The organism is Bradyrhizobium tropiciagri (assembly GCF_018130545.1).
GTDB classification, from domain to species: Bacteria; Pseudomonadota; Alphaproteobacteria; order Rhizobiales; family Xanthobacteraceae; genus Bradyrhizobium; species Bradyrhizobium tropiciagri_A.
Genome location: NZ_JAFCKF010000004.1, coordinates 1 through 57671, shown reverse-complemented (window position 1 = coordinate 57671; position 57671 = coordinate 1). Strand labels below are relative to the sequence as shown.

The following is a 57671-nucleotide window of genomic DNA, read 5'->3' as shown; positions in this document are numbered from 1 at the left end:
CTCATCAGCCTCGTCGAGCACGACGACGCGCAAGCCCGAGATATCGAGGCGGCCGCGCCGCAAATGGTCGCAGAGCCGGCCGGGCGTCCCGACCACGATGTGGGCGCCCGCGGCAAGCTCGCGCTGCTCGCGGCGCGGGTCCATGCCGCCGACACAGGAGACGACGCGGCCATCAGCATGTTCATAGAGCCAGGCGAGCTCGCGTTGCACCTGCAAGGCGAGCTCGCGCGTCGGCGCAACGATCAACGCCAGCGGTGCCGCGGCCGGTTCGAACCGCTCGGCGTCGCCGAGCAGGTCCGTTGCCATGGCCAATCCGTAGGCAACGGTCTTGCCCGAGCCGGTCTGGGCTGAAACCAGCAGATCGCGGCCGACGGCGTCGTCCGCGACCACGGCGAGCTGGACGGCGGTGGGTTGATCGTAGTTGCGCTCAGCCAAAGCGCGGGCGAGCGGCGAACTTGTGGTCGGAAAGGGCACGAGATGGGAAACCTTGATTGGTCCGGGTGCAGAACGTCGAGCGGGACGACCTGAAGCTGCGTACCCGGCAGGCGGCACAGCCGCATGACGATTTGGGGTGCTTTACGCCAAGAACAACCAAATCACCATGCCTCCGGCGCAGAAAAGCGGCGAATCAGGCCGGCTGCCCGATCGGGGAGCCTGCGATCCGGTCCATCAGTCCGGACAACCGCGACGGCGGCGGGCTGGCTGCGGCAATCAGGCCACCCGCCCCGCGCAGCGCGCCCGGCACCAGCTCGCAGGCCAGCAGCCGATCGCGCTGATACGGACCTGGCATGCGGAGCGCACCGGTTTTCTCGGCCGAAAAGCCGAAGCGGCTGTAGTAGGCGGCGTCGCCGACCAGAATGACGGCGCGGTGGCCCAGCAGTTGCGCACGCGCCAGCGCCTGCCGCATCAGTGCGGCGCCGATGCCGAGACACCGGGCGTCCTCCGCGACCGCAAGCGGGCCGAGCAGCAGGCCGGCGTGACCGGTGGCGGTCACGACCGGCCACAGCCGCAATGAGCCGACCAGACGTCCGCCACGGCGCGCGACAAACGCGAGGCCGCGCGCAGGTTTGCGGCCCTCGCGCAGCCGCTCCGAGGTCTTGGCAAAACGGCCAGGACCGAATGCAGCGTCGAGCAGACTGTCTCGCGCTGCCACGTCCGAACGGCGTTCCTGACGGATCGCAACCGGCTTGTCGTTCGGAGAACAAGATGAGGACATCACGCCACCCTCGCCAGATAGATGAAGACCTCGTCGAGGTCCCGGCACTTGAAGCGCTCGGCCAGCTCCTGCGGACGCCCCATCGCGACGACGCGGCCGTGGCTCATGATCACGACGAAGTCGCAGAGCTGCTCGACCTCGGTCATGTTGTGCGAGGACAGCAGGATGGTGGCGCCGCGCCGCTTCTGATAAGCGCGCAGCCGGCCGCGCACCCATTCGGCACGGTCGGGATCGAGCGATGCGGTGGGCTCGTCGAGCAGCAGCACGTCAGGATCGTTGATCAGCGCCTTCACCACCGCGACGCGGGTCTTCTGGCCGGCCGACAGCCGCCCGGTGACCCGGTCGAGCACGTCGCCGAGCTCGAAATCCTCGATCAGCTCCTCGATCCGGGTCTTCAGATTGGCGACGCCGTAGAGCCGGCCGAACACGGTCAGGTTCTGCCGCACCGTGAGCCGGCCCGGCAGCGCGACATAGGGGCTCTCAAAATTCATCCGGCTGAGCACCTTGTGCCGCTCGGTCGCCATGTCGTGACCCAGCACCATGGCGCGGCCGAAGCTCGGCACCACCAGGCCCATGATCATCGCGATGGTGGTGGTCTTGCCGGCGCCGTTGCCGCCGAGCAGGCCGACGGTCCAGCCCTTCGGCACGATGAAGTTCACGTCGTCGACCGCCCAATGGCTGCGGTACTTCTTGCAGAGGTCCTCGACCGCGATGGCTGGCGTGTCATCGGGATTGGGTCGGCCCGATGAATTGGCCTGGGCGGGCGTGGCGCTTGGCGACGACACTGACGTCAGATGCCTGCGGGGCAGAAAGCGTTCGATGTGGTTCATGGATCTCTCCCCTTACTCGCCCATGGTGAGCAGACCGCCCTTGTGGCGGGCGCTCTGCAGCAGGGCGACGAATGTGCTGAAGCCGATTGCGAGATAGACGGCATTGAGCGCGAGGCATTCGAGCATCAAGTCGGCGCGGAAGGTGCCGTCGAGCAGCACGGCGCGCATGCCCTCGAATACATAGGTCGGCGTCAGCGACCAGGCGACCGGGTGCAGCCAGAGCGGCAGCGCCGCGACCGGATAGTAGACGCAGCACAGCGGCAGCAGCACGATCATGATCGAATAGGCGAGGCTCTCCGCGCCAAAGCCCTGGCGGATCACGAGACCGGCGACGACGAGGCCGATCGCCCAGCTGGTCAGCACGAGGTTGAGGAAGAACACGATCAGCCCCGGGCCCATCGCATAGACGTTGAAGCCGAACAGCAGCCACGTCAGCAGCAGCACCGGCAGCGTCCCGATCACCAGCCGGATCAGGCTCATCAGCATCAGCGAGGCCGCCAGTTCAAAAGGCTGCAACGGGCTCATCATCAGGTTCGCGAGGTTGCGCGACCAGATCTCCTCCAGGAAGGTGAAGGTGAAGCCGAGCTGGCCGCGAAACAGCACGTCCCAGAGCAGGACGGCGCCGAGCAGCAGGCCGGCAGTGGAGGCCATCGCCGACTTGCTGTCGTAAAGGTAGGTGTAGAGGAAACCCCACACCAGCATCTGCATCGCCGGCCAGTAGACGATCTCGAGCAGCCGGAGCCATGACGAACGCAGGATGTAGTAATAGCGCGCCGTCATGGCGGCGATGCGGTTCAGTGACGAGCCCATAGCACGCACTCCTCTTGCTAAGGCGTTTTCGAGCGAAGTGGACGCCCGGTTCGCGTGAAGAAAACGCGTGAAAACAAAGATCGAGAGCGCCGTTTCGATTCGATCGGAACGGCGCTCGCGTCAATCGAACTCGCGGCGGATCGGGCGGCGCTTGCCGACCTTGGGCGGAAACGCCAGCAGCGCGTGGGCCTGAACCCGGACCGGATGCTCGAGGCAGGCTTTGAGCAGATCCTCCAGATGCGCGACCGAGCTGTGCAATCGGCACAGCGGCGTATCCTGGCCAAGCACGACGCGCGCCTCGACCAGGTCGACACCACGCTGCACGATCTCGAACTGCGCCAGATGCAGGTCGCAGTCGAACATCCAGCGGTAGGTCGCGTCGAGAATGCTGCCGGCCGGGACCTTGCGGCCGTCGCGGTTGACGAAGGCGTCGTTGAGCCTGCCGTCGATGCTCGCGATCTGCGACCAGTTGATGTCGGACGGCGCGGGATTGGCCGGCTGGGTGATGTAGTCGCCCTGCACGTAGCGGATGAACGGCATCGCCTCGTTGAGCAGATTGGTGATCACGGCGATGCCGGACTGCCCGGCGGCCTGCGGCTCCATCGTGACCGGGTCGAGCACGTCGAGATGCACGGTGTCCTCGCAGACATGATACTGGCCATTGGGCATTTCGAGCGCGATCCGCGTCGCCTCCTCCGAGGAATATTCGTCGAGCACAGGCACGCCGAGCTGGCGCGACCATTCCTGGCGAGCGGCACGCGAGGAATATTCCGAATGCGTCACCGCCAGATTGAGCGAGGAACGGAACTCGTCGACATGCGGCATCAGCGCATCCAGGCTCGACGGATAGAGCGAGAGGATCTTCGGCCCGAGATAGCGCAGATGCTGGGCGACGCGCGACGGCGGGATCAGGTTCGAGATGAAGGCGGTCGGATAGTCACCGCCGATCGAATCGAACCACCACGGCACGGTGTAGACATGGGCGAGCAGGTCTTCGGCACGGTAGTTGCCGCCGCTCTGCATTGCGAACTGGCGGATGCCCTGGATGGTGTCGGTAATGACGGCGTCATAGTCGACGCGGATCAGCAGGGTCTGGCCGGACGAGCCGGACGAGCGGGTCGGAAACAGGTTTTCCGGCTTGTACTTCTTGTTGACGCACTGGTCCGGGAAGGCCGCGACCAGCTCGGGCTTGGTGATCACAGGGATCTTCTGGATGTCGTCATAGTCGCGCAGGTGCTCCGGCTTGAAGCCGGCGGCATCGTACTTGGCGCGGTAGACCGGGATGTCGCGATAGGCGAGCTCGACCAGCTCCTTGATGCGGGCGAACTGCCGCGCGCGGATTTCCGACACCGGCAGATAGGGATGCCGCATGCATTCGCCGAGATAGTTTTCGGTGGCCGCGACCAGCTCCGGCGCAGCGTCGTCGGACGGCTGGAAATCCGGACGGGTGTGCTCGGTCTCCCAGAACTGGCGCTGCGGCGCGGGCGCGGTGGGGACCAGGGACGCGGCGGCCTGATCGTGCTCCGGCACCAGAGCAAGGCCGTCATCGGAAGTGCTGATTGCAAGGGTGGACGTCATTTTCAGCTCCATGATTGACGGGAGGACCGCCCGTTCATGGCGCTATCAATGGCGTGCGGCGCGCGTGGCTGCCGTGACTCGCGTCACACGCGGTCGCAACCACATCGGGAGCAAACGTCGGGCGGGTTGGGCAAAGCCGTAACCCGCCGCAACTTTATGCGATGGAGCAATGGCGGGTTACGGCTTCGCTCAACCCGCCCTACCAGACCGATTGCTTGGGACAGCTACTTGCCCCACGTCGCTTTCCTGACCCGTCCCTTGCCGCCGCACTTCTTGCAGGGCTCGGGATAGATCTTGCGTCCCGGCTCGCCCGGTTGCTTCACCACTGGAAAGCCCGTCCCGTTACACGCCTCGCACTTCTCTTCATCGGAAATAAGGTGCTTCACCATCAAACGCCCCGGATTGGAAAATCCGGAAGCCCGCGCGCGCAGGCTCCCGCCACCCGTGGCTACGAACGGCGGCAGGTTGCGGTTTCGGCGCGCATGGCTGCCCTGCGTGGCAGCGCGCACGGGAACGGCAACGCGACGATCGCCGTTGTCGGACTCGTTTGACGCGGGCTCACTTCGCCTTCAGCGCCTTCTCGTGGCCCTCGAGCGCCGCCGCCATCAGCTTCGGCAATTGCGCGGCATAGACCTCGATGAAGGTCGCGTCGCCGCAGGCCTCTGGATCACGCGCCGCCTGCTCGGCGACACGCGCGGCCTTGGCCTCGCATTTGGCGAACATGTGCCAGAACCAATCCGGGCTCTTGCCGAGCGCCGGCTTGTTCTTCTTGATGACGGCGGCGCCGACCGCGCTCATCGCGCTGACGACGCCGGCGCCCAGCGTGCTGATGGCGTGCGCGTTAAGGATATCCTCGCGCCCCTGCGCGGTGGCATTGGTCGCGGTCGCTCGCGCGGTCGTTCGTGCCTTGGCCGGCATGCTCAAGCTCCTTGTCGATCCCTTTGGCGGACGAAGCATCGGCCGCGGAAGTTGAGGAAGGCTCAAGGGGCATGGTTGAAAACCGCTATGGATTTCATTCCGCTTTTAGGCGCATCCGAGCGATCGGATCCGGAGGGGTTTTTCGAGTTCCCTCCGGCGCGCAATGCGTCAACGACCGTTACCCTTTGGCGCCGTAACGGCGGATCAGCTGATCGGCGACATCGTCGAGATTATCGCCGACCACCTGCGGCTGCGGGCCGACACCGAGGACATCGTTGCCGGGTCGCTTGATCAACGCAGCCTCCCAGCCGGCGGCAACCGCGCCCAGCGTGTCCCAGGTGTGGCAGGCGATCAGGCAGAACTCCGAGGGTTTGGCGCCGAGCTCCTTTTCGACATAGCCATAGGCCTGCCGCGACGGCTTGTGGTGCTTGACGCCGTCGGCGGAGAAGCGCCGCTCGAACAGGTCGACGATGCCGCCATTGGTCAGCTGCCGGGTCTGCACTTCCAGCAGATTGTCGGTCAGCGTGAACAGGCGAAAGCCTGCCGCGCGCAGCTTGCGCAGCGCCGCCGGCACTTCCGCGTGTGGTGGCATGGTGGAGAATTTCTCGGTCAGCTCCTTCTTGTCGGACTCGTTGATCGCGATGCCGCGCGTGTCAGCCAACATCTTCATGACGGCGGCGCCGATATCGGTGAACGGCACGTAGCATCCGGCCACGGTGAGCGAAGCCGAGTACATGATGAAGTTCGCGAACCACAGCCGCATCGCGCTCTTGTCGTTGAAGATGCGTGCGAACACCGGCTCCATGGTCTCGAGGTCGAGCAGGGTTTCGTTGACGTCGAACACGATCAGAGGAAGCGCCATTTTCTTGGTCTCCGTTTGCTGGTTTGGTGATCTCAGCCCTTGTCTTTCATACGGCTGCGGTGCGCCGCCTGCTTGGCGCGGTTGCCGCAGATCGCCATGCTGCACCAGCGGCGCGCACGCGCTCGGGTGTGATCGGCAAACATCAAAGTGCAGGCCGGGCCCTCGCACGCCTTGATGTCGGAAAAGCTTTCCTCGCAGACGACCCTCGCCATCGCCTCGCCGATCGGCAGCAGCAATGTTTCAGCCGAATGCCAGCGCCGTGTCCGCTCAAGCGCGAAGCCGTCATGATCGTCGTGGCGATGCGGCACTATCTTGCTGAACGCCTGATCGCTTTCGAGCAGCCGGTTCAGCGACTCCAGTTCCCTGAGCGCCCGCGCGGTCAGCGGCCGGCCCATATGCTTGCGCACGAAACCGCGGAACCATTCACGCAGATCGCGGGCCTGACCGGCGACCTCATCGAGCTCGCGCTGCGCCGAGCGCGCTTTGATCTCGTCGAGCACGTCTGACGGCACCAGCTTCGCCTGCGTGAGCCAGCGCAACAGGCCGTCGCCGTCGGCGATCCAGTCCACCGGTGTGTCGACCGGGGTCGCGATCGAATTGATGAAATCGAGGCCCAGACTATCGGCGATGAACATCGCGGGCGGGTGGGATTGCACGGGTGAGGCCCTCTCCTGGCGGCGTGGTTCAAGCGCGTCGCAAATAACCTGATTAAATCCATTTGACAAGTTACGATCAATGAGCCATAAGCGACGTAACCTGTCAATTGCCATTTATCTGGTTACATCAAAACGGGAGCGGAACATGTCGAACAAGGATGTCAGCGTAGTGCTTGCCCATGGCGCGTGGGCCGACGGGTCGAGCTGGGCGCGGGTGATCACGGCGCTCGACGCCGAGGGCATCGCCGCTGTAGCAGCGCCGCTGCCGCTGACCTCGCTGGCGGACGATGTCGCCGCATTGAACCGCACGCTGGACCGCGTCGAGGGACCGGTCGTACTTGTCGGCCATGCCTATGCCGGCGCTGTGATCGCCGAAGTCCGCTCGCCACGCATCAGCGCGCTGGTCTATGTCGCGGCGCTGGCGCCCGACGAGGGCGAGACGGTCGCCGACGTCTTCTATCGCGAGCCGCCGCATCCGTTCGCACCGAAACTCGCGCCCGACGCCAACGGCCTGATCTGGCTGCCCGAGTCCGCCTTTGCATCGGCCTTCGCGCAAGGTGCGCGTGCCGAGGACCTCGCGGTGCTCGCCGCCGTGCAGCGGCCGATCTCGCCGGCCTGCATCACCGTGCCGGTGGGCCGCCCGCTCTGGAAGGACATCCCGAGCTGGTTCCTGGTCGCCGAGGAGGACCGGATGATCGCGCCCGAGACCCAGCGCAGCATGGCGGCGCGGATGAAGGCTGTCGTGCGTACACATACCGTCGATCACACGCCGATCGTCACGGCGCCGAAGTTCGTCACCGACATCATCCGGGAAGCCATCCAGAGCGTTACACAGCACTGACCTCTTCGACGATTTTGGACAGGAGAGCTGCCATGCAGGAGAAGCGTCTCTCGGCCGACCGGCTCGGCGCGTTTTCCGATGCGGTGATCGCGGTCATCATCACCGTGATGGTGCTGGAGTTGAAAGCGCCGGAGGGCTCGCGCTTCGCCGACTTGCTGCCGCTGTGGCCGACCGCGATCAGCTACGCGGCGAGCTACCTGTTCATCGCGGTGATCTGGGTCAATCATCACCATCTGCTGCATCTGGTGCGACAACCGACGCCGCGGTTGATCTGGCTGAACTTCGTCCATCTGTTCGCGGTCTCGCTGCTGCCGTTCGCGACGGCGTGGGTCGCGCGGTCGCACATGTCCGCGGCGCCGGTGGTGGTCTATGCGGTGATCTTCCTGCTGATCGACCTCGCCTATCTCGCCTTCGAGCGCGCGGTGCTGGCCCAGGCTGATCAAACCATCATCTCCGAACACGTGCGGAGGTGGGCGCAGCGCCGCACGCTGCTCGCCGTACTGGTGTTCGCGGCCGGCGCGGCGATCGCGCCCTTCGTGCCACTGCTTGGCTTCGCCACGGTGTGCTGCGCACTGCTGCTCTACCTCAGGCCCGAGGCGATCAGTGGGCTTTCGACGCAGATCAAATCCTGATCCCCAAAACCTCCCTCACATCACGACCACAAGGAGTGACAGATGTCCCAGGTCAAATACCGTACCGCCGATGTCGACGGCTTCAAGGTGTTCTATCGCGCGGCCGGTTCGCCTGGCGCGCCGAAGCTGCTGCTGCTGCACGGCTTCCCGAGCGCGGGCCACATGTTCCGGGATCTGATCCCGCAGCTTGCGGACAAATTCCACATCGTGGCGCCCGACCTGCCCGGCTTCGGCCAGTCGGACATGCCGGCGCGCGACACGTTCAGCTACACCTTCGACCGCATCGCCGGCGTGATCGACCGCTTCACCGAGGTGATCGGCTTCGATCGTTACGCGGTTTATGTGTTCGACTACGGCGCGCCGACCGGCTTCCGCCTCGCGCTCAAGCATCCGGAGCGGATCACCGCGATCATCTCGCAGAACGGCAACGCCTATGAGGAAGGCCTCAGCGACGGCTGGACCCCGATCAAGGCCTATTGGCAGGATCCGTCGCCGGCGAACCGCGACGCGCTGCGCGCCTTCCTGACGCCGGAGACCACGCGCTGGCAATACACCCATGGCACGTCGGATCCGCAAGCCGTGTCGCCGGACGGACAGAACCTCGACAACTACTACATGGCGCGGCCCGGCGCGCATGACGTCCAGCTCGATTTGTTCGGCGACTACAAGAGCAACGTCGCGCTCTATCCGGCCTTCCAGAGCTACTTCCGCACCCACCAGCCGCCGTTCCTCGCGGTGTGGGGCAAGAACGATCCGTTCTTCTTGCCGCCGGGTGCCGAGGCGTTCAAGCGCGACAATCCGAAGGCCGTCGTCAAGTTCTTCGACACCGGCCACTTCGCCCTGGAGACCCATGCCGCCGAAATCGCGCAGAGCATTCGCGAATTTCTGAGCCGCTGACGCTCGCCGCTACGCCGCTGTGACACGCCAGATCACGTTGCCGACATCGTCGGCGACCAGCAGCGAGCCGTCCGGGCCGAGTGCGACGCCGACCGGGCGGCCATACGACACCTTCTCGTCGGGTGCGAGGAAGCCGGACAGGATGTCGCGCGCCGGCCCAGAAGGACGGCCGTTCTCGAACGGCACGAAGACCACCTTGTAGCCCGACAGTGTCGAGCGATTCCACGAGCCGTGCTGGCCGATCACCATGCCGTCGGGGAAACCGGGCAGCGTGCCCTTGGGCATCCAGCACAGGCCGAGCGAAGCGGTGTGACCGCCGAGCGCGTAGTCCGGCTGGATCGCCTTGGCGACCACCGCCGGATCCTGCGGCACGCGATCGTCCACCGTCTGGCCCCAGTAGCAATAGGGCCAACCGTAGAAGCCGCCGTCGCGCACCGATGTCAGGTAGTCCGGCGGCGTCTCGTCGCCGATGCCGTCGCGCTCGTTGACGACGGTCCACAGCACATTGGTGGTCGGCTCCCACGCGATCCCGACTGGATTGCGCAGGCCGCCGGCGAAGATGCGGCTGGTGCCGGCCGCGAGATCGAGCTCATAGATCGCGGCGCGGCCTTGCTCGACCTCCATGCCGTTCTCGGCGATGTTGCTGAGCGAGCCCACGCCGGCATAAAGCTTCTTGCCGTCGGCACTCGGCAGCAGGCTGCGCGTCCAGTGCCCGTCGGGCTTGAAGGTGACGAGCTTGCGTCCCTCCGCGGTGATGCGATCGGCGCCCGCGGTGTAGGGAAACGCCACCACGCCGTCGGTGTTGCCAACATAGAAGGTGTCGCCGATCAGCGCCATGCCGAACGGTTGGCGCAATCCTTCCATGAAGGCGCCGCGGCTTTCGGCGACGCCGTCACCGTCGCGGTCGCGCAGCAGCGTGATGCGGTTGGCGCTGACGCCGAGGGCTGCGGCGCGGCGCATCGTCGCCTGCATCGCATAATGAAACACGCTGCGCGGGGTGCCGGCGATCTGCGTCGCCTCCGCGATCAGGACATCGCCGTTCGGCAGCACGTTGATCCAGCGCGGATGATCGAGCCCGGCCGCGAAGGCGTTAACCTTGAGTCCGGGCGCCGCGGTCGGAAGCTGGCCCTTGTCCCAGCCCCGCGCCGTCGGCATCTTCAGCGTCGGGATCGCGCCTTGCGACTTGGCCTCCGGAATCTGCGGCGCGCTGCCCCAGGCGGGCGCCGGCTGTGCGCCCTGCATCCGCCGCCACGCCACGGCGCCGGCCCCGATCGCCGCGACGACGCGGGCAAAAACTCCAGACGTGCTCATGTACTTCCCCTGTCACTCGCGCGGTTTGATTGCGCGTTCTCAACGTGCCTTGCCGGCTGCCGCGGCCCGCAGCAGCATTCGCATAATGCCGGCCCTGATGACAGTAGTTATACGATCTTCGCAACCGCACCCGAATCGTGGACACTGACTGCACGCTCCCTTGTCAGAGCGTTTTCCTCCCTGAGACCTTGCCCGCCCCGGTCGGCGGGCTTCCTTTTACGAAGTGCCCGGTTGTTTCCACGCACCCGCAGGCGCGGCTCGACCTTGGGCCGTTATAGCCAGGAAAGCATAGCGGACCTGCAAGGGGTGCATTCTACCGGGCAGAGCGACGGTGCCGGCCTGTCAGGGCGCAAGGCTCCTCACCAAATCCTGATCCCACCTCCGCGCAGATTCACCTTCATGCGTTGCATGGCAGATCAGGAACGCTGGTCCGCGGCACCCGTTGGTCGTGACACCAGCAAGGAGTGCATGGATGCAACGGAAGACCACGATACTGACCCTGGCCGCGGCGTCGCTGATCGCAACGACGGCAGGTGCGTTCGCGCAAGGCAACTATCCTTATGGGAGCCCCGGCCCACGGTACTACGGCGGCCCACGCTATGAGACCTATCAGCCGCAGGTGATGTACAATCAGGTTCAACCGGGCTGGTATGGCGCAATGAATGGCACCAACCATCCGACGCCGAGCTCCTCGCAGGGCGACGTCGGTCCCGAAGGGAACAACAACGGCACGCTGACCGGCGTCTACCGGCAGTGGTAGCCCACGCAAATGTGAAGGCCTGTCGCTCGGATTGAGCGGCGGGCCTTTTGCTGTTCGGCGGACCGCCGTGCGTGGAGCACTCTCCAGCAACATGGAGGGTGGTCACTTCACCATCGCGCCGTAGACGATGTCCTGCACGTTCTCGCGATAATATTTGCGCAGTTCGCCGGGCGCTGCGGTTCCCACCACCATGACGAGGCGCTCCTTCGGATCGCAGACAAACTGCGTGCCGTAGGCGCCGTTCCAGGTGAACTCGCCGGGATTGCCCGGCACCGACGACAGGCCCTCGCTGGTCCGCACCGCGACCGCGAGACCGAAGCCGAAACCGCCGCGATGCGGCTCGACCGCGGCGACGTTGTTCTTGATCTCGGGTCCGAGATGGTTCGACGTCATCAGACGCACGGTGCTCGGGCTGAGGATGCGCTTGCCGTCGAGCTCGCCGCCGTTGAGCAGCATCTGCCCGAAGCGCAGATAGTCGCCGACGGTGGCGAACGAGCAGGCGCCACCGCAATCGAATTTGGTCGGCGTATCGAGCAGCTTGATCGCTTGCGGCTTGCCGGTGAGCGGATCGTTGGCGAACGGCCGCGCCAGCCGCGCCCGCTGCGCGTCGGCGGGGTGGAACGTCGCATCCTTCATGCCGAGCGGCTTCCAGACATTGGCCGCGAGATAGTCGCCGAGCCGCTGGCCGGACACCTTCTCGACGACCGCGCCGAGCACGTCGATCGAGAAGCCGTATTCGAACTCGGTGCCGGGCTGATGCACCAGAGGCAGCTGGGTGATGCGATCGATGAAGGCCTGAGTGTCGCCCTCGACCGCCGGCGCGGTGCCGTCGGGATAGAGCCGCGCCAGCGCGCTCGAACTGTCGGGCCGGCCGCCATACATCAGGCCCGAGGTGTGGCGATAGAGATCGTGGATGAAGATCGGTCGGGCCTGCGGCTCCATCGTCAGCGAACCGTCGGCCAGCTGCACGCCGACCCTCATGTCGGCGAATGCCGGATAATAGTCGGCGACCCTCGCCTGCAGCGGCAGCCGGCCCTGCTCCATCAGGGCGAGGCCTGCGACCGCCGCCATCGGCTTGGTCATCGACGCCAGCGCGAACACCGCGTCGATCGGCATCGGCGTGCCCTTGGCCGGGTCGAGCTGGCCATAAGCCTTGTAGTGCACCAGCCTGCCGTCACGCGCGATCGCCACCACCGCGCCGGGCACGCGGGCAGGATTAGATCACGCCGACAAGGCCGACAAGGCGTGGCGGCGCGCGGCGGCGTCGCCGGGCTGCATGCCTCCGCGGGTAAGGAACGGCTCGACCTCGTGCTCGAAGGTCTTCAGCGCCGCACCGATCGCCTGGTGCATGTCGAGATATTTGTAGGAGCCGAGCCGGCCGCCGAAGATGACGTTCGGGTGTGCCGCTGTCATGGCATGATAGGAGGCGAGCATAGCGCGGTCGGCGGCGGTGTTGATCGGGTAATACGGCTCGTCGTTGCGGCCGGCGAAGCGGGAATATTCCCGATAGATCGTGGTCCGCGCCCCGTCATGCGCGCGCTCCGGGTGCAGATGCCTGAACTCGTGGATGCGGGTGAACGGCACCTCGGCGTCGGCATAGTTGATGACGGCGGCGCCCTGGAAATCGGCGACGTCGTGGAGCTCGCGCGCGAAGTCGACGGTGCGCCAGCCGAGATGGCCGCTTGCATAGCCGAAGAAGCGGTCGATCGGCCCGGTATAGATCACGAGCTGGCGCGGGTTGATGCGGTCGGCGACGTCGAAATAGTCGACGCCGAGCTCGACAGCGATCCTGGGATGCTCGAGCATCCGGCGGAAGATCGCGGTGTAGCCGTCGACCGGCATGCCCTCGTAGCGGTCAGCGAAGTAGCGGTCGTCGAAAGTGAAGCGGACCGGCAGGCGGCCGATGATGTCGGCTGACAGCTCGCGCGGATCGGTCTGCCACTGCTTCTGCGTATAGCCGCGGATCAGGAGATCGTAGAGCGTGCGACCGACCGAGGCGATCGCCTTGTCCTCGAGATTGCCGATCCCCGCCGCGCCATGCGCTGCCGCCTCCGCCGCGATCACGGCGCGCGCCTCGTCCGGGGTCATGATGCGCCCGAACGCGGCGCACACCGTCGCAAGGTTGATCGGCATCGAATAGACACGGCCGTTCGCCACCGTGAAGACGCGGTGACGATAGTCGGTGAAATAGGTGAAGCGCTGCAGATAGCGCCAGACCGTCTCGGAATTGGTGTGGAAGATATGGGTGCCGTAGCGGTGCACCTCGACGCCGCTGTCGGAATCGAGCTCCGAATAGGCGTTGCCGCCGATATGCGACCGGCGGTCGAGCACGCAGACGCTGCGGCCAAGCTTGTTCGCCACCTGCTCGGCGATCACGGCGCCGAAGAAGCCCGCGCCCACCACAACGACGTCGAAGCTCTCAAGCTGCATCTGGCCCCCGCCCCGCGCGGGCCCGGGCGATAGCCCGCCGCGACATCCCGACGGAGCTTCAACGGCGCTGTGGCTGACTTCCGGCGAAGAATTTGGTTAAGGCCGCGATAATTCCGTGCCCGGAACCGCCGACTCGGCCGTTCAACTGACAGCATGCGAAGCGACCGGATTTGTCCGCGCGCGCAGCAACAGCATTTTGCGCGGGGGCCTCATGTCCGTGATTTGCGTCCTGTATTCCAGCAACACCACCTATGATTCGCTGCGCGGCATCCTCGCGATGGCCGCCGCCGAGCTCGACCGGCTCGGGCACGAGGTCAAGATGCTCGATCTGCTGGCGCCGGATTTCTCGGCCCGGCTCAACGCCCTGCTGCCGCGGAAAGCCGAGACGATGGCGCTCGGCTTCTCCGGCATCGGGCTCGACATCCACACCAAGGACGGCAGGCTGTTCTGGGACGTCGCGCAGATCCCCGTCTTCACCTGGTTCTGCGACCACCCCTGCTATTTCGCCAAGCGCCACGGGCTCGAGAGCCGCTATGCCGCGCATGGCTACGTGTTTCCGGACCACGCCGCGTTCAACCGCGATCATCTGGGCGCCAATGGCAGCGTGTTCGCGACCCATATGGGCATCCCCGATCCCGGTTTCTTCGGCGGCCTGCCGCCCGAACAGCGCAACGGCCGGCTGATCTTCGCCAAGTCCGGCTGGAATCCGCTGGGCCTCGAGCGCGGCTGGCGCAAGACCATGCCGCCAAAGCTGTTCGCGCTGCTGTTCGACGCGATCGCCGAGGCGCAAGGCAAGACCTGCGGCGCGTTTCCCAAGATCATCGTCGACGTCGCCGAGCAGCATCTGGTCTACCTGAAGCCGGGCGGCGATCTGTTCAACGTGATCCTGACCCGGCTCGACAATTACACCAGGGGCGTGCGCACCCGCGAGGTCGGCGCGGTGCTCGCGGATTATCCGGTCGATTTCATCGGCGGCGGCTGGAGCGATCTCGACGTCAGCGGACGTCCGGCCCGCGTGCTCGGCGCGATGACCTTCGATGCGATGCGCGAGGGTCTCGGCAGCTATCTCGGCGCGGTCTCGCTCAATCCAAATATCGACGGGTCGGTGCATGACCGGGTGTTCTTCGCGCTCGGCGCCGGCACCGTGCCGGTGTTCGACGCCAACCGCTTCTCGGCCAAGGAGATGCCGCATCTCGCGCCCTACAGCTTCGGCCGGGAGACGACGAGCATCGCCGCCGCCGTCGAGGCCGTGCTGGTCGATCCGGTAAGCGCGCAGGCGGCGACCGCGACCACGATGCGCGAGCTCTATCCGCGCTTCTCGATGCAGCGCTCGATGCAGGACATCCACGAGATCACGATGTCGATCGCGGGGGCCGCCGGCGCCAATCTGCTGCCGGCCGAGCCGGTGCCGGCCGGCGTCTGGACGCCGAAGCAGGCGGCCTGACGCAACGCCATTTCCGTGGCCGCGTCGCGCCGGCTGCGATACCCTGTGCCGGTCACCTCGGATCGGGTCCAGCATGAACCGGCGCGCGTTTGTTTCGGGACTGGCCTTCACTGCCGTGCTCGCGGGCTTTGCCGCGCCGGTCGCGGCCGACGGCAAGCGGGTGGCGCTGGTGATCGGTAACGGCGCCTACAGAAGCGTGCCGGCACTGTCGAATCCGCCGACCGATGCCGGCGACATCGCCGCGGCGCTGAAGCGTCTCGGCTTCGCGGTGACCCTGATCACCAATGGCAGCTTCGACGAGATGCGGCGCGGCCTGATCGCGTTCGGGCACAATGCCGCCGGCGCCGACATGGCCGCGGTGTACTTCGCCGGCCATGGCATGGAGATCAACGGCGACAACTGGCTGATCCCGGTCGATGCCGAACTGAAGCGCGACACCGACGCCGCCAATGAAGCGATCAGCCTGCAGAGCGTGATGCTGCAGGTCTCGAGCACCGGAAGTCTCGGCCTCGTCATCCTCGATGCCTGCCGCAACAATCCATTCGCGGCGAAGATGAGCCGCTCGGTTGCGACGCGTGCAGCGACAACCAGCGGGCTCGGCCGCATCGAGCCGGTCGGCAACGTGCTGGTCGCCTATGCGGCGCGCGACGGCACCACCGCGCTCGACGGCGACGGCCGCAACAGTCCGTTCGCCGCGGCGTTGCTGCACAACATCGAGACGCCAGGCGTCGAGGTCACCTTCATGTTCCGCAACGTCCGCGACGACGTGATGGAGGCGACCCGCAACGAGCAGCAGCCGTTCGTCTACGGCTCACTGTCGCGCAAGGCGATCTATCTGGCGGGCGCGCCGCCGGCCGAGACGGCGAAACAGGCGAACGCAACGCCGGCCGCGGCGGCTCCGGCAGTGTCGACGGCGCCGGCAGCCTCAACCGGCGCCATCGATCCCGCGCTGGTCGGCACCTGGGAGATCATGGTGGCGAGCGGCCGCGGCCAGTCGCGCTGGATCTGGCAGATCCTGGCCGACGGCACCTACAAATTCCACGCCGAGCCGTTCCGCTCGGCACAAGCCCACGAAGGCACCGTGACCTTCGCCAACGGCCGCTGGACGCTGCACGCGCTGAAGGGACTGAGGAACTACAGCGACGCCGGATCCTACGAAGTCCACGACGCCACCGCCGTGATCACCGGCAAACTCGGCACCGGCTATTGGAAGCGCAGCGTGGAGTGAGGCGCCTGTCGCCATGCCGCGGCCGCAAGCGTCGCCCTCATAAATCCAGTTCACCGGTCGCCGGATAGATCACTGTCCCATCGCTCTGCACGACGGCGCCTTCGGTAAGGCGGGCGGGCTCCAGGCGCCCTTCCCCCATGATGTGGACGACGGTCTCTCCGGAGGCGATGAGATAATCGGCGACGATGCGGCGGTGGCAGCGCCACCACACCGCTTCCGAGCACATCATCGCGCAGCGTTGCCGGTGGCCTTCGTCGCGCAGATGCTGCAGGCTCGCGTGAAACTGCGGCGACAAGGCATAGTCTGCGTAGTTGTGAAAGCTCTCGTTGCTCCAGAACGCGTTGACGGAGGATGGCACGCTGCGCGCCTTGCCGCGGAGCCCGCCGAGATCAGCCAGATGCTCGTACGAGATATCAACAGCGGCCAACGGCGTGGGCAGCGTGTCCTTGTTGAACTGCGGATTGGTGCGCGACCGCGGCACCGTTCGGATGTCGACGACACGGTCGATGGCGGCCGCGGTGAGGACGGCGATGAAATCCTCAAGACTGCGGTTGGAATGGCCGATCGTGAAGAACGGAAGCGCCACGCCGCGCCTCCGTCACACGCGATGCAGCGCGCTGCCCTTATGGGCCGCGACGTGATCGGTCTTGTCGCTCTTGATCTCGTATTGCGGATCGGCCTCAGAGGCGCGATGCGTGTGCCCCTTGTAATCGAAATCGCTGGTGTGAACCGCGATGATGGTGCCTGAGACGTGCCCGGCCTCGGAATTCCATCCGACGTGATCCCCGACCTTGAATCTCCTGCTCATGTCGTACGCTCCAGCTTGATCGAGCACGCCAGCCGCCCGTGACGGGCCAGCATAGACAGTATGGGGTTCAACCGACCCAACATAACTGGCTTCCTGACAATCGGCGGATCCGATGCAGGTTCCTGCCTCTCGCGGCTGTCGCCGTGCGGCGGCCGTGACATGAATAACGCGCCATTCAAAATAAAATCTCGAACCCGCATATCATTGAACTCGCTACGATTTTCTCGCGTCGACAACAGGTCAGCGAAAGCCGGATAGGAAGGTTACTTCCGAAGCAGATTCAAATGTTTAGCCCGATCGGCGGACGGCTTCCGCGCGCCAGGGCCCACTTGAGTTCAAATCGCTGTCGACCCTTGCGGGCGTCAAGGCGAGAGCGCATCTCCTGGGTGACCAACGCAAAGTGTGCCTCAGATCAACCCATGATCAGTCCAGGACCGGCCCGCGAAGATTCAATCGAACCGGACGCGGCGCAAAGCGACAAATCAGCCAGCGAAATAAATCAATGAGCTTCCTTCCGGGCTGAAACACTCAGCAACCGCAGAACGATGCGTAAACAATGTCGGGACTTCGTTTGGTTAACCGCTCGAATGGGGCCTCCCTATGGTTGTGCGGCTGAGGAGCTGCATCTAGTTTCCGCATCGGCCGGATTTCTCATGTTAGCTGCCTAAGGACGATTTCTTTCGCGCAGCGCGGCTTTCACGCCCGCGCTGCCTATGCGGCTCCCTTTTGGAACCGCCAGACCAGGAGACGACTGCAATGTCTACCTCTGCATCCCCGAAACTCGCCGAATCGACCGCGCTCAATGAGGCCGTGAAGGCGCGGATGGCGCCGAAGCAGGCGGCGCAGGCAGCCCCCGTCGACATCACGGCCAATCCGGTGGCCAAGATCGTCTTTAACCCCGACACCGCGCCGGAAGAGCGCAGCCGCCAGATCGGAACGCTGCTCTCGCCCGACCTCGCCGAGGAGTGCAAGGCGTCGATCAAGCAGCTCGAGAGCTACAAGGAATATCTGGCGCAGCAGCGCACGCTGATGCAGCGCAAGCTGATCGAGCTGTCGTCGACGACGGTCTTCGCCAAGATGAAGCAGACCTTTGCCGACATGAACAAGGGCGTGCTCGATTTCCGCGAGATGATCCGGCCGCTGGTCGACAATCTCGATGCGCTCTACACGCTGCGCACCGCCGGCGACAATGTCGTGCTGGATACCTTCGCGGAGATCGAGGAGGATCGCAAGCGCGAGGCCGATTGGGACCGCCGGACTGCGCAGGTCGAGTCCGAAGCGCGGCAGATCAACTCCGACAAGGACATGCTCGATCGCGACATCGCCCAGCTGAAGACGCAGACCGGCCTGTTCGGCGGCATCAAGAAATCCGCGCAGGCCGAAATCGCCGCTAAGGAACTGCTGATCGCCAAGGGAATCGAGGCCCTGAAGACCTGCCGTGACAAGGCGCAGGCGATCATCACGGAGAAGGCCGAGCACGACGCCAAGCAGGGCAAGTTCAAGGCCGAGAAGGATCAGGTCCGCAAGATGCTCGACATCTCCGGCCCCGAGCACGTCAAGCGCGTCGAGGGCATCATCAAGGCGGCGCTCGATTACATCGACAAGTCGCAGGTCACGGTCTCGGAATTGCGCGACGAACTCGGCGGCATCGAGGGCCAGGCCGACAAGCTCGTCAAGATCAACTCGCAGATGATCACGGTGGTCGCGATTCTCGACAAAGGCATCGACCTCGCCTCCGCGGCAAACAAGGAGAAGGTGCAGGCGTTGTCGACCGCAAAGGAGGGCGAGGATACGCTCGCCCGGCTCGAGCGCGAGCGCAAGAAGAACGATTTCGAGCGCCACGTCACCGCGCTGCTGGACAGCGGCCGCGGCACCAAGAAGACCGTGGCCGATCTCGAAAAGGACGCGGTCGACGCCAACACCTTCCACGACGCGCTCGGCAAGCAGAACGTCAACCTGCGTGAGCTCTCCAGCGACGGCATCGCGAGCGTCGCAACCAGCCTGAACACCACCATCCAGGCGCTCAACAATTCGGCGCTCAATGAGGCCTCGGAGAGCGTGCGCGATTCGATGCGGGCGATGAATGCGGTGACCGACGACGTCGCCAACAAGGAGGTCATCCGCCAGGCGCTGCAGGTCGACGAGGCATCCAAGCGGATCATGGAGAAGGTCGAGTCGATGTCGAACATCGCCGAATCGCTGCAGGCCGCCAACAAGCTGCGGGAAGACGGGCTCTCCAACATCCAGAGCCGGCTCGGAGAGCTCAGCGACGTCACTGCGACCGTGCGGGCGCGGCTGCAGGAGAGCATCGGCATGGACGCCAGGGATGCCGCCGCGCCGGCCGCTTCCGCGGCACCGAAACCGGTCGACGACAAGGAGATCACGTTCGGGCAGATCTGAGGTCCGCTGCCGGACCGGCACTGCCGGTCCGGCCTCCTTCATGTGCAAGCCTGACCGATGGAAATCCCAATGGCCGACAACTTCCTGATCACCGGAAGCGAGAAGCTCGCCGAGCGCAAGAACTTCAAGCTGGTTGGCTGCGCGGAGAAGTTCGAGGAACTGTGCACCATCCTGACGCGGATGGAGGCCAACAGCGTGATCGTGTCCGGTCCGAGCGGCGTCGGCATCACCACGCTGGCGCTGGCGCTGCAGGCGCGCAAGGCCGACCCCGACGCGCCGTTCGACATCGTCAACAAGCGACTGTTCTGGCTCGACACCGACGGCCTGTTCGGCCTCGGCGACAACGACGCCATCGTCAAGCAGTTCAAGACCATCTTCGCGACGTTGAACCGCACTCCCGACAGCGTCCTGATCGTCGAGGATACGCTCGATCTGATCGATGCGCTGCGCAACAGCGGGCTGATGCACATCGTCAACGCGTTGACGGCGATGGTGAAGGCGAAGAAGACCCAGGTCTTCCTCGAGGTGCGCGAGGCGGACCTGACCCAGGTCCTCAAATGTCATTCCGACTTCCGCGATCACTTCACGCTGATGGATCTGACCGAGCCGGTCGGCGCTGAACTCGAGGAAATCGCGCTTCACGGCGCCAAGGACCTCGAGGAGAATTACGGGGTCCGGATCGATCCGGCGGCGGTCAGGGCCGCGATCGACATGTCGAGCAAGTACCGTTCGCTCGACACCGGCCTCACCGCTGCACAGCCCGCGCGCACCCGCACCCTGCTCGACCGCGGCATGGCGCGCTATCTGTTGCGAGCGCATTCGACGCCACCGCTGCTCGCGGAGCTGGAAGCCGAGCTCGCGCGTCTCGCGGCCGCCGGACCGGGCTCCGGAAATGACGAGAAGGCCGCCAGCGTGCGCGCCGCCATCGCCCGCCACAAGGCCGAGTTCGCCGAATACCAGGCCAGGATCAAGGGCTATTACGCGGCGCAACGCGAGGGCGAGAAGTCGATCGCGCACATGGAGGCCCAGCTGCGCACCCTCGAGGAGGAGGAGAAGAAGCGGCACCTCGACGAGCCCGCCGGCAAGGCCTCCGCCGGCGATGCCGATTTCGATCTGATCGCCAGGGCGTCCGGCTATGCAACGCCCGAAATTCTCCAGCTGCGCGGCGAGATCGCGCGGACCCAGGCAGCCGTCGACGAGAACCGGGTGAAATACAAGGCTGTCACCAAGGAGATCAACGATCGGCTGCTGTTCACCGCAGATATGGTGATCGACGAATTTTCGCTGATCTCGGGCATCGACGCCTCCAAGCTCAAGCAGAACGACGCCGTCAAGCTGCTTAATCTCCACGGCTCGCTGAAGCGGCGCGTGTTCGGCCAGGACGCGGTGCTCGATCATGTCGATCGTGCGGTCAAGGTCTGGCGGCGGGGACGGCGCACCGACAAGCCGCTACCGTTCCTGTTCTGCGGCGCCAGCGGCGTCGGCAAAACCGAAGTTGCCAAGGGGTTGGCGGAGGCGCTGTTCGATACCGACAAGGCGCTGAACCGCTACGACATGGGCGAGTTCATGGAGAAGAACGACGTCACCAAGCTGATCGGCGCGCCTCCGGGCTATGACGGTTTCGCTGCGGGCGGCGAGATGACCAACTCGGTGCGGGCCAATCCGTATCAGGTCATGCTGTGGGACGAGATCGAAAAGGCTCACCCCGACATCTTCAACATCTGCCTCAACATCCTCGACGACGGCCGCTGCCGCGACAATCTGGGCCGCAAGGTCGAGTTCGGCGACGTGGTGATGCCGATGACCACCAATATCGGCGCGGATCATGCGCTGCGGGTCGGCACCGGTCCCGGCGATCTGAGCCAGGAAGAGGCCTACGAACTCACCATCCGCGATCTGAAGAAGTCGTTCCGAACCGAATTCCTGAACCGCTTCGACGGCCGCGAGAACATCATCCTGTTCCACAAGCTCAACATGGAGACGATCGAGAAGATCGTGTTCCGCGAGATCTCGCGCATCAACGCCTTCTACAAGGCGCAATCGATCGAGGTACGCTTCCCCGAGGCCCAGTTGCGCGAGTTCTGCGACAAGACCTATTCGCCCGAGATCGGAGCGCGCGGCCTGCCCGGGCGCATCAAGCGCATCGAGGCCATGATCGTCGAGAGGACGATGGCGGATGCCGCCTTCGGCGGGACGCTCGACATCGGCTTCGATGCCGCGAGCCGCAACTTCACGTCGAACTGGATCGCCCATGACCGAAAAGCCGCCTAACGACGCTGATGCGTTGCTGCACGGCATCGACAAGACGCTGTCCGACTTCAAGACCAAGGCCTATGAGGCCAAGAAGTCCTATGACCAGTCCGATCTCGGGCGCGCGCACCGCGAATTGACCATGCTCGGCCGGTTCTGGTCGCAGTTCGTCCGCTCCTGCGGCTGGATCTACCTGCAGCTGATCGCGCCGGTGACCTGGCGGATCTACCGCTTCCTGCGCTGGGTGTTCGCCGGCTACCGCGCGCTGTGGGCGCGCTGCGTCTACGCCAAGGACGCCTATGGCGATCCGGAATTCAGCAAGGCGCGCGGCGGAATCATGATCCTGGCGACGATCGCCGTCTGCTACCTCATCTACGGCGCGGCAACGGTCGCCGTGACGCTGCCCTGGTACCTCGCCACGGTGCAGCACGACGAGCAGCTCTATCTTTCCAACTCGCAGAACCTCTCCAGTTCACAGACCGAAGGCCTGGAAGTCCACGAGGTCTATGGTTGCGAGACACTGCCCTGCACCGAGCAGAACACGGTGACCTTCCGGGTGCGCTCGACCTGGTTCAACGAGATCTGGAGCGTGCTCCATCATGGCTCGCTGTTCTATCCCGGCTACGTCGCCGCGGCGGTCAGCCCGGTCTTGAACCGCTGTGTCATCACCTCCTACGGAATCCGCAGGAAATTCCTGGTGCGAACCTGGGAGCTCTATCCCGACCTCGTGCAGGTCGAATGCATGCCGACCGACGCCGGTGTGGGCAAGGACGGCAAGGTGATCGACAACAAGGACTATCGATAGGTCCGGCGCAGACGCCGGATTCCGGACGCCAGTCACGCATCCGTCCCAGCCGTTGGCTCATTCGTGCCACCAGCCGATCAGAACTGCGATGAGAGGGATGGTGCCCAGGGGCGGCTCCACACTATGGATATAACACATTGATAAAACAAATGTATTGTTGAATCCAACAGAGGGACTACCAACGTCTCTACCAACAATTTTGCGAATGTTGGTAGTTGGGGACAATGAATGCCCGGCGGATGCCACCAACAGACAACAACGGCGCCATTCCCGACGCGCGTAGGTGCGCTCTGATTTGTTCGTCTGTTTACGCTTATTTTGAACGTTGAGCTGCTGAATTTTCGAGGCGATTTTCTCGAAGCTCGGCGACCGACGGCAGGACTGAGTTTCCGATGCCAATCAATGCGACGCGATATCATCACTGTACGCCACCATCCGCGCCACGTCAGGCCTGCGCCAGCAGTCACCTAATGACGAAAGACTACTCGGGCGACGCATCGAGCTGGGGAATGCGGTGCAGCAATGAACGCTCTTACGAAGCAACCTTACTCAACTAGCGAGCTGTACGCCGGACGAAAAGCCAACAATTATTCATACTGAATTTGTCGTATCCAAAAGTGCGAGAAGTGATCGCACCATCACCAAGCGCCGGCGGCCAATCGTTGTCGTGATAAGTTGGCCAGATCCTATCAACTCATAAAGCTTCGTACGTCCCAGGCCAGTTGCCAAGCAAGCTTCGTCGACGGTGCAGCTGAGCCGTTCACCAAACGGGACCACTTTCGCATCGCGACCATTTGTAGGCGACAATTCGCCTCTAGGCTGTCTTCGTCCACCATTTTCCAACTGGCCACCCGTCATGGTCTCTCCTTGTCGCCAATACAGTCGCTTGGTTACAGCATGCTGGAGACAGATCGAATGGTACAAAGCGCAACAACGAAAACACTTCAACAGCCTCGAAAAATCACGAAGATAAGCTGCAGCTATTTCAAGCCAGTCCTCCCATATCCACGTCAAGCTCTGGCAAGTTTGGACGCATATGGTGAAGCAGTACAATAAAGCGTGAGCGGTCAGAATGAGGTTGGATGCAGATCGACCCGTCGAACCGCTCATAACGGTCTGGTTGCAGGTTCGAGTCCTGCCGGGCCCACCAATGAGATCAAGGGCCTAGAGCGGATACCACTCGAGTCAAAAAGGCACCGCCACAGTTACCGCCACAGATACGTGCTGTGTCCGTTCCGCCATGTCCGGACGAGCCGACGAGCCTAGTTGGACGGTTCTTGCTTTTCGAGCTCGCGAGCTCTCACGACGTCGTGCAAGGCCATGATTGGGTACGGCCGCCCACCCACCCGGTTCGTCGGCCAGCCACCGCTGCACCCCGTACGCCTCGATATCCGCGAAGTCCTGCCCGTCCACACCCGGTGCGCCCTTGTTGGAGCGGCATTGAGCATAGGCATAGGCCAAGATGTCCTCGCGGCTGATCTTGTCGTACAGGGCATAGAAGCGATAGCCGGCTTCTGCCTTCGCTTTCGCGTGCAACGCCGTCTGCAGTTTCTGAACACTCTTCGGAGTTGATAGGTTGCCCAATCTCCAGGTCCCTCACTACGTGTTGCGTTCGTCTTGAACTGAGGTCCCTTCCCTCCACCGGCATTACCCGGCTTCACTGGTACTACGAACCTCTCCGCATCCCCACGGCGCCCGGCCTGTCCCTCGCGGGCGTCCGGTTGATCATCCCTGACCGCGTCGTGGGGTCTCCCGTGTTGCGTACGCTTTCCTTGTGGCCCGCGCATTGTCCTTTTCGAGGTTTGCTCGGCGTTCACTCGCGTTACGGCCTGCACACTCGCCCTGCCACCAATTCGTGGCACGCATTCCGAAGGCTTCAGCTATTTCGTCACCTCCATAGCTGCTCCGGCTGCTTCCGGCTGGAGCGGTCGCCGGGTGGGGCTTGCACCCACTGGAAAGCGCCGCCTTTGCACGGCGCACGCCATAAGCAGACTCTTGCGAGCTAAGGCTAAGGAGCAGGAACAATATTGAAGATCTTAATGCCGTCAGGACAGTTGGCCAACAACTGAGAGCCATCTTTGGACAGCAATAGTGTTTCTGCGTGAGGTCCTATTCGCCCAACTACGACTGAAGGCCCGGGCTGAAACGGATTCCAGAAGCGAGCATCGCCAAGCGCGTCGATGAAGGCCACGTAGTCGCCTTTGGTTGACCAGGTTAGCTTTGAGCTGCTGTTCAAGCCGCCGGGAAACGATCCCAGTGAATTGACGCGCTCGCCATTGGCGACTTTGTAAACTCGTAGCGGTTCATGCGGGAAAACCTGCCTTAACGTACCAGAGCCTTCCTGTGCAGTGCGGCCATCGTTGGATACCCACCATGATCCACCCGCGTGCGATGCCACAGCGAGTAACGAGCCATCCGGACTGAACGCAAGGGCGTCAAGAAGCAAAGCATTAAGCGGAGGCGGCTCTTCCTTGAACGTTACTATCGAGCGCGACAGCTTCCACGTGCCAACTTCGTAAAACTTAATCCGACCGTGGAAGCCGTGGGCGATGGCTAATGACTTGCCATCGGGACTGAAAGCCAGCGCTGATGGATTTAACTCGTCTTCCTTCGTGCCGGTCGTGTGAAGATCAAGCTCTGTCACCTGATGCCAATCATCCGTGGAGTAAATCATCACGCGACTATCGGTTAGTTGACGGATGAAGGCCGCAACAAGATCTTCGTCAGGCGATATAGCTATATCAACAGCTATGTTCTGATTCGACTGAGCGCCGGGATTGGGACCTGAGACGTTGCGCAGCACTTTTCCAGTGTCTGCATCAAGAACAGAAAATGCGACATCTTCGATTTTTTTCCATCCCGCCGAATCATTCGTCTCTGCTGCGGGGCTGCTGATTAGCAGATGATGTCCACCGAGAAACTTCAAGACATAAGCATCGAGACCAAAGCTGGTATATCGAGGAATCGGTTTCTCAACTTTGGTGTCGCCGGTCCACGTGTTGATTGCGAGTCCATTTCTAATATAGACCGCCAACCTTTCACCATCCGAGCTCAACGTAAATTTTGAGTTTCCCGACTGAGTATTGAAAGCTCCTCGCGGTCCGCTGATCTCGCTTGGTGCCATCAATGTTCGCTCTAGGCGAAGCTTCGGAAGCGATTTTTGTATGCTGGGGGGCGGCGCGTCTCTCTCTTGGCCGACGACGATGCCAGGCAGACACGTTGTAAGAAGCGCTGCGACGGCTGAAATCCGCAACAGTTGCTTTAAGCAGGCGCGCGTAAAGGAGCTTCCGGGCATCGGGAGCCTTGTGCAGGAGCAGACATCGGTAGCATAGCCTACACGAAATGCGTCAATCATAAGCCCGACCGAAATAGGCGACGTTCATTCACGACCGATGCATGTTCGCGGCATACCGTCGGCATATACGGGCTGCAACAACTCTGCTTCGAAATCCGCGACCATTCTCTGTTGGTTTTCAACCCAGGTGCATTCATACTTGACGTGCTGCATCATCGGATGCCGAGGATGCGCCATCGTTACCATCATGATGGGACCGCCGCTCTTGTGTCTGACGAGGCTGCCGGTTCTGTGCATGGCGCTTCCTAAGAGATGCATGTCGGTAGCGGCTACCTGAGGCGACCTAATCTGTCTGGCCTATGCCGGACGGACGCTTGAAAAAGACCACCAGCAAGCCAGTAATGGCCGGTCGCAGACCACCGGCAAAGATTGGAGCTTGCATAGCCCAGATAAATCAACCATCCGCGCCGAGGAATACTCAACTTTTAACGAAGCGGCACAAGTCCGCTTCGGGTCTTGGTTGTGTAAAAACACCTTCCCCGGGGAGGGCGGTGGGAAGCCAAGACGGTTTGGTCTCAGGCCGCGATCGCGGCCATCAGCGGCTTGGTCCCGACGATGTTCATGGCCCTTGTCAGGTTATAGGCAAGGACCGAGAGAGCCATCTCGGCGGCTACTTTTGGAAGTGTTTTGGTGAGGAAGTGTGTCGCTCCCATGCGGGCCTTCATGGTGCCGAACGGATGCTCGACCGTCTCGCGACGCACGCGCATGGCTTGTGCGTTTGCATCAAGGCGCTGCTGCACAGCTTCGAGCAGATGCTCATGCTGCCATCGTGGAACCCGTCGCTCCGGCCCTGTCGTGCATTGCGATTTGAGCGAACATTTTTGACAGGCTGTGGTCCAGTAGCGCCTTATCTGCTTGCCATCTTCCTCGTTCGTAAAGCGATACGGTAGTTGCTCCCCAGCCGGACAGCGATAGGCGTCCTCCTCCGGCAAATAGACAAAGTCCTGCTTGCCGAAGCGGCCATCTGACTTGGCACCCGACGTCTGCGGCTTGGGCAGAGTTACGGTGATGCCGGCCTCGTGGCACGCGAGGATCTCCAGGCTGCTGAAGTAGCCGCGATCGGCAACGGCCTCGAGCGTTTCGGTCTTTAGAACAGCCTTCGCCTGCTTGGCCACATTGGCCAGTTGAGCCCGATCCGAGCCGCTGTTCGTCACCTCATGCGTCACAATCAGGTGGTGCTCGGTATCTACGGCGACCTGCACATTGTAGCCAACGACGCCGGAACCGCGCCCGCTCGTCGCCATCGAACGGCTGTCGGGATCGGTCAGTGAGATTTGCTGGTCAGGCGAAGCAAGCATCTGCTTCTCGTAAGCGGCAAGCTTGCCCATTTCCTCCTTCAGCTTCGTCGGTTTCTCGGTAAGCCTCGTCGCCTTCGCGGCCAGTGCCTCCGTCGGCTCCTGCCGGTCGGCCGTGTCAAGTTGGCTCAGATAGCGCGAGACGCTCTCCTCCAGCTGGGCACGCCGCCGTTCCACCTTCGCCCGCGTGAAGTTCTTGTCGCGGTTGTTCACGGCCTTGAACTTGCTGCCATCGATGGCAACGCTCGCTGTCGCGAGGAGGCCCATCTCGCGGCAGAGTTCGACGAAGCGAGCACATACCCTGCGCAGCGCCAGGCCATTGTCTTTGCGGAAGTCCGCGATCGTCTTGTGATCGGGTGCGAGCCGACCCAGCAGCCACATGACCTCGACATTGCGTCCGGCCTCTCGTTCGAGCCGCCGGCTCGACTGAACCCGGTTCAGATAGCCGTAAATGTAAAGCTTGAGGAGAACCGAGGGGTGGTACGATGGCCGACCAGTCGCCGCTGGCTCCACCCCTTCAAATCTCATCTCAGCCAAATCGAGCGCATCGACAAATACGTCGATCACACGAACAGGGTTACTCTCGTGAATGAAATCATCGAGGCACTCGGGCAATAGCGTCCACTGCCCACGATCCGCCTGCTTAACGAAGCGCCTCATCAGCTTCCCCCGCAGAATCACGAGGGAATCATAGCAAAGCAGCGGCGTCTTCACACAGCCAGGGTCAAAGGCTGCCCCGGCAGCCAGCATGCCCTTGGTCGGGACACCTCTCGGAAGCGGACATCGCCGCGCTCTGGGCTGAGGTCAGCCAGGGGCCAATAGCAGCCTTATTGACGACGGCGGGTTCTTGTCGCGGTGTGAAATTGTATCCACGTACAATCTGGAGAAAGCGGTATTATGGCGCAAACGCCACAAGGGTCTAAAAAGGCCACAAGGGTCTAAAAAGAAAGGGTGCGATGGCTTAATCTGATTTCCTGTTGTCTTCGGGCGGCGTTCCTGAGCGCCGTCTATTTTCGAAGTTCAAATAGACGGCACCCAAGGCGACGACGACCGCCCCCATAAACCCGATACTTGCCAAATCAGCCCACATTTCATGGTCGGGCTGGCCCTGATGTGAGAATCCCAGCCACCAAAAAGCAATAGCCACGCAAGCTGCGGCGGCGACGATGCGGGGTGGCGTTATCATGACTTTGGGTCTTCCGGGGACTTTGACCTGGTCAGATACACTATTGGCATAGCGACCGTCAGAGCCAATGCAGGCACGCCAAGCATCAACACAGCGAAAATCGCAGGGTTGAGAGTGCCGAACAGCCACATGCCGACTATTACCGACTCAACCACGACGACGGCGATCAAGCGGCCCATAATTGACCTGTTCATTTTCTTTCCCTTAAGGGCGCCCTTCAGTTGGCGGTCTCTGCCTGCTCGACTTCCGCATAGCGTAGAAGACGCCAAGAAATCCTCCCACTGCACCTAACAGTGCATCAAGCGGATCGCCTCTTCCCAGCATGGCGCCGATCCCTCCGCCGAGTGCACCGCATAGGCCGCCGATCCAAGGCCTCATTTAGATTTCCTCTAGGACCACCTGTTCAAGCTCTAGCGCTGCAACGCACGCAAGAAAGAAGATCGCGGTGAACGATCCGCGCTTTAGCTTCATGGTGATCCCAGCTTCGGTCTCATCCTTGAGGCCGTGCTTCTTCAACCGCTTGACCAAGTCGGCATAGGTTACGTTGGCCTTCTTCATTTCCGCCTTGAGGAAGTCGCTGGCGCGTCGGCCCCATTCCTCTTCCGCCTTGGGTAGGACCATGGCATCTCCTATCGATTCCGTGAGCTAACAAATATGATAGACCGGTCTTGACTTCCGGTCAAACGGTTCATATTCGTTAGCTATCATATTCGATAGGATGCGGCGATGCGCGGCAGACCGACGAAAGACCCTCACACCCGACCGGCCATCAACACCCTTGAACGGCTTCATATGGAGCTAGGCGGCCAGATACTCGCGAACCGGCAACAGCATGACGCCTTGGCTGAGCAGATGCGGCACGTCGAGGCCGTCATCAAGATGGCTGGACCCCAGCTACAACCTGGGCCGGATCGCGGTGAAGCGGCGGAAGCCAAACCCGTGGTTCAAGCGCGGCACCCTCTACAGACGCGCGCTGGACGTGCTCAGACGGCCACGGAGCCGATGACCGCCACGGAGCTGGCGAAGGCGGTTCTAGCAGCCAATGGCGTGCAGGACGCGACTGGCGACGACGTACAGGGCATCGCGCTGGGGATACAGCACAGCCTCAAGAACCATGAGGGGAAAGGCGTGGAGCGGGTTGGCGAGGCCAACCCGGCGCGATGGCGTGTTGCCCTGTAACGTCAAGCTGTCGCTGCGGCGGCGATGTCGCGATAGGAGGGATGGCCGTACTTATGAAACTGTCGGCCAATGTCCTCCAGTTCCCTCACTTCAGATCTGGCTTTGGACTCGCCATTCACTCGTGCGAAGTAATCCGCCAAAACAGCGCGAGCTTTGACGCCCCAAAACAGACTTGAATAGGTCATGGCCATGAACCCGGCTCTATTGGCCTGAAGGAAAAGCTTGGTGGTATCCATATTTGATTCCACAAACTTGGCTTCTTCCGGCGGCAAACTCCGAGCATCGAAGCATTGTCGCGAGATTTGACACTTCAACAACCTCTGCGGATAACCGGCATGCAAAGCACAAAGATAGCCTAGTCGGTTGGCTGTTGGGGCAATGCAGCTTCCGAGTTTGAACGCTTTGCAAGCGAGGCTCCAGCGCGGAGAACAAATGATAGGACGAACAAGGCAATGATGAAATTGATCAGCGTCGTCAAAAACTCGCCATAAGCAAGAACGGCGCCCTGCTTCTTTGCATCAGCCAAGTTCGTTGCTGTTACGGATCGGCTCGGACCTACGAAGCTGTTGGAGAAATCCAAGCCCCCAATCAAGGCGCCGATCATCGGAAAAACGACGCCAGAGATCAACGTAGTCAATACGTGTTGGAACGCAAAGACAATGAAGAGGCCCACCGCTAATTCAAAGGCGCTAGAGTGAGCCAAAAATCCATTGCGGAAGAAAAACAAGATACTCAATTTACGCAGCATCTAGGGCTCCAAGCACGACACGCGAACACCGCCTCCGAAGTTGTCTAATAAGATTAAAACAACCGTGAAGGCACGTCCCCACTTCAATGGGGGTGGGTGCAAGATCGGAGCACACCTAACAGTTAATTAATTCGCTTTGGGTCAAACTGAGAAGAACTCAGCCCGAGCACATGTCGTCCGGGTTACCTCTGAAAGCGGACACCGCGCGACACAATCGGCATGTCTCAAACGGGCCATAAACGGAAGTCGATATCGCTAAGGTGCTGCCGCGCGCTTCCACGCCGTTCGCAGGGTCATGCCGTTCGGCGTTCGAGGATTGTCGAACTTGAGTTCGTCAGAAGTCAGCAGGGTAATCGTTCGCTTCTGATCGGGAATGACCGCAACGTTCGCATACGTGCTGGCAGCCAGGTTGACCACCATCACTTTTGTTTGCTCGTCGATCGCGTATGTGCCGTAATACGCGATGCTTGAGGCGACGATGCTTTGAGCTTCCTCAGGCGTGGCTTTAGCCCGGTCATTGGCCGCAATCTTCGGGATTTCCGCGCGGGATTGAAATAGCGAGAAGTGGCCGTCCTTCGAGAAGATGATCACGCCCTTTGGGGAAGGACCGAACGGCTCCCCTTTCTTTCCATCGTCCATCTCACTGGTGACGGACACGAGCTTCCACGCTCCTACTATCGCATCCTTGGTCGCCTTCTGTTGACCGAATGCGGCGCCTGAAAAGACCAAGCCGATAACGAGGGCGACAAAATACTTCTTCATCAAAATTCCTCCGTTATGAAAGTATCGAGTGTGTGCCGCTAGTGCTGGCAAAAGCAAGAAGGTCCGCTTGGGGTCAATCGCGTCGTTCTGACACCGCGACCGTCATTTCCGATTTTGCCCAACGAGCAGACATTGTCTGCGCCTATCGGCATGTCGCAAACGGGCCAGAAGCGGGCATCGCAGCCAAGAGAAGTCGGACCTTCGATGAATGATAAGGTTGTGTTGCTAGTGCACGTCACCGATCGGGCTCTCGGTACAGACGATCTTATTTCCGTCGGGATCATCGCGGATTGACGGCTCAACGCATTTCTTGGCTACCAGCTCAACACCATCATGGGCGACCTCGATGCTAATGGTCGTTTCGCCGGTTTTGCATGGGTTGAGGACTAGTAGCCCAATGCTGCTCCCATTGAGGAACACTTCCGCGTTATCGGCTATCTCACAATAGGTGCTCTTCTCGCTATTCCGGTCAAGATGCCCGACGACCTTGACATCGAAACCGGGCCGCCGCTCTGCACCCCAACCGTTCGGGGAATTGAATGAAGGAATCGAGCAAGTGAAGGGTTTCCGCTGCAGAACATCGCTGTCGAAGATGCCGTTTTCTCGGCCCAACGCTTCAGCAATTCCAGGTCCCGGTTCGAGCCCTTCAGTCAAGTATGGCCCCTTTTCGGGAAGGTTCATTATCGTGATCCGTCGGATCGAGAAATATCCGAGCGTCGGTGCGCACGTCACCTGCGCAAACATCCAAGGATAGTCAGCGCGAGCTGGGGCACAGGCGTCCGCAGCGAACGACAGTGCAACTACTGAACCGACAATCCACGAACGCACGAAAGCTCCTCAATGTCGTACGGTTGCATATGTTGAACATATCAACCACTCCAATTGCCAAACGCTCAATTTTTAAGGAAACAGCTTCAATTTCCGCTGTAAGCGCTGTCTTCAGGCCACGGCTTTGAGTTCGTGACGGCAATAGGCCCACGGAAGCAGCTGATCGATGTCGCTATTCGGATGACCATTGACGATCCTGGTGAGTGCGTCGGTCACGTAGCCCCAACAGATCACTTCCTATAACCTGCACTCGCTGGAGATGACGGGATGACGAAGCTTGGAGCAGACTTCGTCGAAATCGCCGTTGCTGCCGCATAGTCCGCACTGGCAGCGGGATCGTTCTTCTCTTTCTGGTAAAGTGCGCCACGTGCGCGATAAGCTTTATCGTTTTTAGGATCGAGCGCGATCCACCTCGTGAAATCAGCGATCGCATCATCGAGGTCGTCTTTTAGTGCATGCGCCTGGCCGCGAAGCCTGTAGCCGGCCGCGGTGTTAGGTTCAATCGCAATACTGGCGGTAAAGTCGGCGATCGCGGGGTCAAGACTACTATCTTGCATGTGCGCAATGCCCCGAGTGCGGTACGCATATGCCCGCTTCGGACTTAGTTCGACCGCCTTGCTCGCATCAGCAATTGCTCGCGCAGTGTCATTTTTGCTCAAGTACGAATATGCACGAAGCTCATAGGCGAGCGCACAGTACGGATTTATAGCGATCCAACGATCGAAGTCGGCAATGGCCTGGTCGTGGTATCCCATCCGCTGATAGGCGGTGGCCCGGACACGGTAACCTTCAAAGCCATCCTCCGGCTCAATCCGTATTGCCGTATCGAGGTCGGCCAACGCTTCGCTCTGGTGCCCCAGCGCGGCATGGATCTCCTGCCGGACGATATAGGCAACTGGAAATTTTGGATCAAGCGCGATTGCCTTGTCCTCGTCCGCCAACGCACCACGATGATCTCCGATCCTTTCACGCGCAAGACCACGATTGGAATATGCTCGTACGTTCAGGGAATCGATTTCGATCGCTTTTGTGCTATCGGCGATCGCCCGGTCGTAGTTGCCCTTCTGAAAATAAGCTGCGCCGCGTCTCATGTAGGCATTTGCGAAGCCCGGATCGATTTTGATGGCTTCGTTCTCGTCAATGATTGACGCGTCGAAATCACCGTTGCGCCAGTGGGCGGCTCCACGACTGTAATAGATGGTCGCGCGCGCTCTCTGATCCGGCCTGCCACTATCGAGCAGTCGGGTGCAGTCGGAAATGACGGCGACTTCCGGCGTGTCGGCTGCTGCATTGCAGGAACTGAGATTCTGGCTGCTCTGAGCAAGCGCTGCAGGCGGGACTGGTGCAAGCGCGACGGCCAAGATCAGAAATCTTACGTGCATTTCCAAGACACGCTAAACGAGAGGTGAACTGATACAAGCAATCTAACGGTGATGCGCGGAACCCCGCAAGGTACTTTCGCAGGCGTGTCGGCTTTGAGCCGACAGTCAGACGTCGCGCGGAGCGCTGCAGACGGTCCGGATTGCCTCGGAGAGCACGTCGGCAACGAAGTCTGTGGGGATGTTTGGGGACACGATTTGAACCTGCGGCAAGTTCGCGAAGCCTGCGGAACGAAAAGCTAGTCGGCGACGGGGGCGCCGCGCGCCTGGGGTATGGCGCGCTCGGAGGGCGTTCGCATTTGGCGTGATTTCAACGGGTTACGGTCGAGGACAACGAGTTTTGGTGCATTTCGCGGGCAAAAGTGCGTTTGGTTGCTGTTAGAGGCCGAGCGCCCGTCGATCGGCCAGTCCTCCGAGATTTTTACGTCCCTTCGCTTCGTGGCGCGCAAGGTCCGATTGTCGTTGATCCTTACGCATAGCCGGGAGATGATGGGAACCCGGAGGACGGATGTCAGGCAAGGCGTTCAAGATCGACAACGATTCCAAGGGTTTCAGGCGCAGCCGCGCTGAGAAGCCCGCGGCGAAGCCGCGCCTAAAGGAATTGGATGGGGACGAGCAGGCCGAATTCAAGCTGATCGATCCGAACTCGCTGCTGAACCCCAGTTATGGCTATTTCCAGGGTAAGTCGCCGTGGCTGATCAGTAACGATGACGCGTTGGCGGGCGTGAAACGGCTGCCCGACGATTTCGTCGACTGCACGGTGACGAGCCCACCCTACTACTGGCAACGCGATTACGGCGTCGACGGCCAGACCGGCCAGGAAGACACCCTTGAGGAATACGTCGCCGCGATCGCCGCGGTCTTCCGTGAAATCAGGCGCGTGCTGAAGCCTTCGGGCACGGCTTTCCTGGTGCTGGGGGACACTTATTATTCCGGTAAGGGCCAGCCGAAGGGCGGCGATCCAAAGCAGCTTTGGCGGGGCGTGGCGCGCCAAAAGTACCGCGCGGTCGACAAGCCCGGCTTCGGCTTGCCGAAAAAGTCGATGTTGGGCGTGCCGTGGCGAGTGGCGCTAGCGCTGCAGGCCGACGGCTGGATCATACGCTCGGCCGTGGTCTGGAAAAAGCCGAAGCCCATGGCCGAACCCAGCGTGCGGGATCGCCCGTGGACGACGACCGAGACGGTTTTCATCCTCTCCAAGACCGGAAAGTATCATTTCAACCGGAAGGGTCTCGGCGGACAGGAAGACGTCTGGGAGATCCCAGCGGCGACTTCGGGCCGCCGTTACAGGCACGCAGCCCCTTATCCGGAAGCGTTGGTCGAGCGTTGCCTTGCGGCCGGCTGTCCGCGAGGTGGTGTCGTACTAGATCCTTATGCCGGCTCGGGAACGACGCTTGTGGCCGCGGCCAAGCGCAAGCTGCCGTCGATCGGCTTCGAGCTCAATCCGCGATATTGGACGCTCGCCAGACAGCGGCTCATCACCAAGCCGGTCGAACGCCGTCGGCGGTGACGCATGGATCTGGCCCGGCGGCTCAACGAGATCCACCAGCGAATCCTGGAAGGCAGCCGTACCGCATCGCGCGACTTGTACGTCGCGGCGCATGAGCCGCTCCGCGGCTTTCTGGCGGATCGGTTCCGGACATTGTCAGACGACGACCTTGAAGACCTCTCAGTGGACGCCATCACGATCTACCTCACCGCGCCGGAACGATGCGACGTCACCCAGAGCTCGCTGTGGAGCTACCTCTGCATGATCGTGCGCGCCGATGCGATCGATCTCGTAAAGAAGAGGGACAATCGGGAGCGGCTGCTGGAGAAAAAAGTCGAGACCGATGTCGAGTTTTGGGCCGCCCGCGCGAAGGATGTGTTCAGGGGAGAGGACACGGTCGATGCGCGTCACGTCATTAGGATGTACGGGAACAGGCTCGTGACGAGCGAGATTGAAGCCAAGGTTCTGGCCATGATCCTCAATGACGAAAGCGATACCTCCGCATATGCGGCGGCGCTTGGGATCGATCCCGCTGCGCCCGACGCGGAGAAGGCAGTCAAACGAGCCAAAGACCGGATGCTCGCTAGGATGAAGAGGCTTCGACATGACCTCTGACGACAAGATGAGCCTGATGCTCGCAAGGGCGGCGCAACGTGCCGCGCGCGGACCGGCGCCCCTGATCGCCCCGCTAGTCGAGGTCTGGCGGAAAGTGTTTGAGGGCGATCCCGCCAAGACGCTCGACGTCGCCGACCGGACTCTGTTCGAGATCGCGCTTTGCCGCCGGCCGCGTGCCGACCGGTGGAAGGAGGACGCGGCCGAGATCGCGAGCGAATTCGGGATCGAGCCGAAGCGTTTCGTGTCTTTTCTGCGGGCGGCGGAAGCCGCTGAAAAGCTGAACTCGGCCCATCCGGCCGATGATCTTCAGGACGGAAAGCTCCTCGCCGCCCGGGACCGCGACGAGGAAGACTAATGGCATCGCATCAGGCCGAACGTGCGGCGGCCACCTTTTGGCGCAAAGCCGGCGGCAGGGCGGCCTTCGGTCTGCCGGTCGACATGGCCGCCGCCGCCCCGGCTGCGCTACCTTTGTCGGTCGTCGGTATCCCCGACCTGGACAGCTCGGCGGTCGGCAGGATGTCGGCCCGAACGGGGAGTCCTTGGGCGGTCGGCAATCGGCGGCAGCTCCGCGGATGCCTGCTGGCGGACTTGGGCGTGGGTCTGGTGTTTGTCGACAGCAACGACCCCGAGGACGAGCAGCGGTTCACAGTGGCCCATGAGGTCGCCCATTTCATCCTGCACTATCTTGGGCCACGTGAACGGGCGCTGGCCACGCTCGGCCCCGGCATCGCGGCGGTGCTCGATCGCCTGCGGCCGCCGACGACCGGAGAGCGGCTTTCCGCCGCGCTGCGCGACGTTCCGGTCGAGCCCTTTCGTCATGCCATGGACCGCGGGCTTGGGGGACGGCACGCGGGCCTGATCGAACGGATCGAGGGGGAAGCCGACGATTTGGCGGTCGAACTGATTGCGCCATGGCGTGAACTAACGTCCGTCGCTAATATGGAACCGGGCATCATCCGCGTGAGATTCGGACTTCCTCAGCGTGTGGCCGCCCGGTTGGCGGCTTTGGCCGCATCTTCCGGGACTTCCAAGGGAGTCCTTGGAATTTTTGCTAAAAAATAATTGTCGAAGTCCGGATGTGCCGCCCGAACAATTGTGAGGGGCGGACGGAAGGCAGTCATGGCGGTAGCGGCAGACGGTATTGCGGGGGTTTTCGAGGGCGGTGGCGCGCCCCCGGGCGACGCGCCGTTCGTGGCCGACCAGGCGCCGGTCGCCGACGGCCTTCCCGACGGGGACGATGAGTTCGAGGTCGATTCCCTGGAAGCTGACTTCAAGGCGGCGCTCAACCTGAATTCCTGGACGTCCGGCCCGCGTATGGACGAGCTGACCTCGCGCCTGGAGCGCGAAGTCGAGACGGCGGCCTCCTTCGAGGACGACATGGCACCCCGGCTGTTGAAGGTCCTTGAGGAAAATTTGGCGACTGCGGCCGATGCGTCCCGGGAAAGCGGCGTTTATCCGCCGCTTTCCCCGGACGTCGTGTTGGGCGCGCTCCGCAGCGTAAACTTCAACGGCAACCTTGAAGCATGCGACGGCACCCGCGCTTCCGTCAACACGTTGCCGCTGAACGTGGTCCAGATCGGGGTCTGCCTGACCACCTATCAGGGCACCGGAGACGGCGGCTCCATCGGCCATCGCTTGTACCGGCACGACATCATCCGCAAGAACGGCAATGCCGAGGAGGACGTGCTGAAGTTCATTACCAGCCGCTCCAGCCGGAAGAAGCGCAACGCGCTTTCCGAAGAGTTCGGCGATGACGGGCAGCCGATGTCGATGAGCGACATGATGTGCCGCGCCCTGATGACCTATGCCGAGCGCGCCATGCTTGCGGACCGGTCGCAGCGGATCTGGCGCATGGGCCACGGTGGCCCGATGCCGCACGAGATGATCGTTGGCTCGGGCCGCAAGGAGCTCGCGTTCGCGAGCCTTGAGGTCTTGCGCCGGCTGCTGCTCGACCACCAGAAATTCATCTTCGTGCCCAGCGAGATCAGCGATCCGGCAGTCGTCACCATCGCGAACACGATGCGCCCGCTGCAGTACGCGGTGATCCGCAACACCAAGGACATCATCCAGGGATACATCGAAGGCACCAGCTACGAGCGCCCGCACTACAAGCGGATCGGCCTCTATGACGCCGTCAAGACCTTCCAGGAAGAGGCCGGCTCCAAGGTCGTGCTCTGCGTGTACCGGGCTTCGTCGCTCGCGCCGGGCCGAATCTTCTACGCCCACGAGGACCACGTCCACCAGGCCGCGCAGATCGTCATCGCCGACAGCACGCTGCAGGAGACGCGCGGTTTCCCGAACCTGATCGACATAGCGGACCGCACCTGCCGCGGCATGTTCGAGCCCGGCGGCCTGACGGCCCAGGTCCACGCGGCGCTGGCCCGCACCGGCTCGCCATTTCGCTTCCTCGGAGAACGGGAGACCCGCGCGTGAACACCACGACCAAACCCCAGGCGGCGATGAGCAATGCAGAGAAGGTCGCCCACGCGGCTGAAACCATCGAGCAGACCGGCATCGAGAACGGCGGCCCGTTCAGGGAGCCGGAGACCTATCGCGGTTCGTGCGCCAGGACCATGTTCGACCGGCCGGGCTCCGAGGACGGCACGGTGACGGTGCTGGTGCCGGAGCACAACACCGGCATCGTGACTCGCGAGGCCTATGTCAGGATTCCGAGCGTGCATGCCCGCACCGGCGTGGTTGAAGCGGAATACCTCGGCGTCGTCGCCTCCGGGCCGTTCGCGGAGCCGGATGCATTGGGGGCTACTGCACCGACGCTGATCGTCGCGGCCGCTTACGGCGCCGTCCTGACGCCCAAGTACCACGGCATCGCGCAGGTCGAGGTGTTCGGCGAACGCGTCGGCGGCCAGGTGATCCCGCCGGTGCGGCGCCCATACCCGAACAGCCCCGTCTTCCTGCTCAACGAACCGGAAATCCGCTCGGTGCTCGGTCTCGACATCCGGCCCGACGACAAGCCGGTGCGAATTGGCCTCATGGACGGCGCCAACGCGCTGCCGGTCGAGATTCCAGCGGCGCGCAAGTCGGTGCTTTTCAAGCACACCGGCATCCTGGGCACGACCGGCGGCGGCAAGAGCACGACGGTCTCGGGATCCATCATTCATCAGGCCGAAGCGGGCAACGCGGTCATCGTGTTCGACGTGGAAGGCGAGTACACCACGATGGACCAGCCGACGGACAACGCGCAGATGCTCGCCGCGCTGCAGAAGCGCGGATTAAACGCCAAGGGCGCGGTCAACACCGACCTGTTCTATCTCGCCGGTCGGGACCCGGCCAATCCGGACCATCCTCGCCAGCACCCGTTCAAGATTGCGTTTGACGAAATCTCGACCTCCGTCTTCGCCGAGATCCTTGATCTCAGCGAACCGCAGGAACGGCGCCTGATGGACGCCTTCGAGGTCTGCCGCATCACGATGGAGCGCGCCAAGATCTATCCCGCCAGCGACGCCGAACAGCAGGAAGCGTTCGAGGTCGACGAATTGTCTCGCGGCTGGCCGCGCATGACGATCGACATGCTGCTGGACACGGTCTCGGCCGCGATCGAGCACCTTGAGGGCGACGCGTCCAATTTCAGCGGCCGGCAAGGCGGCTTCCGCGGTCACGAGCAGTTCCTGCTGCAGACCCTCGCCGCCAGGAAGATCGAAAGGGACCCGCGGTCCTGGAAGGCGATCGCCAAGCGCCTCTGGCGGATGAAGAAAGCCGCAGTGTTCACTAGCAATGATGCAGAGCGCATCAGTGTCGCTAGCATGATCCGGCCCGGCCGCATTTCGATTATCGACCTCAGCGACATGGAGAGCCCGTATCTGCGCAATCTCGTCATCGCGCAGATACTGCGCCTGCTGCACAAGCATCAGGACAGCCTCTATGCGGCTCAGGAGACCGCGCGCCGGGAAAACCGGAAGCACGGCGAACTAACCCGCATGCTGGTGTTCATCGAGGAGGCGCATGAATTCCTGTCGTCCGAGCGGATCAAGCAGATGCCCAACCTGTTCGACCAGGTCGCGACGATCGCCCGGCGCGGGCGCAAGCGCTATCTCGGCCTTGTGTTCGTCACGCAGCTTCCCTCCCACCTGCCCGACGAGGTGTTGGGGCTGATCAACAACTGGATCCTGCATAAGCTGACGGACGCCGGCGTCGTCAACCGCCTCAAGAAGATCGTGCCCAGCGTGAACGATGCGACCTGGAAGTCGCTCCCGAACATGGCGCCCGGCCAGGCGGTCTGCTCGTTCACGCATTTGACCCGGCCGATTACGGTCTCGATCGACCCCTCGCCCTGCAAGCTGCGGATGGTCGATTGAACGCGACTGGTTGGGGGCGCATGCCGCCTAGCGTCGTGCGAGCCTTTCGCTGATCCTCCGCCGCGTCACGTTCGCCTCGATGAGCGCTTCGACAAACGTGTTCAACTGCTCGAAGCTGAATCCGCACGGCTTGCCGACCAAGAACTTATCGGCGAACCTGTCGAGCATGGCTTGGTCGGGCTTGACGCCCGCTTTGATCGACTTCCTGATCTCGCCGAGCGTGGACGGGGTGCGCGGTCTCCCGGCCAGCAGCACTTCGCTCAACAACCTTTCGCGGCGCTCCTCCCCGGTTTTGCCCTTGCAGTGGACGCTGATGTATTGCGCCATTGCCCGAGCAAGCGCGGCGCCGCAGTGGAATACCCGCATGTCCGGCTCGAGGTTCGCCTTGATGGAGCCGATGATGTCGCGGGTCTCCAGCATCTGCCGGTAGAACGGCGCGATATGATCTTGCAGAAATCCCGACTTTACCTTGATGGAGGGAGCGACCAGCAGGAAGAATGGGACCGCTTGCGTCATTCCCACCAACTTGATGGCATGGAACGCCTCACAGGTCGCCGCGACCACGCAAAGATTGTTGCCTGTCGCCTCGTTGATCGCGCGCAGTTTGTGCACCACCAGCGACCACGGCACATGTTCGTTCGAGGCGGCGATCTCGATGCCTTCTTGCTCCGAACCGTGCATGTCGAGATGGAGGAATGGCTTCCTGCCTTGGCGCGCCAGTCCGGCGATGCGGTCGAGCGCGTCGAGGAGCATCGCTTTGCTCGGCGCTTGGTACCGCTCGATCTGCAGGCCGACCTGCACGCACGCCGATTCCACGTCATCGAAAATGCGGCCGGTCCAGCCTTCCTCGCCGGGTCGCGGTGACGCCAGCCAGACCAGCAGATCGAAACGCGCGCCGCCGTCTATATCCATCGGACCCTCACATTCGGCATCGGAGGATATAGTCAGTCGCAGGCCGTTCGCCGCACCTCCGTCCTATCGCGGCCAGGATTTCTTGATCTGGTAGCGCTGGCGCAGCGTATCACCGTTGGCGTCGAGGATGCCGCTCTTCTTCGAGTAGAAGGTCCTGCGCGACGATACCTTGGTCGATTTCTCGATGAGGTTGATGACCTCGAAGGCCCCGGTGTCGTCTCCGGTCGACCGGATGATCACGTCGCCGGTCTTGGTCGTCTTCAGCCAGATGCCCTGCTCGTGCAGCAGTTCCTTGATCTCCTCGCGGGGATGGTCGTACTGGTTGTCGTAATCCGACGAGCATACCGCCACGTTCGGCTCGATGTGGGTGAGGAATTTCTTGGTGGTGAAGCCGTTGTCGGCGCCGTGATGCGCGAGGATCATGACGTCGGTCTCGCTACACAGGATTCGCGAGCGCCGCAGCCGCGCACCGATGATCGGAGATTCGACGTCGCCCAGGCTGAGGACGTTGAAGCTGCCCCTGCGAAACAGCTTGACGGTCGAGTTGTCGTTGGCGTTTTCCGAGATGTGGAAAGGATTGTAGAACGTGTCCTGGAACGCCTTCGCCGAGGCCGGTTCGAGGCCTTCGATGTATTTCGGCGTGATGTGTTCGATCGTCGGCACCTGCGGCGTGTTCCTGCGCCGGTCGCGGTACTCGGCGATGATCGCCAGGCATTCCTCGCCGTGTCCGTATTCCTCGTGGGGATCGTAGCCCGGACACTCGATGTGCCGCGGCTGGATCAGGTTTAAGAGCTCCGGCAGCTCGTTCTTGTTGCAATGGTCGGCGTCCCAGCTGGTGATGTGCAGCAGGTTGGCGGCGTCGACCTTGCAGCGGTCGAACATCTCGCGCTCGACCTGAGCCCGGCTTTCGTCGGTAAGGCGCCCCTCGATCATCGTGAAATGGCCGTCGGCGAAGTACGAAAACGACGATCCGGGCGAACCCAGGTGATAGGCGCGAAACCGGGTGAAGATGCTTCTCATGCGGGGTCCTCCCATGACAGTGATCGCGGGAAGCCCGCGGGAACGTAGGTGGTGAGCGTGGCGTCGGCGATCTCGAAGCCGTGGCGGGCCAGCGCATCGAAATGCCCGGGCGAAATCGCCTTGAGGTCGGTGGCGTGCTGCAGCGCCTTGGCCGCGGTTTCGTCTGCCTGATAGGCGTCGTAGAATGCGGCCGGCCTGACGCGGCCGGACTTGACGTCGACGGCGCGGACCGAGTTGCCCATGCGCAGCAGGACGCCGGCGACCGCGCCGGCGGCGATGTCGGCGATGAGCATCCGGCTCCGGAGCGCGCGGATCTGGTCGCCGGCGACGTCAAACATTCGCGAGCTCGACAGGCGGCCCTGTATCAGTCCAGCCAACGGCGAGCGTTCCGGCTGCCGCAACGGCCCGGACGCGTCGCTGCAGATCAGGAAATCACACCCCTTCAGGCCGCGCCCGGGCTTGCAGAGCGCTTCGAGGCCCATGTTGTCGTAGGCGCCGCCGTCCCAGAGCCGCACCGACCGATGCGGCGGCGGCCGCGTCCGGACCTGGTTGCCGGTCGCCGGATCGGTTTCCCACCAGCCATCCGCCGGCAGCGGCACCGTGACCGCGCCGATGACGTAAGGCACCGCCGCGGATGCGGCGGCGGCGGTCGACAGCGCAAGGTCAGGCGTAAAGTGGCGACCGAAGTTCCAGTCGCCCATCTCGCGCTTGGCAAACCGCCAGTTCTTGCCGGTCTCCAGACAGGTGGTGTTGATCGACCAGGCCGGCATGTCGGGCAGGTCGGCGAGCTTTCCCGCGACGCCCCAGTTGCGTTCGAGCAGCTGCGCCAGCACATGCGCCCGATCAGAGAAAAGACCGGCGTTGAATTCGATCAGACCTCGCCAGCCGATCGCCTTGGCGCTGAAGAGGTCGGTGGTCGTCAGCCGGCCGCGCAACGTCGGCAGGATGCTGCGCAGATATTCTTCCGATGACGGCCACCGCATGCCAGCAAGCGAGACGATCGCCGCCATCACCAGGCTTCCACCGGAGACCGTGGAGACGGCGGACACTTCCTCCAACAGATTTTCCTGCGCCAGCCGCTTGAGCACGCCCGTATGGAACACGGCGGCCCGCACGCCGCCGCCGGAGAAAGCCAGCCCGATGCGCCGGCCTGCTCCGGCCGGCGGCGGGTCCGCCCCGTCCCGCCGGGAACCGGTGTTGCATTTCATGTGATGCCTGTCGCGTCAGTGTGTCCGTGTTCAGGACATCTTTCGCGCGGGCAAAACGAAGTTCGACGGCGGCGATGGAAATATCGTCGTCGCCGGTGGGCCGATCTGACGGTATTAGCTGTCGCGCTTCTGCTGTTCTGCTCTCGCGCGCTCGTGCTTCTCGGCGCCCCTTTCGCGCCGCTTCTTGCGCTTCGAACGCGGCGCCTGGTGAACGACCCCGGGTCCGGCGGAGACCATGGTGTGAACGCTGACGTTCTTCAATTCGCGCAGCTTGCTGGTCGCCGTGACGCCCTCCGCGCGCGCCGCCTGAATGAGGTTGTGGATGTCGTCGCCCCGCATGGTCGTGCCGGGCTCGGCCACCACGATGGTGTCCAGCTTGAACGGGGCTCTGTCGACTTCCTTTTCGTCTTCGCCAGATCGGCCTTTCGTGATCACGTGTTCCAGCATCGATTCGTGGAGCACCTCGTTCATGCCCGTGCCGCCGGCGATCCTCCGGTGGACCTTACCCGGATTGGCGCGCATGAGTTCGAGAATGCCGGCATCTTCGGTGGAGAGCGGCAGATGGTAGTCGTTGTAGCGCACGAACGGCTTGTTATCGACGTACATTTGGAAATGCCAGTGTGGCACCTTGGAATGGTCGCCGCCGCCTTCGTGGCCGGCGAGATCCGTGTCGCTGCATGAGAACGACCACGCGATATTCTCGTACTTGACGGTCAGTTCGAGCAGCTTGCCGGTGCCCTCGTCGGCCAGGTCGTTGATGTTCTGGGCGAAGGCTTCTTCGTTGGCGACCCAGCGCACGTAGTTCTCAAGATTGCCCCAGCTCAGTTGCGTCGCCAGCTTCTCGATGTGCTCCTTGCGCACGCCTTCAGGCTTGAGCAGCCAATGCCGGCACGGCTTGCTGGCGTCAAAGCTCGTCAGGGCGCCGCCGCAAAAGCTGCATTTGCCGGCCTTGAAGGCTTCGCTGAACGCCTTGTGCTGCGTTTCGGCTTCAGCGCGGTTCAAAGCATTGACGCGGTCAATTTCCGACCTGGGGAGACTGGCCATGAATTGCGCGAAGTCCTGCGCGCTGGGTCCGGAAGAGTTCGGCATTGGCTGACCATCGTCAGGTTGGCGGTTTTTGGGCTGCGGTCTCATACCACAGGACCGCGCTTACTTCTTGCCGTCCTGGTGGCAGTCCGGCCACTGTGTCGCGGCTTCTTCCATCACCTGCGCCGCCGTCGTATCGCGCAGCTTAACCTAAGTTCATCTTCCGGGTCTTGCGCTGGCGCAGATTTGGCTATCTTCAACGTGTGGACGGGGCAACCTGACCCACCGACGCCCGAGCTGGGCGTGTTTCAGGTACCCGCAGGTATGCCTCCTGCTTGTAATTCTGCCCGGAGCCCGGGGTCAGAGTCATTCAGTGATTTAGCTAACCCGGATGTCCCGCCGGACACGGCCGTCGGAGCAACCCTCGAAAACGAGTGGGTGCTCCGGCCATGCCAGCTCCCTTGTCCGTTCCATCACTGAAGCGAGAAGACACTATGTTACCCGAAGTCAACGTACCACTTGCCGTCGCCACGCTTACCGCCGCGTTTGCCGGGTTGGCGTTCTCAGGCGCGGTCATTACCAGCGCCTACGAGCTGATGAAGGGGCTCATCCAGTCCCTGCAGCATCTCGTCGACATCGGTCTCGGCGGCCTCATCACCTTGCTGATTGGAAACTCCCGTTCGTCAGCCTGACGCGCGATACTTTTCAATGTCTTCCCCGGCCTCCCTTGCTTTCCGGAGCCAGGATTCCATTGCGCCTACGCCGGTCCACAGTTCACCGTGTGGACCGGCGTACTTTGCCGTGCGGGTCGGCCGCTTCTTCGCCTCCCCCCGGGGTGGACCCTAGGTCGCGGATTGCTTTCCCCAGTGCCTGACGCCGAAGATCCTTCGCCGCGTTGAAGGCCGGGGTGATTTCCGGATAGACCCGGATCTCGTCCAGAGTCCGGGTCTTAACACTCGCCACGATTCCAACCATACAACCTCCCGCTGATTTCAGCCTAGGCTATACTCTGCGCCGAAGACGGCAAAGTTGGCTTGGCGGGGGCGTGATGAAGAAGCTGATGAAGGGAAAGGCGCAGGAGACGGTCAGGGTCAACATCCACAACGATGTGGCCAACGCAGCCTTCTGGTTCAAGAACATCATCGCTAACAAGCTGAAGGATGGTGGTCCCGGCATCATGATGGACTGCATGGCCTGCGCGGTCATGCTCGCGTTTACTTGGGAAGCCTACCTCAATTACTTCGGATGCGAGGTGATTGATGATTGGGATGACATGGCCGCGCTGGAGGAAAAGGAAGACAGGGTGCTGGGCACCCTTGGCATCCAGGCGGATTGGGGCAAGCAGCCGTACAGTTCGGTTCGGGCGTTGACCAAGGTCCGCAACTGGCTTGCTCATGGCAAACCATTGGAGAAGACGAGTACGAAAGTGGTGGTGATCGGCGTCGAGAAAGTGGTGCGGAGAGACATCGACCTCAGTGGCAAATGGCAGGGCCTCTGCACGCCCGCCATCTTGTTGCGGGCGCATGATGACCTTGACGCTATATTCCGCCAGATGCTGCAAGCGTCCGGCATCGCTCTTATCGACACGCTCAGCAGCGGAGACGGTCACATATCATACGATGAAGTCGTTGAGGTGGGGAAGAAGTAAACTACGACCGCTTCACGACTTCCATGGTGTAGCCGAACAGCATGGTGAATTTGGTCACTGTGGCCTTGTTATCACACCGTGCGCACCGCTGGCCGAGCGATACTAACTCGTCGCCCAAGACGACCCAGTACGCTGCGGCCTTTGTCGGCAACTTGGGAAACCTCCACGGGAATGACCTTGCGCACTGACGAAGTGGATCTTCGCAGTGGCGATGAGGAGTTCGTCTTCACCGTCGATTGGGACGACCAGCTTTGTCGGTACTGACGACTCGCCCGCGGTAGGTTACCTTCGCCGGCCCTCAGAGGGTGGCAGATGTCCTATGATTCAATGGGTGACAACGAGGCAGAGAAGCGTGCCATCCACGACTTCTTCATTCACGTCACGCTGCCCATCCTGATCGAGGAAGGTGGCCAATTCGGCATTGCCGCGACCGGCACGCTGTTCAAAATCGCCTGCCGGCACTTCATCATCACCGCGGCCCACACCTACGACGCATTCCACCCGGACCGCTGGCATTTCCCGTCACATCCGCGGAAGGGCAAAATCCATACCCTGGGTCTCGCTGAGTACATCCACCCTAGCAGCAACAAGGACGCCTTGGATATCGCCGCGGTAGAGTTGAAGGACTCGGAGTCCATCGCGGTGCTGGAGGAGAACTGGCGCTTCCTGACCCTGGATAACGTCTGGCTGCCCGACTACTCGGCCGATGCCATCATCGTCGCGGGCTATCCATCGGTGCGGGCCAGGTTCGACGAGGCCGACAGCAATCTCTACGCCAGGATCTTTATCGTGAGGCAGAAGTTCCGGACCGAGACCCCGGAGGCGGCCCTCCGGGACGGTTTGACCAAGGGCGTGGACTTCTTCATCGACTATCAGGACGCCGTAAACGAATACACGGGCGAGGAAATCTCGACGGTCAGCATCAAGGGCCTGAGCGGCTGCTCGGTCTGGGGTTACCGGAAGCGGGGCTGGATCAATAAGGGGTTCTGGAGCGCCGAGGTGCCGCTGAAAGTCATCGGCATTCAGTCGGCGGAGCGGCAAGGCCAGTACCTGCGCGCCAAGAGCTGGGGCGCCATTATCCGCCTGCTTCAGCTGCTCGACCCCGACGTGCGGGATGCAGCGGAGCAAACCGCCCAAGCCATCCTTTCCAAGCTCAATCCAAAAGGGGGTTAATCAACGCCCGTCCGCTACGCGGGACCTCGCCCCCCCACGACGACCCTAGTGGGCGTTCAAAGTGGTGGGCGGTTCGGAGACACGGGGGCGACGGGAAGATCGGCTGCGGGGTTAGACCCTAAGCCAACCCCCAGAACAGCTGACACGCAACACCTGCTCCATACTGGGATTGAGCCCCCACACCAACAAATTTTTGTTGAGGGACGTCTCTACCCCTCAAGCTGCCCCTCGGATGAAACTAGAACAAAAATATATAGGTAGCTTAGCGGCTTGAAGTAAAGATTCGAATCTCTCCGAGAGAGCCGTTGATATTGCTTAAGAAATCAGCCCACTCCTTGAGGTTGAAAACCCTTGATTTCCGACAAGGGAAACAAGCAGGGTAACGGATCACAGCGGCGCATTCGGCCGTTAGATTTCCGCAGGGCTGCTTGGCAAGACAGCTCTTTTTGGTGACAACGCGTGCATTGTTGATCCAATAATTTCGATGTGACGACAGATACAGCAAGCAAACTGGCTGCATTTACGGACGAAGGCGTGTTCGAACGCTTGGCGACCGCAATCTTGCGCGAGTGGGACGCCAAGTACCATCCGCTTAGCCATCCGGGCGTAAATGCACAAAGCAAAACGGTTAAGTCACCCGTTGACGGCTTCGCGTTCATTGCCGACGCTACTCCCTCGCATGCTATTGCCGTTCATCACACGATCTGCGCCGCGCGAGATCTCGGGCGGAAGTGGTTGTACAATCCGGACACCTCGAAACCGAGCAAGCGAAGGGACCGACGCGCTCGCTTGTCGCCAGCCGGCGATGTCGTCAAAACTATAAAGCTTGTCGAGCAGGCGCGGCAGCGCACCCCCGATCTAAGAGTCACCTTGGTCCTTACAACGAACCAAGAACCGGGACAAAAATTGCTCAGCGAACTTGAGATTGTCGCCAGTGCCGGAGGCATTGTCATCGACCTTTGGCCCCGCTCCCGGCTCGCCCATTTCCTCGATCATAACGCGACAGGGCAATTTCTACGTCGAGAGTTCCTGGGAACAGTCCCGACACAGTTATCCAAGCAGTTACTTGCCGAGCTCTCCCTCCAGAGTTTGACGGAAAACAGACCGCAGGACGATCCTGCCGCTTGGATCGGCCGAAAACTCGATCGTACCATCGAAGAGGTAGCCCATCAAAAAGTGGTGTTGCTCGTCGGCGAATCTGGCGGCGGGAAGACCGTTGCCTGCTACAAGCGATTAGCAGCAAATGCATCCTCTGGCGGATTCAGCCTACTTCTGACGGACGAGATAATTGGCGCCTCGCCGACGATAGTGCAGGCCGTTGAGAAAGCTCTGCTGCAACTTTGTCCGTCTCTTGAGCTTGGATGCGGCGCCGTAGCCCTCCGGCTCACCGAACCAAGCCGTAGGTTGATGCTTGCCGTAGAGGACATCAACCGCGCACCCATGTTGCTCGAGCGGATTTCTCGCTGGAGCAAAGAAGGCAGTCCGGCTTCCTGGCAGCTCCTCTGCCCCGTTTGGCCAGAAAACATCTCCGCGCAGCGGGAGGACATCCAGAAGCAGATCGGCGAACATGCCATTCTTGGCTATCCGTTTTCGGCCGATGAAGGGACATCAGCCGTCTTCCATCGACGCTTGCTGCAAAAGCGACAGGTTACTCAACTTGAAGCCGCCGACATCTCCACCGCGCTCGGCCACGACCCTCTCCTAATTGCGCTGCATGAGCCCGGAACGGTTAACGGCACAACGGACGTGATTGGGACGTTTCTCGAGTCTCGCCTTAGACGCCTAGCCGCGAAGTACCGCGAGATTTCCGCCTCCGAGTATCGTCGGGCTATCCAGGCGCTCGGCAAAGCGATGCTACTCAGGCGAGTCTTGGAGCCCGGTTGGCACGATGTCCTATGCTGGCCGTCGCTAGGTCCACATATCGCAGCCCTACGACATATCGTACTGGACCAGCGGGATCTTATCCGACTGTCTGGCTCCTCACTCCAAGAGCGGATCTCGTTTCGCCACGATCGCGTCAGGGACTGGATTTTGGCTGACGCCGCTGCGGAAATGCTGAGCGTCAACGACCTTCCCGACGACATTGCCGCAGAGCCATACTTTGCAGAAATATTTGGCGCGTCATTGATGCGACCGAATATTGATGTCGCTGATGTTGTTAAGTTAGCGAACTCTAACGTACTCGCCCTATTCTGCGCACTACGCCATTTTCGCGAACCTATAAACCCTGTGCAGCGTGAGATCGTGAGTCAGCTAAGTCGCTGGATTGACGAGCAACCTAAGGACGGATGCAATTCTTATCTGCGCTGGGAGTCGTTGAGAACCATGGCAGGGGCAGAAGGACCGTTCATAAGGCCGCTAGCTGAACGACTTGGCGACAACGCCTGGGACGCTCTATGCGCTCGCTATCGAAACGGCGATACAATGGCAGGAGTAAAACTATGCAGTAAAATGGGACTGTATACGCGCATGGTTGGCTATCTAGAACTTCTTGATCACGTCGCCGAGCGACACAACGACGACCTGACCCGAGATTTAATTCCGCTGCTGACCGCAAGTACCTTGGACGACCGATGGCGTATCGGCGCCTTGCGACTAGCCGGCCATATAAAAAGCCATTCCCTCGCTGCCGCTATACGCACATCTTGGGACACCGACGTAGATCGCGCTAAACGCATCGCCGAGTATTTGTGGGCCGCAGCTCAATGCGCGAACGGAGACGTTGATGCTTTGCTTGAGCCGGTCTGTGACGCTTGGGTAGCGCTGCCGGATGATGCCCGCAATAAAGTTGCGGCAGATGTACGATTCGGTGTGCAAGACCGCGGGCTCCCAGATGATGCCATCCGATACCTTTTGAGGCGGGCACAGGCCGATCGCGACCTCAATTGGCCCATCACTTATTTATTGCTTGGCGTTGACCACCCTGACGTCCTCGACTTTTTTGCGCGCGAACAAGCTACCGCTTACGAAAAGAAGCTCGGCTCAATTTTTGGCCTTGCTATAACATCCGCGTGGCGGCGGCGTCACATGTCGGCCCAGTCGCTCAATCGACTCGCCGCCATTTGGCAGGACAAATCTGCGGGTGATCATTTGCGCAGGGCCGCGTTCGGCCTTTGGTCTCTAGACGAAAACGCAGATCTCGACTTGCTACGATGTCAGACCGACGACGAGGTATTAGGTGATGCCCTGCTGTCCGAACGGCTTCGTCGTGGCGATCGTACCGCCGCGCCAACGTTGCTCTTGAAGATCGCAGATGACGCCCATGCAAGTTGGTGGCTCTCAGCAAAATTTGTTTGGTCGGATGAGCTTACCAAAGCACTTGATCGCACGTTTGAACGTCTACCAGAACTCAGCACGGATAATCCACATCTTAGAGCCGAGTACGATTGGATATTGGCCGACCTGATAATGCACATACCGATCTCAACTGCGGAACACCTTCTCGTCAAGTACTGGCCTATTCTGCGCAGCTCCCCGTCATTTATCATCGCGGCTCTATATGTTGCGACTCCTAGGCTAACCACCGCTGCAGCAGAAGCCCTAAAGACCGCCGAGGATCCGGCGTCGGTACTACGCTATATTACAGGTCATTTTGGATATAAGAAGGTTGGACACCCAGGCATCTGCCGGCCGGAGCAGATCAAAGCGATAGCACCCTATCTCGATATTCTGGACGAGCTAGACATTGATCACCTTTGGACATCCTGCAACGAAAGCGGCTGGTTCGAGTTACGCCGCTCTCTACTTGATGCGCATCTCAAGTCCAGCAGCTCTGGCTTCGTATTTCTGAACGAAACACGTGTCAGACGAGCGCTGGATCGGTTTGCTGACGAGCAGGAGATATCCATCGACTATTGGCTGGAGCGTTATGTTAAGACTGGCGCCGCGAGTGACGACATTATGATGCTAATTGAAAACTGGTTCAAAAAAAGAAATGACATCTCTGCACTGAGGATCGTCAGCTCCGCTGTGCTCTATTTCCAGGAGCGTCGACATGTTAAGCTGTTGCAACGTGCGGCAATTGAACCGCAAGACGCCTCTTCAAGAATTATTTCTGATACAGAGTACGGAGTGAAGCGTCGAACCCTTCAGTGAGACCAGCGCTTCAGTATTGAATGCGCGAGCCCGTCGAATCGAACCACGCCAATGGAAAGCAGCGTGTCCACCCACCTTTACCGGATGATCGCGTCAGATGACGGTCACTCAATCATGACGCGGTAGGCGGCGCTCTTCCCTACGATTTTGTCATCACGCTTTCTGACCACGAACGCCTCGACGAGATGCACACACCGCGATGTTCCAAGCCTTATACGGGCGACGTTTTTCCACCGCGAATTAACGCACCCGGCTTATTGAGTACCGCAGCGCGAGTCTTAGTGCCGGGGGCCGGCGGCGGGCCGATCCAGTTCAAGACCTAGAACTGCACCACACCGATCGCGTTGGCAGCAACTATCACGGTTTGGCTGGATTGGAGATTTTTGCCTCGCGCGGCATACACGGCTGGAAAATCTTGCAGATCCTGCTCGTTGAGCGTCGCGAACAGGGAAGAGAGAAAATCATGAGTAGCGAAATCACCCTTTCTAAACTGGTCTTGAAATCGAAGACGCTGTTTCAAGTACACGCGATTTCGTCAAAGCGCTCGCGATGATTTCGGAGACGTTCGAGGACGCCCAGGGCCGAGTGTGGCAGAGAATTGCAGGCGCAATCGCTGACCGTTGCAATGATATTGAGAATAATTATGAGGTCCCGCTATGTTCGGCTGCTAGCCGAAGCTCAGAGCGTTAGATTGGGCGCGGATCATCCAGCCGAATATCGCGGGCACAGCCGCTTGCAGGGAATCGACCGCCTAGAAAATCAGCCCTTCAATCTACGAATACGGCCTCGCGATGCACGTTCCGCTGCTCGGATGGCTCCGCGCGACCACAAGCTGAAGTGAGCCGGTCGAAATGCTAGGTCGGCTCTACCGCGAGAAAGCGGACGTCTGTGAGTGTGAATAGGGATAGGCTTTGGACCTATGACCTTCAGGGTAAGGTTATGAGCGTGACAATCCCTGGGGCTCATTGCTTTCGGGGCCAAGGAGACCTGGCCAAGGGCCAGCACTGTCGCGAGTGAGCGTTCCAACCCGCCGAATAGAGCTCCCACACTTTCGGAGGCCTACCTTGGCCCCCTGAGAACAAATGTGGACCGCGCTAACCAATCTCTGGCAGAAAGGCACGCAGCCTCGTTGCCTTTGCCGATTTCAGGATTCCGCAAATAGCTTAGTGAGGGGAACGGACAGCGCCCGCGCGATTCTTGCCATGACCAACAAACTGGGATTTCGACGCCCCCGCTCGATGCCACCGACATAAGTTAGATCTATTTGCGCCTCGAACGCGAGTTCCTCTTGCGTCATGCGCCTCGATTGCCGCAGCCGTCGCACATTTCCCCCTACGATGCTGCACCAATCCTGCATTGCAGGATCGGGCACGATGGGGCATATAGTCTCTAGGGAATATAGTCCATATCGTCTCTTTTTTGCGATATGGACAATGCGCAACTATCGAGACGTTATGAAGCCTCAGGCGTCCGACCTAGAGCCGTTCATTGAAGCACCCGATGCGGCCTCGCCCCACGCCGACGTATACCGGTTTGGGTATCGGTTGGACGGGGCGGTCGTTTCGGCGGTCGATCTTCCCGTGGAGACTGTCGAGAAGCTCCTGCTCTCGAAAACCATGCTGTCGGCACGCATCACGCCATGTGGCGAGATTGTCCCAGGATTATCAACTCCGAATGTTCTCGGTGACCTTGGCCAGGCAGCGGAGATCGTCTCTTCAATTGACGACCTCGTGAGAGAAACATTGAGTGCGGAAACGCTACGAATGGAAGAGGCAACCCCGGAAGACCTCGCCCTCCTATTCAGCCGGCTCGAACGCGCGATCGCCTTGGTAAGAACCGCCATAGATCGGGCATCGAATAATTGACCCAACTCGGCTTCAAGACGCCTTAACATCTATCGAGACAGAACGCCGTCTAAACTGCGCCTGAGCTCGGCTGGTAACGGTGCTGGACTTCGGACTTGATCATGTCTTCAGTCACCAAGTGCTTGCCGCCGATTCTGACCTCTTCGACCATGCCAGCAGGGCCCCGAATGAGGCGACAGGCCTCACCGAGATCGCCGAATGCCTGCGCCGACGTAACGACCGCTTCATCGATCCCGGAGGGGCTTAGCTCGGTCGCGTCCAAGAAAGGGGACAGTTGGCTGGGCGTCGCAACCAACGCCTTGTCTTTGCCAGGCACCAGATCCAATGGACCCCACAGGGTCCACCAGCGGCCGCGCCAGCGAGCAGTTTCCGGTCCTGGGGCGCCGAGATCGTGAATGGTCTTCAGTATGTGGATCACGCTCTCGAACCAGACGTTCGCGAGACCGTCTATGGCATTAGTGAGGATGCTGATCGCTATATCCTGCTCCGGCAGGACTACCGTGCGCGTCAACGTTCCCTGGAAGCCACCGGCGTGACCGACCCAGCTCCATGGTCCCGGCGGACCGGAAATCGTGCCTAGACCGTAGTAGCGCTCCAGTTGTGAGTGGGCATCGCGCCAATGGCGCCGCGTCATCTCGCGGCGGCTTGCCGTCGTCAAAATGCTCGCTTGGGAGGCGGCAGAAAGTTGGCCGAAAAACCGCGCCAGGTCGCCGGCTGTCGCCGTAAAGCCTGTCGCCGAGGCCATATCGTTCGTCACATTGTCCCCGGGAATCACGAAGCGCCGACCATAGGGCTGGCGCGTCGAGTGGCCACGGGCGAATGGACGACAGGCGATCTGATCGAAATCGGGCGTCGTCTCTGTCAGGCCCGCTGGGGCGACGACGTGATCATAGGTCCACCGGACATACGGCTCACCGGTCACCTTCTCGATAACTTTGCCTAGCAACGCGAAACCATGATTGGAGTATTTGAACGTAACGCCGGCCGCGAGGGGCTGCGGCGCAGAGAGATCGGCGCGAAACTTCGCCTCACTGAGGAAGGGCCGGCGGTCCGAGAACTGACCGCTGTCGGGGCCGTCGCGGGTCAGGCCGGCGGCATGCGAAAGCAGCTGTGAAATAGTGACGTCGGAAACCTGCGGCATAAGATCTGCCAGATACTCACCCAGCCGGTCGTCAAGTCGGAGTTGGTTGCGCTCGCGCAACAGCATGATCCCAGCCGCCGTGAACGTCTTTGAATGCGACGCGACGCGGAATCGATGACGCGAGGTGAGTGGTTCGCGGGTTGCGAGATCGGCCATGCCGCTCGCGTGTTCAAGCAACACCTGACCTTTGTGAGCAATCGCCAGCGAAACTCCAGGCTGATCGAACAGTTCCCGCTGATAATCAATCCAGGCGGGGATGTAATCGAGGGCAGAAGAGAGCCATTCTGACATGGATGCTTGAAACCTATCGGAGTTGAGACCTTCGGGCTGTTCAGCGACACATTGCAGGCTGGATCGAACGCGCGGTCAAGCCTCGATTCAAGTTCGCGTCTTATCGACCTATATCGTTCGTCCCTCTTCCAGCGCGCCAGCATCTTAACTCCGAGCGGCTTCGACAGCTGCCATGCAGTAGTGGTCGCGTTGAGAAGGCTACCTCGACGTTGGGCGTAACTTGGAAGCGACCGTCACGCGGGAGCTCCGTCGATACGAACCGCATTCCGAAAATTCACATGCGCTGCTGACGGCGAGATGTTGGAATCTCCGCACAGCACATCCGAACGGAGCATGCAGACGAATTTCACGAAGAGACTGCGCCACTTGAGCACATTGTGGCGATACGTCCAGCGCCAATGGCGACAAATCTTGGATGTGCAGACAACCACTTAGCCGCGCTCAGGTGACAGTGCTTTTATCTTGCGCGCTCTCCCTTTGCTCTTTGTCGCTCGCTCACCGTTCCTCTCTTTGCCGAACCATATCGGCCGATCTACGAATTTACGCACAAGTTTCGGAGCCCTTTTGTCTGCAAAAGAGGACTGTCCGAGTTCAAAAATTTCGGCTGCGGCAGGCCGCACGCACCTGCTTGAAGCAAGCGTTTTGGGACAGAAGCACGCAAAAACTCAGTTGCTCGGCACGCGTCCAAGCCATCAATTGCAGCCTTTGGATTGTCAACGGAAGGGGGGAATTTCGATGGCGATGGAACGAATTTTCCCATCGGAATGAAGAGAAAGCCGTCGAGCGACCTTCGGCTCCAGGCAGCATTCCACGCCGTGCGAGTACATTTTCTTCGATCGAAATCGAAAAAGGGCCCCCGCGCGATGCGCGGGAGCCCACGATTTTGACCTAGTCGACGGGATTCCAGATCACGAAGAAACCACCGTCTCCGCCAAGGCCGACCGTTCGACCAAGGTTGGCGCAGAGCTTGCGGATCCCCAGGCCGGGGGCTGCGAGTGACAGGCTGATATAGTCCGTTCCGCGGCTCTCGCCACTCAAAATCCGACCGGATCCGACCTCGAGGCCTTGGGTGAAGATGCGGAAGTCTGGTGGGGTATCGCCGGACTTATCGCGGTTTGGCACGATGTCGATGCCGGCGCAGACGGGCAGAAATTTGAGCTGGCCCCTGAAGCCGCCGTGAGTTGTGCGGGTAACGAATCCGATCGCGGTCATGGTCTGTCTCCTTCGTTGCCGCAGGGCCGATGCCCTGCGATGGCGAGACCGTGATGGCGGCCAGCCCGCATCCGAACCCTCGGGGCGAAGCGCAGCGGCGCACCCGAGCGCGCTCTTTTTTGAAGCGAAGCGGCCGCGAGGAGCCGGCTTGCCGGCGGGGAAAAAGGAAACATGCGAGGGTTTCGGATGGCGGGACGGCTGCCATAGGTCGCAGCGCCACAAGCAGGGAATCGTCTCCTTCAGACGAAGGAGACGGGCTTTGCCGCGGTGCCCCCATTCACTGTGCAAACGGCGCTTGGGCAACGCCTCGACGTACGCGCGACCGCTAGATTCATTCGCAACTCGGTGCCTCGATGCGTGGTTGGGCACCCCACGAATGTGTGGTGCCCGCCTCCCCTTTTGAGAGAAGAATGTTCTTCCGCCTGCTTTCAAAGCGGCGCAAGCAACGCAAAAAAAGCCCCACCTCCGAGGAGGCGGGGCCGATGATCCGTCGAGCTCAATCGCCGCTGCGGCGCGACCAGATCAGGGTGAAACCCTCGTCGCCTTCGACCTTGACCAGCGAGGCGTAGATCGGAGCCGGGAAGCTCGGATCGTCGAGTTTGACCGAGAGATATTCGCGATCGCTGTCGCGGACGGTCTTCTTCCAGGCGGCGCCGAACTCGGTGGAGCCTGCAAAGATGCGGAAGTCGGGCGCCTTGTCGTTGTCCTTCTCGGACGCCGTGAGCTTGGCCTTGATGTTGAGCGTCAGCGTCTTGATCGAGCCGGTGTAGCCGTTGTCGGATGCGGTGAAGGTGCCGATGGTCGCCATGATAATCTCCGTCTGTTTTGCTCGGGCCGCGTCCATCGCAGCCTCGATGGCGATCCCTTGCCCGGGGAGCGATCGGCCCGCAGCCGGAAGGCCCGAAGCGCCAGCGGAGGACGGCAGACGCCTGCTTTTTTGTCTTTCCGCGAGGAATGCCGACGCTTGGCGGCAGGGGAAAAAAGCAGGCGTGAGCTGTTGCGGGAAGGCGATCGAGGCTCTTGCCGTCCCCCGGGCCTGATCAGCCCAATCGTGACTGCGTTGGACGCGCCCACGACCGAACTGAGGGAGATTTTCATGGTGACGTCCCTTGGCATAGCGCCGGAACGAGGCCCAACCGGTCGACGAAAAGCCGATGTCCGTACATCGATGGCAGAGAGGATCCAGCCGGATCAACGCGAGGAAACCAGGCCACATGTTCGCACGCGACACCGGTCTCGCAGGCGGAATCGCCCGCTTCAATGCGTGCTGGATGCACACGATGCAGACGAATACCCGAGCTTCCCCGGCCCTGGTCCATGCCTCGCTGGTCAGAATCGAAAGGGGGCACGATATAGCCGCCCTGGCTTCCGTGATCGGCGTAGATCAGACGCCTCGTCGGCCCCAATCGGACGGTGGCTTTGCGTGGGGACTCGCCGCTTCCTTTCCTTAAACCGGTCGCGCGCCGACAGGTGCGCGGCCGAAAATTTTAGAGCACACCGGGGCCGCCTGCGCGGCCCCGGCGCTGATTTCACTCGGCAGCCTGCGAGCGAAGTTCGCTGCCTTCCTCGCTTTGGAGATCGCTTAGCCCCTCCGGCGAGGCCGTCCGCAACAGCGACGGCAGCCAGCCGGTCGTCGCCAACAGCTGCTCTGCGGCCTGTGCCATGTCGGCCTTCTTCATGTCCCTCAGGCGCTCGGCCGCCTCCTCGCCGACGCCCTCGCGAACCGCGTTCAGGATGTTCGCCTTGGTGACGCGGCCGAGATAAGTGCGCACCGTCGGACGCCAACAGGCCGTCATGTCGAGCGCCACGGCTTGGGTCAAATGACGCCCCGCCGCCAGAGCGCGCGGCCTCCGGTCGAACGGCAATTTGACCGCATTGACCGTGAGCGCGACACAATGCGCGAACAACGCCATGCGGCTGTCGTGGTCGAGATCAGCCACGAATTCCCACAGTCCGGCAACGTCCTTGGGCATCTGCTTCGCCCAATTGGCATGGCGATCCGACCACATCTTGCCCGCCTGCGTGTCCTCGATCCCGTCCGCGTGCGCAGCCAGATCGGTCATCACCGGCTGGATACCGACCACGTGCGCGTTGGCCCCGAGATAGAAAATTTGGGCAGCCAGCGCATGCGTCACCGCCACGATGGCGACGTCCGGCTGCTCGCTCAAATCGAGCCGCAGCCCCAACGTTCGGTGCGCGGTGAGGTCGCGGACGAGCGTGTCGGACAGCCGCTGCGCTTCCTCTTCCTCCTCGGTATC

General features: G+C 61.6%; 53 protein-coding genes and 3 pseudogenes (1 of these 56 running past the window's edge). 21 read left to right on the top strand and 35 right to left on the bottom strand.

The window, feature by feature from the left end:
- From JQ616_RS17965 to JQ616_RS17925, 9 genes are all read right to left on the bottom strand, one after another.
- Positions 1-474, bottom strand: the 5' portion of a protein-coding gene (locus JQ616_RS17965; RefSeq protein ID WP_212016498.1) for a DEAD/DEAH box helicase. It extends 1575 nt beyond the left edge of the window; 474 of the gene's 2049 nt are visible here — the first part of the coding sequence; its start codon is at positions 472-474; its stop codon lies off the left edge, out of view.
- 154 nt (positions 475-628) lie between these two features.
- On the bottom strand, positions 629-1216 hold the full coding sequence (locus JQ616_RS17960; RefSeq protein ID WP_212017813.1) for a GNAT family N-acetyltransferase: 588 nt from the start codon (positions 1214-1216) through the stop codon (positions 629-631).
- Entirely contained in the window at positions 1216-2046 is an 831-nt protein-coding gene (locus JQ616_RS17955) for an ABC transporter ATP-binding protein (protein ID WP_212016496.1), read from the bottom strand. The genes JQ616_RS17960 and JQ616_RS17955 overlap by 1 nt, the downstream gene beginning before the upstream one ends.
- A 12-nt stretch (positions 2047-2058) precedes the next feature.
- Positions 2059-2856, bottom strand: coding sequence for an ABC transporter permease (locus tag JQ616_RS17950; RefSeq protein ID WP_249136954.1), 798 nt, complete (start codon positions 2854-2856; stop codon positions 2059-2061).
- A 120-nt stretch (positions 2857-2976) separates the two neighbouring features.
- A complete protein-coding gene (locus JQ616_RS17945; protein WP_212016494.1) occupies positions 2977-4434 on the bottom strand; it encodes a phenylacetate--CoA ligase family protein in 1458 nt (485 codons plus the stop codon).
- Between the two features lie 224 nt (positions 4435-4658).
- On the bottom strand, positions 4659-4823 hold the full coding sequence (locus tag JQ616_RS17940) for a hypothetical protein (RefSeq protein WP_212016492.1): 165 nt from the start codon (positions 4821-4823) through the stop codon (positions 4659-4661).
- Positions 4824-4992: 169 nt separating this feature from the next.
- Positions 4993-5352 (bottom strand): hypothetical protein, encoded by a 360-nt coding sequence (locus tag JQ616_RS17935; RefSeq protein WP_212016490.1) that lies wholly within the window; start codon positions 5350-5352, stop codon positions 4993-4995.
- A 178-nt stretch (positions 5353-5530) separates the two neighbouring features.
- Positions 5531-6214, bottom strand: coding sequence for a haloacid dehalogenase type II (locus JQ616_RS17930; protein WP_212016488.1), 684 nt, complete (start codon positions 6212-6214; stop codon positions 5531-5533).
- Positions 6215-6246: 32 nt separating this feature from the next.
- Complete coding sequence (locus tag JQ616_RS17925) at positions 6247-6849, bottom strand: CGNR zinc finger domain-containing protein (RefSeq protein ID WP_212017809.1); 603 nt, start codon at positions 6847-6849, stop codon at positions 6247-6249.
- A 166-nt stretch (positions 6850-7015) separates the two neighbouring features.
- Here JQ616_RS17925 and JQ616_RS17920 point away from each other — a divergent pair, with 166 nt between their 5' ends.
- The 3 genes from JQ616_RS17920 to JQ616_RS17910 are packed head-to-tail and all read left to right on the top strand — an operon-like array spanning position 7016 to position 9240.
- Positions 7016-7711, top strand: coding sequence for an alpha/beta fold hydrolase (locus JQ616_RS17920; protein ID WP_212016486.1), 696 nt, complete (start codon positions 7016-7018; stop codon positions 7709-7711).
- Between the two features lie 32 nt (positions 7712-7743).
- Positions 7744-8343, top strand: coding sequence for a TMEM175 family protein (locus JQ616_RS17915; RefSeq protein ID WP_212016485.1), 600 nt, complete (start codon positions 7744-7746; stop codon positions 8341-8343).
- 42 nt (positions 8344-8385) lie between these two features.
- Entirely contained in the window at positions 8386-9240 is an 855-nt protein-coding gene (locus JQ616_RS17910; RefSeq protein ID WP_212016483.1) for an alpha/beta fold hydrolase, read from the top strand.
- Between the two features lie 9 nt (positions 9241-9249).
- Here JQ616_RS17910 and JQ616_RS17905 read toward each other — a convergent pair whose 3' ends face one another.
- On the bottom strand, positions 9250-10551 hold the full coding sequence (locus JQ616_RS17905; protein WP_212016481.1) for a PQQ-dependent sugar dehydrogenase: 1302 nt from the start codon (positions 10549-10551) through the stop codon (positions 9250-9252).
- Positions 10552-11023: 472 nt separating this feature from the next.
- On the opposite strand from JQ616_RS17905, the gene JQ616_RS17900 reads away from it, so the two are divergent.
- A complete protein-coding gene (locus JQ616_RS17900) occupies positions 11024-11311 on the top strand; it encodes a hypothetical protein (protein WP_212016479.1) in 288 nt (95 codons plus the stop codon).
- Between the two features lie 102 nt (positions 11312-11413).
- On the opposite strand, the pseudogene JQ616_RS17895 reads toward JQ616_RS17900, so the two are convergent.
- Positions 11414-12520 (bottom strand): annotated as a pseudogene (locus tag JQ616_RS17895) (serine hydrolase domain-containing protein); the annotation flags it as partial.
- A gap of 12 nt (positions 12521-12532) precedes the next feature.
- Entirely contained in the window at positions 12533-13741 is a 1209-nt protein-coding gene (glf, locus tag JQ616_RS17890; protein WP_212016475.1) for a UDP-galactopyranose mutase, read from the bottom strand.
- Positions 13742-13952: 211 nt separating this feature from the next.
- On the opposite strand from glf, the gene JQ616_RS17885 reads away from it, so the two are divergent.
- Positions 13953-15185, top strand: a complete 1233-nt coding sequence (locus JQ616_RS17885; RefSeq protein ID WP_212016473.1) for a hypothetical protein — start codon at positions 13953-13955, stop codon at positions 15183-15185.
- 73 nt (positions 15186-15258) lie between these two features.
- Complete coding sequence (locus tag JQ616_RS17880) at positions 15259-16413, top strand: caspase family protein (RefSeq protein ID WP_212016471.1); 1155 nt, start codon at positions 15259-15261, stop codon at positions 16411-16413.
- 37 nt (positions 16414-16450) lie between these two features.
- Here JQ616_RS17880 and JQ616_RS17875 read toward each other — a convergent pair whose 3' ends face one another.
- Both JQ616_RS17875 and JQ616_RS17870 read right to left on the bottom strand, forming a co-directional pair.
- Positions 16451-16999 carry a DUF488 domain-containing protein gene (locus tag JQ616_RS17875; protein ID WP_212016469.1) on the bottom strand — a complete coding sequence of 183 codons (549 nt, stop codon included), beginning with the start codon at positions 16997-16999 and terminating at the stop codon, positions 16451-16453.
- 12 nt (positions 17000-17011) lie between these two features.
- A complete protein-coding gene (locus tag JQ616_RS17870) occupies positions 17012-17221 on the bottom strand; it encodes a DUF2945 domain-containing protein (RefSeq protein ID WP_212016467.1) in 210 nt (69 codons plus the stop codon).
- 756 nt (positions 17222-17977) lie between these two features.
- Here JQ616_RS17870 and JQ616_RS17865 point away from each other — a divergent pair.
- From JQ616_RS17865 to JQ616_RS17855, 3 genes are all read left to right on the top strand, one after another.
- A complete protein-coding gene (locus tag JQ616_RS17865; RefSeq protein WP_212016465.1) occupies positions 17978-19621 on the top strand; it encodes a hypothetical protein in 1644 nt (547 codons plus the stop codon).
- Positions 19622-19690: 69 nt separating this feature from the next.
- On the top strand, positions 19691-21892 hold the full coding sequence (locus JQ616_RS17860) for an AAA family ATPase (RefSeq protein WP_212016463.1): 2202 nt from the start codon (positions 19691-19693) through the stop codon (positions 21890-21892).
- On the top strand, positions 21873-22676 hold the full coding sequence (locus JQ616_RS17855) for a hypothetical protein (protein WP_212016461.1): 804 nt from the start codon (positions 21873-21875) through the stop codon (positions 22674-22676). Before JQ616_RS17860 ends, JQ616_RS17855 begins: the two co-directional genes overlap by 20 nt.
- A gap of 1185 nt (positions 22677-23861) precedes the next feature.
- Here JQ616_RS17855 and JQ616_RS17850 read toward each other — a convergent pair.
- The 5 genes from JQ616_RS17850 to JQ616_RS17830 all read right to left on the bottom strand — a co-directional run bounded on the left by JQ616_RS17850 (position 23862) and on the right by JQ616_RS17830 (position 29133).
- Entirely contained in the window at positions 23862-24260 is a 399-nt protein-coding gene (locus JQ616_RS17850) for a hypothetical protein (protein ID WP_212016459.1), read from the bottom strand.
- 424 nt (positions 24261-24684) lie between these two features.
- Positions 24685-25710 (bottom strand): WD40 repeat domain-containing protein, encoded by a 1026-nt coding sequence (locus tag JQ616_RS17845; protein ID WP_212016457.1) that lies wholly within the window; start codon positions 25708-25710, stop codon positions 24685-24687.
- 345 nt (positions 25711-26055) lie between these two features.
- Positions 26056-26268: a DUF2158 domain-containing protein gene (locus JQ616_RS39895; protein WP_212016455.1), complete on the bottom strand. Its 213-nt coding sequence runs from the start codon at positions 26266-26268 to the stop codon at positions 26056-26058.
- A 278-nt stretch (positions 26269-26546) separates the two neighbouring features.
- A complete protein-coding gene (locus JQ616_RS17835; protein WP_212016453.1) occupies positions 26547-27986 on the bottom strand; it encodes an IS1182 family transposase in 1440 nt (479 codons plus the stop codon).
- 904 nt (positions 27987-28890) lie between these two features.
- Positions 28891-29133 carry a DUF6471 domain-containing protein gene (locus JQ616_RS17830; protein ID WP_212016451.1) on the bottom strand — a complete coding sequence of 81 codons (243 nt, stop codon included), beginning with the start codon at positions 29131-29133 and terminating at the stop codon, positions 28891-28893.
- A gap of 105 nt (positions 29134-29238) precedes the next feature.
- Between JQ616_RS17830 and JQ616_RS17825 the strand changes: the two genes are divergently transcribed.
- Positions 29239-29691 (top strand): hypothetical protein, encoded by a 453-nt coding sequence (locus JQ616_RS17825; RefSeq protein ID WP_212016449.1) that lies wholly within the window; start codon positions 29239-29241, stop codon positions 29689-29691.
- A gap of 2 nt (positions 29692-29693) precedes the next feature.
- Here JQ616_RS17825 and JQ616_RS17820 read toward each other — a convergent pair whose 3' ends face one another.
- From JQ616_RS17820 to JQ616_RS17795, 6 genes and pseudogenes are all read right to left on the bottom strand, one after another.
- A complete protein-coding gene (locus JQ616_RS17820; RefSeq protein ID WP_212016447.1) occupies positions 29694-29927 on the bottom strand; it encodes a hypothetical protein in 234 nt (77 codons plus the stop codon).
- A 119-nt stretch (positions 29928-30046) separates the two neighbouring features.
- Complete coding sequence (locus JQ616_RS17815; protein WP_212016445.1) at positions 30047-30439, bottom strand: MscL family protein; 393 nt, start codon at positions 30437-30439, stop codon at positions 30047-30049.
- Positions 30440-30694: 255 nt separating this feature from the next.
- On the bottom strand, positions 30695-31201 hold the full coding sequence (locus JQ616_RS17810; protein ID WP_212016443.1) for a lipocalin-like domain-containing protein: 507 nt from the start codon (positions 31199-31201) through the stop codon (positions 30695-30697).
- Between the two features lie 225 nt (positions 31202-31426).
- Positions 31427-31882, bottom strand: a complete 456-nt coding sequence (locus JQ616_RS17805; RefSeq protein ID WP_212016441.1) for a hypothetical protein — start codon at positions 31880-31882, stop codon at positions 31427-31429.
- Between the two features lie 258 nt (positions 31883-32140).
- Positions 32141-32248 (bottom strand): annotated as a pseudogene (locus JQ616_RS17800) (transposase domain-containing protein); the annotation flags it as partial.
- Between the two features lie 11 nt (positions 32249-32259).
- A complete protein-coding gene (locus tag JQ616_RS17795) occupies positions 32260-33390 on the bottom strand; it encodes a tetratricopeptide repeat protein (protein WP_212016439.1) in 1131 nt (376 codons plus the stop codon).
- Positions 33391-33916: 526 nt separating this feature from the next.
- Between JQ616_RS17795 and JQ616_RS17790 the strand changes: the two genes are divergently transcribed.
- The 6 genes from JQ616_RS17790 to JQ616_RS17765 are packed head-to-tail and all read left to right on the top strand — an operon-like array spanning position 33917 to position 39822.
- Positions 33917-34915: a DNA-methyltransferase gene (locus JQ616_RS17790; protein WP_212016438.1), complete on the top strand. Its 999-nt coding sequence runs from the start codon at positions 33917-33919 to the stop codon at positions 34913-34915.
- A 3-nt stretch (positions 34916-34918) separates the two neighbouring features.
- On the top strand, positions 34919-35509 hold the full coding sequence (locus JQ616_RS17785; protein WP_212016437.1) for a sigma factor: 591 nt from the start codon (positions 34919-34921) through the stop codon (positions 35507-35509).
- Positions 35499-35864: a hypothetical protein gene (locus tag JQ616_RS17780; protein WP_212016436.1), complete on the top strand. Its 366-nt coding sequence runs from the start codon at positions 35499-35501 to the stop codon at positions 35862-35864. The genes JQ616_RS17785 and JQ616_RS17780 overlap by 11 nt, the downstream gene beginning before the upstream one ends.
- Positions 35864-36571, top strand: coding sequence for an ImmA/IrrE family metallo-endopeptidase (locus tag JQ616_RS17775; RefSeq protein ID WP_212016435.1), 708 nt, complete (start codon positions 35864-35866; stop codon positions 36569-36571). The genes JQ616_RS17780 and JQ616_RS17775 overlap by 1 nt, the downstream gene beginning before the upstream one ends.
- Before the next feature lie 57 nt (positions 36572-36628).
- Entirely contained in the window at positions 36629-37942 is a 1314-nt protein-coding gene (locus JQ616_RS17770; RefSeq protein ID WP_212016434.1) for a hypothetical protein, read from the top strand.
- A complete protein-coding gene (locus tag JQ616_RS17765) occupies positions 37939-39822 on the top strand; it encodes an ATP-binding protein (RefSeq protein ID WP_212016433.1) in 1884 nt (627 codons plus the stop codon). The genes JQ616_RS17770 and JQ616_RS17765 overlap by 4 nt, the downstream gene beginning before the upstream one ends.
- Before the next feature lie 27 nt (positions 39823-39849).
- Here JQ616_RS17765 and JQ616_RS17760 read toward each other — a convergent pair whose 3' ends face one another.
- The 4 genes from JQ616_RS17760 to JQ616_RS17745 all read right to left on the bottom strand — a co-directional run bounded on the left by JQ616_RS17760 (position 39850) and on the right by JQ616_RS17745 (position 44051).
- The gene (locus tag JQ616_RS17760; protein ID WP_212016432.1) at positions 39850-40734 is read right to left on the bottom strand and encodes a hypothetical protein; all 885 of its coding nucleotides are present in this window, start codon (positions 40732-40734) and stop codon (positions 39850-39852) included.
- A 63-nt stretch (positions 40735-40797) separates the two neighbouring features.
- On the bottom strand, positions 40798-41754 hold the full coding sequence (locus JQ616_RS17755; RefSeq protein ID WP_212016431.1) for a hypothetical protein: 957 nt from the start codon (positions 41752-41754) through the stop codon (positions 40798-40800).
- Positions 41751-42962, bottom strand: a complete 1212-nt coding sequence (locus tag JQ616_RS17750) for a patatin-like phospholipase family protein (protein WP_212016430.1) — start codon at positions 42960-42962, stop codon at positions 41751-41753. Before JQ616_RS17750 ends, JQ616_RS17755 begins: the two co-directional genes overlap by 4 nt.
- 114 nt (positions 42963-43076) lie before the next feature.
- Positions 43077-44051, bottom strand: coding sequence for a hypothetical protein (locus JQ616_RS17745; protein ID WP_212016429.1), 975 nt, complete (start codon positions 44049-44051; stop codon positions 43077-43079).
- Positions 44052-44482: 431 nt separating this feature from the next.
- On the opposite strand from JQ616_RS17745, the gene JQ616_RS17740 reads away from it, so the two are divergent.
- The 4 genes from JQ616_RS17740 to JQ616_RS17720 all read left to right on the top strand — a co-directional run bounded on the left by JQ616_RS17740 (position 44483) and on the right by JQ616_RS17720 (position 50904).
- The gene (locus JQ616_RS17740) at positions 44483-44680 is read left to right on the top strand and encodes a hypothetical protein (RefSeq protein WP_212016428.1); all 198 of its coding nucleotides are present in this window, start codon (positions 44483-44485) and stop codon (positions 44678-44680) included.
- Positions 44681-45036: 356 nt separating this feature from the next.
- Complete coding sequence (locus JQ616_RS17730; protein ID WP_212016427.1) at positions 45037-45636, top strand: hypothetical protein; 600 nt, start codon at positions 45037-45039, stop codon at positions 45634-45636.
- A gap of 312 nt (positions 45637-45948) precedes the next feature.
- Positions 45949-46809: a hypothetical protein gene (locus tag JQ616_RS17725; protein ID WP_212016426.1), complete on the top strand. Its 861-nt coding sequence runs from the start codon at positions 45949-45951 to the stop codon at positions 46807-46809.
- A gap of 486 nt (positions 46810-47295) precedes the next feature.
- Positions 47296-50904 carry a hypothetical protein gene (locus tag JQ616_RS17720; RefSeq protein ID WP_212016425.1) on the top strand — a complete coding sequence of 1203 codons (3609 nt, stop codon included), beginning with the start codon at positions 47296-47298 and terminating at the stop codon, positions 50902-50904.
- A 319-nt stretch (positions 50905-51223) separates the two neighbouring features.
- On the opposite strand, the gene JQ616_RS17715 is transcribed toward JQ616_RS17720, so the two are convergent.
- Positions 51224-51430 carry a hypothetical protein gene (locus tag JQ616_RS17715; RefSeq protein WP_212016424.1) on the bottom strand — a complete coding sequence of 69 codons (207 nt, stop codon included), beginning with the start codon at positions 51428-51430 and terminating at the stop codon, positions 51224-51226.
- 618 nt (positions 51431-52048) lie between these two features.
- The gene (locus tag JQ616_RS17710) at positions 52049-52261 is read right to left on the bottom strand and encodes a helix-turn-helix domain-containing protein (RefSeq protein WP_081334720.1); all 213 of its coding nucleotides are present in this window, start codon (positions 52259-52261) and stop codon (positions 52049-52051) included.
- Between the two features lie 76 nt (positions 52262-52337).
- Here JQ616_RS17710 and JQ616_RS17705 point away from each other — a divergent pair, with 76 nt between their 5' ends.
- Positions 52338-52769, top strand: coding sequence for a hypothetical protein (locus JQ616_RS17705; protein WP_212016422.1), 432 nt, complete (start codon positions 52338-52340; stop codon positions 52767-52769).
- A 49-nt stretch (positions 52770-52818) separates the two neighbouring features.
- On the opposite strand, the gene JQ616_RS17700 is transcribed toward JQ616_RS17705, so the two are convergent.
- The 4 genes and pseudogenes from JQ616_RS17700 to JQ616_RS17685 all read right to left on the bottom strand — a co-directional run.
- Complete coding sequence (locus JQ616_RS17700; RefSeq protein ID WP_212016421.1) at positions 52819-54201, bottom strand: serine hydrolase domain-containing protein; 1383 nt, start codon at positions 54199-54201, stop codon at positions 52819-52821.
- An 888-nt stretch (positions 54202-55089) separates the two neighbouring features.
- On the bottom strand, positions 55090-55413 hold the full coding sequence (locus JQ616_RS17695; protein WP_212016419.1) for a DUF736 domain-containing protein: 324 nt from the start codon (positions 55411-55413) through the stop codon (positions 55090-55092).
- A 496-nt stretch (positions 55414-55909) separates the two neighbouring features.
- On the bottom strand, positions 55910-56221 hold the full coding sequence (locus JQ616_RS17690) for a DUF736 domain-containing protein (RefSeq protein WP_212016417.1): 312 nt from the start codon (positions 56219-56221) through the stop codon (positions 55910-55912).
- Between the two features lie 721 nt (positions 56222-56942).
- A pseudogene (locus JQ616_RS17685) lies at positions 56943-57671 on the bottom strand (chromosome partitioning protein ParB); the annotation flags it as partial.

Coding starts and splice junctions, on each gene's coding strand:
- JQ616_RS17960 (WP_212017813.1), bottom strand. CDS start 1,216: ATGTCCTCATCTTGTTCTCCGAACGACAAGCCGGTTGCGATCCGTCAG.
- JQ616_RS17955 (WP_212016496.1), bottom strand. CDS start 2,046: ATGAACCACATCGAACGCTTTCTGCCCCGCAGGCATCTGACGTCAGTG.
- JQ616_RS17950 (WP_249136954.1), bottom strand. CDS start 2,856: ATGGGCTCGTCACTGAACCGCATCGCCGCCATGACGGCGCGCTATTAC.
- JQ616_RS17945 (WP_212016494.1), bottom strand. CDS start 4,434: ATGACGTCCACCCTTGCAATCAGCACTTCCGATGACGGCCTTGCTCTG.
- JQ616_RS17940 (WP_212016492.1), bottom strand. CDS start 4,823: ATGGTGAAGCACCTTATTTCCGATGAAGAGAAGTGCGAGGCGTGTAAC.
- JQ616_RS17935 (WP_212016490.1), bottom strand. CDS start 5,352: ATGCCGGCCAAGGCACGAACGACCGCGCGAGCGACCGCGACCAATGCC.
- JQ616_RS17930 (WP_212016488.1), bottom strand. CDS start 6,214: ATGGCGCTTCCTCTGATCGTGTTCGACGTCAACGAAACCCTGCTCGAC.
- JQ616_RS17925 (WP_212017809.1), bottom strand. CDS start 6,849: ATGTTCATCGCCGATAGTCTGGGCCTCGATTTCATCAATTCGATCGCG.
- JQ616_RS17920 (WP_212016486.1), top strand. CDS start 7,016: ATGTCGAACAAGGATGTCAGCGTAGTGCTTGCCCATGGCGCGTGGGCC.
- JQ616_RS17915 (WP_212016485.1), top strand. CDS start 7,744: ATGCAGGAGAAGCGTCTCTCGGCCGACCGGCTCGGCGCGTTTTCCGAT.
- JQ616_RS17910 (WP_212016483.1), top strand. CDS start 8,386: ATGTCCCAGGTCAAATACCGTACCGCCGATGTCGACGGCTTCAAGGTG.
- JQ616_RS17905 (WP_212016481.1), bottom strand. CDS start 10,551: ATGAGCACGTCTGGAGTTTTTGCCCGCGTCGTCGCGGCGATCGGGGCC.
- JQ616_RS17900 (WP_212016479.1), top strand. CDS start 11,024: ATGCAACGGAAGACCACGATACTGACCCTGGCCGCGGCGTCGCTGATC.
- glf (WP_212016475.1), bottom strand. CDS start 13,741: ATGCAGCTTGAGAGCTTCGACGTCGTTGTGGTGGGCGCGGGCTTCTTC.
- JQ616_RS17885 (WP_212016473.1), top strand. CDS start 13,953: ATGTCCGTGATTTGCGTCCTGTATTCCAGCAACACCACCTATGATTCG.
- JQ616_RS17880 (WP_212016471.1), top strand. CDS start 15,259: ATGAACCGGCGCGCGTTTGTTTCGGGACTGGCCTTCACTGCCGTGCTC.
- JQ616_RS17870 (WP_212016467.1), bottom strand. CDS start 17,221: ATGAGCAGGAGATTCAAGGTCGGGGATCACGTCGGATGGAATTCCGAG.
- JQ616_RS17865 (WP_212016465.1), top strand. CDS start 17,978: ATGTCTACCTCTGCATCCCCGAAACTCGCCGAATCGACCGCGCTCAAT.
- JQ616_RS17860 (WP_212016463.1), top strand. CDS start 19,691: ATGGCCGACAACTTCCTGATCACCGGAAGCGAGAAGCTCGCCGAGCGC.
- JQ616_RS17855 (WP_212016461.1), top strand. CDS start 21,873: ATGACCGAAAAGCCGCCTAACGACGCTGATGCGTTGCTGCACGGCATC.
- JQ616_RS39895 (WP_212016455.1), bottom strand. CDS start 26,268: ATGCACAGAACCGGCAGCCTCGTCAGACACAAGAGCGGCGGTCCCATC.
- JQ616_RS17835 (WP_212016453.1), bottom strand. CDS start 27,986: ATGAGGCGCTTCGTTAAGCAGGCGGATCGTGGGCAGTGGACGCTATTG.
- JQ616_RS17830 (WP_212016451.1), bottom strand. CDS start 29,133: ATGGTCCTACCCAAGGCGGAAGAGGAATGGGGCCGACGCGCCAGCGAC.
- JQ616_RS17825 (WP_212016449.1), top strand. CDS start 29,239: ATGCGCGGCAGACCGACGAAAGACCCTCACACCCGACCGGCCATCAAC.
- JQ616_RS17820 (WP_212016447.1), bottom strand. CDS start 29,927: ATGGATACCACCAAGCTTTTCCTTCAGGCCAATAGAGCCGGGTTCATG.
- JQ616_RS17815 (WP_212016445.1), bottom strand. CDS start 30,439: ATGCTGCGTAAATTGAGTATCTTGTTTTTCTTCCGCAATGGATTTTTG.
- JQ616_RS17810 (WP_212016443.1), bottom strand. CDS start 31,201: ATGAAGAAGTATTTTGTCGCCCTCGTTATCGGCTTGGTCTTTTCAGGC.
- JQ616_RS17805 (WP_212016441.1), bottom strand. CDS start 31,882: ATGAACCTTCCCGAAAAGGGGCCATACTTGACTGAAGGGCTCGAACCG.
- JQ616_RS17790 (WP_212016438.1), top strand. CDS start 33,917: ATGTCAGGCAAGGCGTTCAAGATCGACAACGATTCCAAGGGTTTCAGG.
- JQ616_RS17785 (WP_212016437.1), top strand. CDS start 34,919: ATGGATCTGGCCCGGCGGCTCAACGAGATCCACCAGCGAATCCTGGAA.
- JQ616_RS17780 (WP_212016436.1), top strand. CDS start 35,499: ATGACCTCTGACGACAAGATGAGCCTGATGCTCGCAAGGGCGGCGCAA.
- JQ616_RS17775 (WP_212016435.1), top strand. CDS start 35,864: ATGGCATCGCATCAGGCCGAACGTGCGGCGGCCACCTTTTGGCGCAAA.
- JQ616_RS17770 (WP_212016434.1), top strand. CDS start 36,629: ATGGCGGTAGCGGCAGACGGTATTGCGGGGGTTTTCGAGGGCGGTGGC.
- JQ616_RS17760 (WP_212016432.1), bottom strand. CDS start 40,734: ATGGATATAGACGGCGGCGCGCGTTTCGATCTGCTGGTCTGGCTGGCG.
- JQ616_RS17755 (WP_212016431.1), bottom strand. CDS start 41,754: ATGAGAAGCATCTTCACCCGGTTTCGCGCCTATCACCTGGGTTCGCCC.
- JQ616_RS17750 (WP_212016430.1), bottom strand. CDS start 42,962: ATGAAATGCAACACCGGTTCCCGGCGGGACGGGGCGGACCCGCCGCCG.
- JQ616_RS17745 (WP_212016429.1), bottom strand. CDS start 44,051: ATGCCGAACTCTTCCGGACCCAGCGCGCAGGACTTCGCGCAATTCATG.
- JQ616_RS17740 (WP_212016428.1), top strand. CDS start 44,483: ATGTTACCCGAAGTCAACGTACCACTTGCCGTCGCCACGCTTACCGCC.
- JQ616_RS17730 (WP_212016427.1), top strand. CDS start 45,037: ATGAAGAAGCTGATGAAGGGAAAGGCGCAGGAGACGGTCAGGGTCAAC.
- JQ616_RS17725 (WP_212016426.1), top strand. CDS start 45,949: ATGTCCTATGATTCAATGGGTGACAACGAGGCAGAGAAGCGTGCCATC.
- JQ616_RS17710 (WP_081334720.1), bottom strand. CDS start 52,261: ATGCAGGATTGGTGCAGCATCGTAGGGGGAAATGTGCGACGGCTGCGG.
- JQ616_RS17705 (WP_212016422.1), top strand. CDS start 52,338: ATGCGCAACTATCGAGACGTTATGAAGCCTCAGGCGTCCGACCTAGAG.
- JQ616_RS17700 (WP_212016421.1), bottom strand. CDS start 54,201: ATGTCAGAATGGCTCTCTTCTGCCCTCGATTACATCCCCGCCTGGATT.
- JQ616_RS17695 (WP_212016419.1), bottom strand. CDS start 55,413: ATGACCGCGATCGGATTCGTTACCCGCACAACTCACGGCGGCTTCAGG.
- JQ616_RS17690 (WP_212016417.1), bottom strand. CDS start 56,221: ATGGCGACCATCGGCACCTTCACCGCATCCGACAACGGCTACACCGGC.